Below are 57,671 nucleotides of genomic sequence, written 5' to 3'. Positions count from 1 at the left end.
AGTCAGTGTGTGGAGATCATGAAAGCCGCGGAGGCGGAAGGGCTTCACCCGGCATGGTTCGGCTCTGACATGGTGACCAACCGGCAGGTCCCGCTGGAAGTCGGTGCATACTCCGAAGGTCTCATCGGGTTTTCCCAGTCGAGAAGGATCTCGGACCCCTCCTACGAGGAGCATTATGTAGAAAAATTCCATGAAGCCCTGATGGTCCGCGACTCGATCTACGGACATGATACGATGATCGTCGTGTCCCAGGCAATAGAAAACAGCGGATACACGGCGGACGGGATCAGAGAGGGTCTTGACAATATCCGGCATGTCGGACTCACCGGAACGATCGTCTTCGACGAGAAAGGGGATGCCTATCCTTCATACGATGTGATGCGGCTCGAAAACGGCGAATGGGTCGATCTTGCATGGAAAGAGGTCATCACTTTCGAGAAGAAAGCATCATCCCATGCATCATCTCATTAATCTTTTTTTAGTATCTTCTTCGCAAATATCAAGTAGTAATCCCGCCAACATAGTACCATGGCAATCACACTTGATTCAACTATCGCCGACCTTCTCCGCGAGAAACCTGAGTCCGCAGCAACCCTTCAGAGCTTCGGTATGGGCTGCCTCGGCTGCGCGATCGCAAACAACGAGACCATCCGCGAGGCCGCAATGGTCCACGGCATCCCCTTAGAAGAGCTTGCAAAAAAGCTCGGACTCTAAATATTTTTCTTTTTTACTGACTTCAGTTCAAGAACATCTGCTTCGGGATTTCGCAGAAGATGATTCGCCACCGCAGGTTCGTGGACCAGACGGCAGTCCATGCAGCTCCAGATCTTCCCGTTGGGCGTATCGATCAGCTGACCAAGCTCAGTGTCCATACAGGGATAGAGCGGGCAGTAGCAGAAACTGCACTGCTGATCAGAATAATTATGACACGGATAATACGGGCAGTCCTCCGGGATCCACTCGTTCCAGTGATCCCCCCCGTACCGGCTGTAAATAAAAAACGAGGGACGCCGCCGCGAAACGATCGCCGGATGTCCCCGGGACCATCCGCGGGTCACCCCCCAGGTGGACAGAAGATAATTATCGAACCGGACAAGCGCCTCCGTCAGGGCATGGGAAACGGCTTTCGAGATCCGCATCCCGGTCCCGGTCAGGGGTCCCGCGAACGCCTCGGCAGGACCGTCGGACTTTTCACAGGCAACGACAACTGCGTCCGTAGAAAGAGCGCTGCCGGGAACTTTTCTCGCCGTGATCACCTGCATTTTTGCTTCGGTCGCCGTCATCATTGCCCCAAGCAGAGCGGCATCGGTCAGCGGCCTCTCACAGGTCACAATGATATTGATCGTCCGGTTCCGGTCTGAAACGGCGGCCGTGACAAAAACCGTGACATAGTCGTATCTGGCAATGCAGAGATTCGTGATCGGCAGAGCAGTCAGAAGCCCGAAATAGGGTTGTAAAAATCCGTTCTCCATCGACACGCGGGCGATGTGCGCTGAGGCGTCATCCGAAAACTGCGAGGGAATCGAGATGTTCAGAATCGACCTGACATCCGCAAGGCCGCCGTCCACACCGCTGCTCGCCGCCCGGAAATCTCCTCTGACGATCAGAACATCCTTTCGCAGATAATACCGCATACCTAAAACTTCCCGTCCTGCTCGAAACTTCTGCCGAAGCGAAGGGCAAGCTCCGCTTTATACAGCTCTTTTCCAAGATAGCCTGCGTGATCCAGCAGCGAGACCCCGTCTTCCGCGAGGATCTCTGAGAAAACATCATACCACGACGTTCCCCGGATCGCCTTTCCATTCCTCACGGCAACGATGTACCCGTTCTCGATTCCGATCCGGAAGTTTCCTTTCGGATCATAGACGAGGGACTCAGAAGGGGCCCCGGCGTCCTTTATCTCCTCATACAGGAGAGGAGGTTCCCGACGGAGACGTTTCTCCTTCAAAATCAGAAGATCGAGTCCGGTATCCTTCGGATACGGCCGGCCCTTTGACAAGGTCATCATCTCGACCGCACGCCGCATCTCGGCGGTCGTCCCCCGGGTCTTGTCCGAGTGCTCGGAGATCAAAAGACACGCGGCGCCCGTCTCGGCCGCGACCGATGCGAGCATGGCGCATATCCCCGGACTGTCGGCATCCATCATCTCCACAACATTCACGCAGCCGAGGATCTTCGGACAGGGCATCTTTGGCAAATATCCTGCAAGGGACCGGGTCATCCCCGAAAGAGGCGGCTGGAGCAGCGGATCGGCGAGGATCTTGAAAAGCCCGGCCTGAAGCGCCGAAACGACCGTCTCCTCGAGTGATGCGCCTTCCCGCGGGATCAGAACCACGGCGGATCCCGATTCCAGGATCTTTTCTGCGAGAAGCGGGATCGTCTCCTTTGTGAGAGAAAGGATCAGATCCGCACGGAAAAGCGACGCCTCGATCAGTTCGGGATCCAGCGTATCGATCGAAAGCGGAATATCCAGATCCCCCGCCATCGAAAAACACCTGACCACATCATCAGCGGTCGCATCGAACCCGAACCCGAGATCCACGATATCCGCGCCGTGTTTCTTTGCGCGGATAACCGCATCCCGAAGGGCGGGATGCCGGTGAGCATCCATGATCTCATGGATCACCTTGATCCGCGAAGACCCCCCGATCTTCACCCCCCGGATCGTAAAAAACGCATCCGCCCCGCTCTCCGAGATAACCAGAGCCTCACGGGCGGCCTTTGCCTTCTCTTCCAAAAGCATATCATCGGCCGGCATATCCGCAGAAAGCCTGCCGGCCGCTATCAGAGGGACGCAGATCCCCATATCGGCCGCATGGCGCGTTCCTTTGCGGACCGGAACGCCCGTTCTCCTTTCCACCCCGGAAAAAGAAGCCGTGCACATACCGGAAACGACCGCAAGATCGCAGGGATGATCGGCAATCAGCTTCTCAAGCGTTGCGGGTGTTAAAAACGACGCGATTTCGCCTGTTTCGATGATCTCACAGGTGAACTCTGTTACCTTGGATAAAGCCAGACCGAGGGAGGGTGCACTCTGGCGTCCTGTGGGAAAGAGAACATGCATTGTATGTTATCCTTATGTTTTTGTACTTACATAGTAATTACCTTAAGATGGTTCTGATAACCTGCGATCTGCATATCCACACAAACGCATCGGCAGACGGAAAGTGTTCCGTCGAAAAGGTCATAGCCAAAGCAAAGGAACGCGGACTTGATGCGATCTCGATAACAGATCATGACACGACCGAGGGAGCAAAGCAGGCGCTCGGGCTGAAAGATCCCGGGATCCTGATCATTCCGGGGATCGAGGTCTCGACCAGACAGGGACATGTCCTCGTTCTTGGAACGACGAAGGCCTTTGCGCCGGGAAAGGACGCGATCGAAACGATCCGGGAGGCAAAAGCAGAAGGCTTCCTCACGGTCATTCCCCACCCCTACCACCGGTGGCGGCACGCGGTCGGTCTCCACGCGCCAAAAGCCCTGCGGGAAGCCGACGCGATCGAAGTGTTCAACAGCAGATACTATATCGGAACGGCGAACAATCGTGCCGCAAAGTTCGCAAAAAAATATCATATACCCATGACCGCCGGGTCGGATGCCCACACCTGTCAGTTCGTCGGCTACGGGATCAATATCATCGACGCGGAGGAACGGACGGTCCCCTCGATCCTGGACGCGATCAGAAAGGGAAAGATCGAGAGCAGATGTAAAAAGACGCCGATTCGGATCTACACGTCCCAGTCGTTCCACAACGTCGTTCGAAAGGTCCGCCGGCAGACCTCCAGGCTCAAACCCCGGCGGGTGAGATGAAGCTCGCGTTCCTTGCAGGCTACCGGGGACAGAACTTCGCCGGCTCCCAGTATCAGCCGGATAAACGGACCGTGGAAGGGGAGTTTGTGGCCGGCGGGATCGAGCTCGGGCTCTTTTCCGACGCGAAAGAGGCGCATTTCCGGACGGCCGGACGGACCGATAAAGGGGTGAGTGCGAGAAGACAGCTGTTTTCGATCACGACCAACCGACCGGAACTCGCCGTCGAGGCGCTGAATTTTCATCTGCCGGACGATATCTGGTGTCTCGGCGCCGCCGAAGTCGACGACGAGTTTTATCCGAGATACGCAGCAAAGGAGCGGAGCTACCGGTATTATTTTCCCTATCCTGCGGATGTTTCCGGAATGCAGGACGCGGCGTGCCGCCTGGCAGGCACCCACAACTTCAGCGGGTTTGCAAAAATGGAGGCGGGCCGTGACCCTGTCCGGACCGTGACCCGCGCCGCGGTCTTCGAGGGAGCTGACGGCTGCCCGGTCTTCGAGGTCGCCGCGAAGAGTTTTCTCTGGAACATGGTCCGGGGTATGGCCGGGGCTTTGCAGACCGTCGGCCTCGGCCTCGCCGGACCGGATGTCATCGACGAGCTGCTCACCGCCCCAACGGCCCGGGTCCATCCGGCGCCGGCCGAGGGCCTCGTATTCTGGGATGTGGTCTGTGACCTTTCCTTTACGCCGATGCGGCAGAAACGCGAGGTGAAACGCTCGCTTGCCCGGGAAGCGGTCTGTGCCCGGGCGGATCTGCATACCGCCGAGGCTCTTTTGGAAGACGATCCGGAAGAGTTCTGGAAGAAAAAAGTGATTAGAGGATACTCGGCACTGATGAAATAGGAGTTGTGCGGGGTTGGTTTTTTATTCAATACGGGAAAGGTACGGTTTGGTGGGGAACACAGAGATAATTTAACCGCGAATCTCCGCTAATTCCCACGAATCGCATTTTCCTTGCGCCGTCGTGCTCTGCTCCGGCTTATCGCCTACGCAGGAATCGCACGCCGGCTGGAAAAATGCTAAGGAAAAACCGGCGTGCCGGTTTTTCTCTCCGTTAACTTTTCTCTTTGTTTAATAAAAAATAATCAAACAACAGAAAAACCCGCACGCGGGTTTTTCCCAGCATTTTTCAAGAGAGGGTGCGATTCCTGCGTAGGCGATAAGCCGGAGCAGAGCACCCGAACGTAAGGAAAATGCGATTCGCGTTAATTCGCGGAGATTCGCGGTTGGTTTTTTTTCATGCTTCCACACCGCGCTACTCCTAAATAAAAAACAGTGAAGGGTCAGGCCTTCAATTTCATATCCATCTTCTTCACGATCTCTTTTCCCCGCTCTCTTGCCTCGACCAGACTCTCCGGCCATCCCTTCACCCCGCCGTGCTTATCCATCCCCGGAAACAGCACATTCTCCGTATAAGAGAACCCCGCGTCATTGAAAAACACCCTGACCACCGGAAACGCCGAATCGAAAATAGACCGCATGCTCTGGCCTGACGTCGCAAAAAACACACCCGTATGCTTCGCCAGATGCTCTTCGCTGAAGGAGAGCGTCTTCGTGAAAAACTTCTGCGCCCACAAAAACTGGCCCCGGTCGATAAACGACTTCATCTCCGCCGTCACCGTCATCGAGTAGATCGGGGACGCCAGAACCAGGATATCCGCAGTAAGGAGCTTATCGAACACCGGCGTCAGCTCATCTTTGATAATGCATATCCCGGTTTTATGGCAGGCATTACATCCTCTGCAGTTTTTGTGATCGATCTCGACCAGCCGGATCTTTTCGACATCGGCGCCCGCCTCCTGTGCTCCTTCGATGAAGGCATCCAGGACCGTCTCCGTATTCCCGCCCTTTCTCGGGCTTCCGTTGATCACGAGCATTTTTATCATGATTCCACCATCAGTGCCGCCATAGCGTCTCCTGCCTCTTTTGCCCGGGCGATCGAATCGGGACTGTTTTTGAAGTCATTTCTTTTATCCAGACCCGGCAGGAGCAGAAAACTGAGACGTGACGCCGGGATCTGGGACACGTCGAATAAAAACTGCGCCACCGGGACCGTGTGATCGAAGATCCCGGACCGGGTCTGGCCTGCCGCCGAGATGAAGATCCCGAACTTTTTTCCTTCGGGTTTTGGCAGATCATGCAGGACATACTTTCGCGACCAGAACACCTGGCAGCGGTCGATGAGCATTTTCGCCTGGGCGCAGACCGACATGGAGTAGACCGGGGAGGCGAAGACGAGAAGATCACACGCCCGGATCTTTTCTGCCAGTTCGACGAAGTCGTCCTGATGGATGCATACGCCGGTTTTTTCGCATTTGCCGCAGCCTTTGCACGGCGCGATGTCGAGATCGTTTAAGACGACCTTTTCAACAGACATCCCGGAAAACGATTCGAGCACCTTGTCGAGAGCAGATTCAGTATTGCCGTGACGACGCGGGGAAGTTGTGATGGCAAGGACGGATAAGGGCATTTATTCAGTATATTACCCCGGATACAGATAAATCCAGTGATGCGGGAAGGGAAGGATTCGGCGGCTGAAAGTGAGATTCGGGAGGGCGACCGGGTGTGGGGGTCTTGGCAAAAATATTTTTTGCCATGATGTTTTTCCAACCGCGATTTTTTTTGAACAGATTTTCTTGTTTCCAATATCAAGTAAACTAGGTTTAGAAAATTCTTCTAGGGTCTGGAGATAGAGATACACCTCTTGGTCTCTTTCCAGAGAAGTGAGCTTTGTAATATTGTAAAGTATTATTAAAATTCCTCCCAGTGTTTATAATTAATGAAGAAGAATTTTTAATCTCCACTATATCATCAAGACGTTGTACTGCCTGCTTTAAATTCTCATTTGGAAACGCTTTTTGTATTTTATGTATCCTATCATGACAAACTTTACATAACACAGCACAATTTTTCGGATCATTATCTCCGTTTTGTTCACGAGGTAATATATGGTGAGCATTCCATTTATCTCCAAGATTGGAACCCCCATCATTTGTGTAATCTAAATGAGCGCCACATAAAGGGCACATGCAATTTTGGCGGCGCAATACAATCTCTTTAGTCTTTTTTGAGAATAATCCGCCTGGTTTATAAATAGGAGTTGTTGCAGCAGAATTAGTCTTTTTAACAGATGTTTTAGGTGCCTTAGCGGGTGTCTTTTTTGTTGCGGATTTTTTTACAGTTGTGTTTTTAGTTATTTTTGAAACTGGCATTTTTTCACGGTAATAAATACTTTTTGTTAATACATAATATAACTTTTTGAAAAATGGTGAACTTATAATTGAAGTTACGCAGTTTGATGTCAAAAGTAAAAAACTGACATATATATGAGAGGCACAATGATATCGTGTAAGGCATTCGTTTGGACACAAGAGAATCCCACCGCGAATCTCCGCGAATCTCCGCGAATCGCATTTTCCTTGCGCCGTCGTGCTCTGCTCCGGCTGATCGCCTACGCAGGAATCGCACGCCGTCTGGAAAAATGCTGAGGAAAAACCCGCGTGCGGGTTTTTCTTATGTTCTCATTCTCTCTTTTTTTGAATCGGTCCGCGGCGTGGCATCCTATTTTTGGAATCAGGATAAAATACATCTCTTTTTCCGGGAATGAATGCTGATTTCACGTATCGAATGCGTGTGGAATAATAGACAAATATCTCTCAGGGAGCGAGGGAAAACTTCTCGCACCCTCATCCAGCTTTTCCTGTTTGTACACTGCAATAAAAGAGGGGAAGTTAATGAAACACGATTATGAGTATAATAATTATTACACAGATTATTCCAACCGCTATGAGTGGTCTTAGGTCGCGTTTCTTATATTCTGCTTTGAACTTTTTTGGATTGTGGACTTGTAACCATTTCTTTCTTAGCTCAGGGTCACATGTATGATTCTTTGCACACTCCCTGCAAAACCACATGCCGCAGTCCTGACATTGAATTAAGTCATTGGGATGGAACACATTTCCGCATTTTGAGCAGAATTTGCGTATTTTTGTTGGGTCAATATAATTGAGAAGAGTCTTTTTAGACGGAGTAATCAGGTCTCCCTTTCTGATTGCTGCGACACCGTCTCCCAAATCTATACATCGATGTTTGCGATAACATGCTGGACAATAATAATATCCGCACTCAGGGCAATGTTTTAACTCGTGCAGTTTAAATTGTCCGCCACATCCTGCGCAAATATAATTATCTCCAATCTGTTGTGGCGGGTTGTGTGGGGGCATATAATCATCTAATTAGTTAGGGTATTATATTGAAGATTATTTGAATGTATTTGTGACTTAATGGTGCAATAGTAGGTCTTGAAATACATGCCCTTATTTTTGATAGGACTTACGCGGAGTTGATCAAAATCCGATTCGGAGGGGAGATGGTCTGGTTTGGATTCAAGAGAAAATACCAACCGCAGATTCACCCACCTCCGCCCCTGTCCCCCTTTTGGTGCATTTAGTTGATTTTTGTGGTTTTCGTGTGGGGGACGGGGGAGGGGAACTACATCTTTCCCCACCCAGCCTATTCTTTCTTTTTCGTGTTTTCGTGGATTTTTTCGTGAATTTCGTGTGATGAATGCGCCCATCAAAAAAAATCCCATACACAAAACCGAAGTACAACCCAAAAAGGATCATCTAATTAATTATTACTCTGCCCAACAAATCGACATTTCAATTTGACATCCTCAATATGAAAAACCTCATCACTTTCCGGGACAAATGGAAGGTATGCATGTTTCCGCAGGCAGACTGGCGATCGGGTTTGCGATTCTGGCGGCTGTTTTGTATGGTATCAGCTCTCCGGTGGCAAAGATCCTGCTCAATACGACGTCTCCCGAGCTGATGGCAGCCCTGTTGTATCTTGGAGCGGGAATCGGGATGTTTGCGGTGAATCTTGTGACGCGGGCGAGGAACCGGGAGCAAAAGGAGGCGCCGCTTGCAAAAAAAGATCTGCCGTTTGTGATCGGTATGATCCTTTTGGATATCGCGGCGCCGATTTTATTGATGCTGGGTCTTTCTCTCACGACTGCGGCGAACGCCTCGCTTCTGAATAATTTCGAGATCGTGGTGACGGTACTTGTCGCCCTCCTGATATTTCGGGAGGCGATCGGCAGAAGGCTGTGGATCGCGATCGTGCTGATCGTAGCGGGGAGTGTTCTTTTGACGGTTGAGGATATGAGCAGTTTTTCGTTTTCTGCCGGGTCGATTTTAGTGATCCTTGCGTGTGTCTGCTGGGGTGTGGAGAACAACTGCACGCGGATGCTTTCGCTGAAAAATCCGATGCAGATCGTCGTGGTTAAGGGATTCGGAGCCGGGTTCGGGGCTCTTTTGATCGCGTTTCTGGCGTCCGGGATGCAGACCGATCTCGTGAGCGTGGTCGCGGCGCTGGTCCTGGGGTTTTTTGCGTACGGGCTGTCGATCTATCTGTATGTTCGGGCGCAGAGGGATCTGGGCGCCGCGAGGACGAGCGCGTTTTATGCGGTGGCGCCGTTTATCGGGGCGGGGATCTCATTTGCGGTGTTCCGGACGCCGCTTACCCCGCTTTTTGCTTTGGCGGCAGGGATCATGGTTCTGGGAGCGTATTTTGCGGCGACGGGAGGACATACCCATTTCCATATCCATGAACGGATGATCCATGAACACCGCCACCGGCATGATGACGGTCATCATTCCCATGTGCATGATCCGCCTGTATTCGAAGAACATAGTCATGAACATACGCATGAACGGCTGGAACATGATCATCCGCACGGGGAGGATATGCATCACGTACATGTGCATGAGGAGAGGAGGTGAAGGGGGAAGGGATGGATAAACAGGGTAAGGCACTGACTGAAATATTCCCCCAGGTCACTTTCTGAGTTTCATTCGCGGTCTGGCTGGCTATGACGCCGCCCTGTTAAGGCGAAGAGGGGAGGGCGGCACGTGTTGAGGGGCTGACAGTTCAGGAGCGGATCAGGAAAGCGAACGGAGAAGAGGGAGGGGATACTCCTTTTGAATAGGGGTTCAGCGGTGTGATGCCGATCATACAACTGATGTAATGATGATGGGAATTGGATTTCTCATGTGTCCGCATCCGGCAATACCCTTCCTGAGATATGATCCCATGAATTAGTGTCACATTTTTCTCAAAACCCTGGGAAAAATTTCAAATACCTGAATCTATGCCTATATACTACTAAAAAGAGAGTTTCGGGAAAAACCTGACACAACACAATAAACCCACCACATGTCCTCTTTTTTAAAAATTCAGCCAAAATAAGCCGGATTTATGTGTCATCACCATTTCTCCAAACCTGACACCAAATTCCCTCCAGAAAAGAGGTGTCACGTTTTTCAAAAACCAACGTGACACCAAACCCCCTCTATTTCAGCCGGCACTTGAAATACCGCTGACTGTTTGTCCGCAGTTCATCATACCCATACACCCGCATCCCCTTAAACAGCGCCCTCTTCTCCTTCTCCGACAGACCCTGCCGGAAATTCACCTGTGAATACTCATCATACCCCGGCATCTGGATCTATTGCTGAAGATGATGAAGCGGCATTACGTAAATGTGCAAAGGAATATGGCATTCCCATAAATAAAATGCAAATATCTGATGATGGATTAGAATTGATCATTGGAAAATAATAAACGAGGTTCAAGGGTAGATCTCAACGATGGAGAGGGGGTTGAGATTCTGCGGACACAAGAGAAAAACCACCGCGAATAATCGCGAATCTACGCGAATCGCATTTTTCCTGTTCCGCCCTCTTGACCTTCGGTCGCGTCACTACGCTCCGCCTCATCGGCTCCGCGTGGCCGTGACGGCGGAACGAAAAATGCTGGAAAACCCGCGTCGCGGGTTTTCTTTAAAGATTCTCAAATCCTTGTAATAACAAAACAAATCAGTATTTTCTCAGGAGAAAACCCGCGACGCGGGTTTTCCAGCATTTTCCACGCTGGCGTTCCGGCCACGCGGAGCCGATCAGGCGCAGCGTAGGAACGCGGCCGAGGAGTGAAACGACGAGGACAAGAAGACAGCGTAAGGAAAATGCGATTCGCGTAGATTCGCGATTATTCGCGGTGGGATTTCTCATGTGTCCACATTTCACCCGTACACAAATACAGAGTACATCCTATAATATCAGACAATATCGTCAAAATTGAAATAGGACATCCGCGGCGTAATCTCATCGGACCAGGATAAAAATTTCTAAAAAATGAAAGAGAGGGTCGTCCCCCTTCACAGAATAAACGTCACATACACGATGCCGGCAAAGATCGCCGCGACGATCAGAACCGTCACGAGATCTGCCGCATGGTAGACCATCTTTCTCCGGTGCTCTGACGCTTTCCGGTATCCCCGCATATCGATTGTCAGACCAAGAGTATCCGCCTTTGCGAGTGAATTCAGCATAAGCGGCAGCATAACCGGGCCAAGCTGCTTCAGCTTGCCGATAACGCCTCCTCCCGGGAAATACCCGCGGGAAAGCTGCGCCTCATTGATCCTGACACCCTCTCTCTGCAGAGTCGGGATAAACCGGATCGCGATCAGGAACATCAAAGCATAATCGCCCGGGATCCGCAGCGTATAGAGAGCGTTCACCAGATCACGCGGCTGCGTCGAGATGACCAGCAGCTGGAACGAGAAGATCAGCACCGCAAACCGGAGAGCCATCTGCACCGCGAACATGATCGCTCCCGTCGTCACCGGGAACATCCCGTTTGGCAGAAGCGCAAACAGCACATCGCCCGACGCACTTGTAAGGACCGTCAAAATGACCAGAGCAAGACCCAGAATGATCAGCAGAGGCACCTGACGGATAAGCGGCTTCATAAGCCCGCCGATCGCCGCGAACGCCAGCACAAACACAACCATTCCCGAGAGAAGCAGCGGATTCGACGTGAAGATCGCCGCAAACATCATACCGACCGCGAAGAAGATCTTCGTCATCGGCGACAACCGGTGAACGAACCGGTTCCCCGGGATATACTGCATAATATCTTCCATTTCACTCACCTCCGCGGATCGCGGTTATTTTACCCGCTTCCATCTCGATGATCCGGTCCACATACTTACCCGCGAGCACAGGGTCATGGGTAACCATAAGGATCGTCTTACCCGCATTCCTCATCCCGGTCAGAACACGCATGATCTCATACGACTCCTTCGGGTCAAGACCCGTCGTCGGCTCATCCATGATAACGATCTCCTGACCCGTCGCAATAACGCAGGCAAGAGCAAGCTTCTGCCGCTCGCCCCGGCTCAGATGTCGGGGATTCATCTTCGCTTTGCCGGAAAGACCCACCGCCGCAAGAGAATCCGCCGGCGAAGCATCGGACTTGCCGATGTTCTTCAGACCGAACTGGATCTCCTTCTCGCAGGTGTTTTCAAACAGCATCGTGTCCGGGTTCTGGAACACCAGACCCACATGCTTCGCGATCTCCGGAATCGACCGGCAGGCGATGTCCTCACCCTTCAGCAGGACCGAGCCAACATCAGGACGGAGAAGACCGTTCAGATGTTTGACGAGCGTCGTCTTGCCCGATCCGTTCTCACCCAGGATCGCCGCGATCTCGCCTTTGTAAAAGGAGACCGAGACATCATCCAATGCAAGGACCTCGGGGAATTTGTGCGTGATATGCGCAGCTTCGAGAACGACTTCGTGGGTCGGAGCGGTCTTTTCAAGCGCAGGGCAGCTGGTCTCATCCAGCCGCGGAACGCCGTCGTAGACGATTTTCCCATCGTTCATCGTGATCATCCGGGTGGCATAACCGATCGTCTCGTCGATCATGTGCTCGATCAAAACGATCGTATGACCCTTTGCGGTCATGCTTTTCAGCAGTGTGTACACCTGCCGTCTGGCGTTTTTGTCCAGCTCGGAGGTCGCCTCGTCCAGAACGAGGAGAGGGGTCTCGCGGGAAAGGGCCGCGGCCATCGCGACCCGCTGTTTCTGACCTCCGGAGAGGTTATGCGGGGCACGGTCCGTTAAGTGACCCGTGCAGGTGATCTTGTAGATCTCGTCGAGTTTTCTTCTGACCTCGGTCTCAGGGAGATCGCGGGTCTCGAGACCGGTCAGGATCTCTTCCTCGACCGTGGTGAAGATGAGCTGGGCATCGGCATCGTCAAAGACCATGCCGACTTTTGCGGAAAGCTCGGTGACGTCTTTGTATTCATCGGCATATTTCCCGTAAAGAGAGACGTTCCCTACAACAGTTCCCCCATATGCGTGAGCAAGAATTCCTGATACCGCTCGGGCAAGTGTGGTTTTTCCGGCTCCTGATGGACCGTTGACGACGATGAATTCGCCTGGATTTATTTTGAGCGAGACATTGTCGAGAGCCGGCGTATCTGCCGCCTGATAGGTGAACGTGAGTTTGTCCAAGACGACCGAATCACTCGGCGCAGCTTCCGTGTGGGCGGTTTTGATGACGGTCTTCGTCTTCTGCATGACCGAGGTCGCGGGCATCGCGATGATCTGGGCGATGATCACGTTCACGATCATGGCGCTCATCACGATCGGGATCAGGGCAATAGCAAACGCGAGAACGGTCGCAACGGTCGTTTCGGTGGTGAAGAACATCACGAAGCAGGTGACCGTGATGAAGGTGAATCCGCTCGCAGGAGTGGCGATCGCAGTTGAAATTGCCGGGGCAAGGCGGGTATGATCCTTGACGAGTTTATACACCGCTAAACAGACCACGGCGCCGATCGGCTCCGAGATCAGGTTTCCCAACGGAAAGATCGAGTGCGAAAAAACCGCACAGATAATTCCGGCTACAACGCCTATCCCGAGAGCTTCTTTGAACTTCGGGACGACGAGGATGATCGCAAGGCAGTAGAAGGCGATCGTCAGATTCGCGACGATCGCGCCCGGTACGAATAAGGAAATGTACCGGGCGATTGCTCCGGCGGCAAGTAAAATGCCGACGAGTGCTATATCACGTGATTTCATGATGCGTTATTTGATTTTTTTATGAGTATTGTTCGCGAAGTTCCCGTCTCAGGAGCTTCCAGCCGTTTACCCGGGGGAGGGCGTCCACCGTGATGATTTTGCGGGGAACTTTGTATCCCGCAAGACGCTCTTTTGCATATGCAGCGAGAGAGTCTTCCTTTGATGAGCTGTCCCAGCCCCTCCGCCAAACGACGGCGGCGACCGGCATCTCGCCCCGATGTTCGTCGGGGATCCCGAAGACCGCGATCTCGGCGACCCCTTCGTGACCGATGAGGACCTCTTCGACCTCGGTCGGGTAGATCTTCCAGCCGGACATGACGATCATGTCTTTTTTCCGGTCGGTGAGGAAGAGTCTGAGATCTTTGTCGAGGTACCCGACATCACCGGTGAGGAACCAGCCGTCGTCGAGGAATGAGGCGGCGGTCTCTTTTGGCATGTTCCAGTATCCTTTGGCGACCGCGGGCCCCCGCAGAGCGATCTCGCCAGGGGTATCGATCGGCAGCTCGATCGACGGATCGGTCTCGTCAACGATCTTGACTTCCGAGAAACAGACCGGGTGGCCCACGCTCTGGAACCGGTCGGCGGATGCGTAATCCTCGGGACGGATCACGGTCCCGGTGCCTATGACGACGGTCTCTGAAAGACCGTAGGCGTTGATGACCGGGATGTTGTACCGGTAATGAAACTTTTTCCAGATGTCGTGGTGGAGAGGGCCGCCGCCGGAGATGATCTCCCTGACGGTCGAAAGGCTCTCCTCCGGTCCGGGCGGAGCTTCGGTGAGGGAGTGGATCACCGGCGGCATGCCCGCGAGAACGGTGACTTTGTGCTCTTTGCAGAGATCGAGATATTTTTGATACTCATACCGCTCCATCATAACGAAGAGGGCGCCGGCCCGCATCGCGGCGATGCCCCAGGCGAGGCCGACATGCCCCATCGGGTAGATGCCGAGATAGACGTCGTTTTGTTTGTAGGTCAGCACATCGCAGATGTTGTGGATCGCGGCGAGCCAGTTTCCGTGGGTAAGCATCGCTCCTTTGGGTTTGCCTGTCGTTCCGGACGTATACTGCAGCTGGCAGAGGTCGTCGTGTTCGGTGTGTGCCGGCAGGAGACGGGGTTCGCCGCGCAGGGATTCGATGTCTCCGGGGACATAGATCCTGACCTGCAGATCGCGGGCGGCGGAGACGCCGTTTGGATCGGTGATGAAGATCTTCGCGCCCGAGTTTTTCGCCATATAGGCAAGTTCGCTTGGGGTATAGACGCGATTTGTGGGAACTGCCACGCAGCCGATCCTCCATACGGCGAAGTAGGAGAAGAGGTATTCGGGGCTGCTGTTCATATAGAGGAGGATACGGTCGCCTTTCACGGCACCGAGTGAGAGGAGATCGCGGGCGATCGCGGAACTTATCGAGAGTATTTCAGCGGAGGTGTAGGAGGTATTTCGTTCCGGACAGAAAAAGACCGGTTTTGCCAGACGGCAGGAGTTTGCATCGAGAAACGTGGTTATATTCAGCATCCATTATCACAACAATATACTTTGATGTATATTTGTGTGCATGCAAGATATAAATATGCTCGCTATCGGATGCTGCCCGCTGGATTTTTTCGCGGATAGGCAAGAAAACATCTATCTGAATGTACGTAAATATATTGACTCATTTATGGCAGAAACACCAGAAGGAATACCTGCTTCTCTGCAGTGCTCCGGCGTGATCCCTCCTTTTGTCAGCGAGGAGCGGGCGCGTGAGATCGCACGCATGTGGCTGGAGTCGGACACCAAACCGCTTATCCCGGCCGAAAAGATCAGGTTCGGGAAAGCGGTCATGCTCTACTATCCCTTCTGGAAATACACGCGGGAAGACGGTTGCAATGAAGTGGTCGTTTACCGCCCTGCCTGCGGAACGCTCCTTTCCGGTCTGCAGAATATGCAGCGGGAAAATTCTTCCGTGGTCCCGGTGCCGCAGGATGCGGCGATTCTGCCGGCAACAGTCTTTGCCGGCGTGTATTATCCCGAGCTCCACGGGATCGCCCGGGCGGAGGAGCTGATCGGTATTCCGCTCTGGCTGATCAGTTACAAAGTGAAAAACTCCATCTATATGGTCGAGGTGGACGCCGGGTCCGGTCGGGTCTATGACGAGTGGCATCCGATCAAAGAGCCGGTGAACTGGCGGAAAACCGCGCTGATCGCCTGTATCCCGGTGATGATCCTTTCCCTGACCGCCGTTTATTTCAGTCCCTGGCTCTTTCTTCTGGTGGCCGGACTGCTGATCTTCTTTTTGTATCAGAGCGAGATGCTGGGTATGATCAGCCTCAAACGAAAGGAGGGAAAGGATGGGGCTTGAACGTTCAGTCGAGGATCAGGTCGCCGAGTTCCGGTACAAAGCCAAGATCACCAAAGGGGTCGCCGACCGGACGCTTCGTACCTGGTTTGCAAAAGGGATCAAAGCCCCGGGTCTGGCGCAGCATGCGGTCGTGAGCGAACTTTATCTGCTGTATCTGCCGTTCTGGCGGTTTGTCGCCCAGGGAAAAGCCGTGGCCTGCGGTTACTCGGAGTACACCGAGCAGACGGGGAACGTGATCCGAAACATCTTCGAGGAGCTTATCGACGAGGAGTTCATCTGGACGGAGTGTGCCTGCGATACCGGCAAATACGGCATTGAAAAGCTCTGGCTGGATCCCGGCGGCGAGATCCCGTATGTGCGGGGTTCGGTCGTTTCGATGGAGCCGGGAGGATCGGCGGTCGAGGCAAGCAGACGCGGCCGGGAAGCGGTGCACGGAATGATCAAAAATGCCGTTGAGAAGCGGATCGACACGATCACGCTGAAAAAGTCGTTTCTGATCCCGAAGGTGTTCGAACTGGTGTATGCTCCGGTCTGGATCGCCCATTACGAGTACAAAGGTGGTCATTTCACCGCGGTCGTGGATGGGGTGAAAGGCGAAGTTCTCGGCGGAACGGCGCCGATCAATCTCACCGCCCGGACAAGGATGATGATCCTCTCCCTTGCGGCGGGAGGGATCATGATCGGTTCCTCGATCGCGATGCTCATCCATGCGGGACCGTATCATCTGGTCGAGATGTTCCAGATCATTCTGCTTCTTCTGGGTATCGCCCTGTGTATGGCGGGATATCCGGCGTTCAGGGAGGGAAAAACGTTTACGGCGTCAGGGACGATGCAGCACATCTCGACGCTTCGTCCTGCGGTCAGGATCCCAAAACAGCTGACCGATCAGGAGATCCTGAACCATGAATCGACCGTGCTTCAGTGCCCGCTCTGCGGAGAGGAGGTAAAACAGCCGTGGGGCGAGGTGGTGATCCCGTGCAAGGGGTGCGGCCATCTTCTGGATATCACCGCCGACACCGTAAAAATCGTGCCGTATGATCTGGCAAAACCCGATCTTCTGGCGATGGTGGCGATGAAAGGAGTGGACCCTGAATATATTCCGTTCTGGCGCTTCGATGTGAACTTCGAGGTGACCGACCGGCTCGCCGGCGGGGATACATCGACAGGACTCCCAAATATTGCCGGAAAACGCAGCTATTATATTTGTGCGGCCGATATCCCCCGCTATCTTGCTGAACCCTGGGAAATCGATCTGACGATCAGAAATCCGGAGATCGTTGAGGTGATGGGCGGCCGGGATGGGGAATATCGGCCCATTTTCATCAATCAGAGTACGGCACGCGAGCTGACGGAGTTTCTCTATCTCAGATACGAGACGGAAAAGCCGGGGATCCTGCAGGTTCTCAGATACAACTTCACGGTGGAGAACTCGCGGATCGTGTATATACCCTATTATAAAGAACAGGCATCCTACATTCCGGGTATCTGAAATCAGATCCCCATTTTTCTATCATTTCAAGAGGTACATTTATGATAATTTTAGAAGAACCCTACATTTCCGATCTTCTGCTTGAATATCTCGCAAAAAACGGCGTTCCCGTACTTGAAAACGCATACGCAGTTTCCAACAGCAGAGGAAATGCCCTTAATTTCATAAGCACGAAAGAGGCAGTAAAGAGGTATCATGACGGCGAACGACTCTACACCGTTTCCGAACATGCCCTTGACTGGATCTATACGAATCTGCCTGAGAGCGGGATAATCCGTAAGATCAGTATTCTAAAAGACAAGGCGCTGTTTCGTAAAACGGTATCCGGCCTCTATCCGAATTTGTTTTTCGAAGAAGTCACCCTGGATCAGCTTCGAAGCGGCGATCATGCAAAACTGCCGTATCCGGTCATTCTGAAACCATCCGTCGGATTTTTCAGCGTCGGCGTTTATGCGCTGTTCAATGAGACCGATCTGAGAAATGCCGTGTCCGAGAATGAGGAGAATAGCAAAACATGGGCGGCGGATTTTCCGGAAACCGTGATCGGTTCAACATTCCTTCTCGAGCAGTATATCAGGGGTACGGAGTATGCGATCGACGCTTATTACGATACAGAAGGAAAGCCGGTCATACTGAATATCCTGACGCACCGGTTTGCATCCGAAAGCGATGTCAGAGACAGGATATATTATACATCCGCAGAGATCATGCTGGAGTATCTTCAGCCGTTTACCCTATTCCTTGAACGGATCAATACTAAACTGCATATAACCGATTTTCCGATGCACATAGAGGTCAGGGTCACAGAAGACGATATCATCCCGATCGAATTCAATCCGCTGAGGTTCGCCGGCTCCTGTTCTACGGATATAGCGTATTTTGCGTACGGTGTCAACACAGTTGACTGCTATCTGCATCAGATCAAGCCGGATTTTGCCAAGATCCTCGCCAAAAAATCCGGAAAGATCTACAGCATGATCCTGATCGACAAAGGCGGAAAAGAGATAGAAAGCGGCAGATTCGATTACGGCAGACTCTGCAATGAGTTTGAACATGTCCTGGACATTCGCAAAATTGAAGCGCCGGAAATGGGGTTGTTCGCTTTCCTGTTTACGGAGACAAGCGTCGGGAATGAGCAGGAACTTGACAGGGCGCTGGTATCTGATTTTTCTGCGTATCTGGTATAAACAAATAAACAAAATCGTTCACTCCCAAAAGCTGAGCGGTGATTACCGGGGACAAGAGAAAAATGCATACCCCGTCAGCACCAAAATACAGGTGAAGAATGGCATTGGCATAAAATTTCATGACGAAAGCGATACAGCAGACACTTGAAAGATACTTCCATCATCAGACGTTTCGTCCCAATCAGCAGGAGATCATCGAGACGATCGTCGGCGGGAGGGATGTACTCGCGGTGATGGCGACCGGCGGGGGAAAATCCCTCTGTTATCAGCTTCCGGCAATGATGCTTGAAGGGATGACGATCGTTATCTCTCCCCTGATCGCGCTGATGAAGGATCAGGTGGACGCTCTTTCGAATCAGGGAGTCACGGTTGAGACTCTCAACAGTCTGCAGACCTACGATGAACGGCAGAGGGTCGAGCGGGAGATGCGGGAAGGAAAGATCCGGATCCTGTATGTTTCGCCGGAGCGGGCCGTGACCCCGGCATTTTTTGCGACGCTTGCCGGCTGCAAGGTCGCGCTGTTTGCCGTGGACGAGGCACACTGTATCTCGATGTGGGGACATCAGTTCCGGCCCGAGTACCGGGAGATCAAACATCTGCGGGACAAGTTCCCTGATGTGCCGATCGCCGCTTTTACGGCGACGGCTACCCGGCGGGTCCGTGAGGATATCGCAAACGAGCTGCGGCTCAAAGATCCGGCGGAGTTTATCGGCAGTTTCGACCGGAAAAATCTTCGGTACTCGGCATTTTCCGAGCCGAACGCCCAGGTCAGGATGCAGAAGATCATCAGTTATGTCACTGCCCACAAGGATGATCCGGGGATCATCTACTGTTTTTCCCGGGCGAGTACCGAGGATCTGGCGGAGCGTCTCCGAAAGGTGCATATCCTGGCAAATCCGTATCATGCGGGTCTGCCGACACCGGAACGGAGCAGGGTCCAGGAAGGATTTCTGAACAACTCGATCAGAGTAATCTGTGCTACGGTCGCCTTCGGCATGGGGATCGACAAGCCGGATGTCAGGTATGTGATCCATGCCCATATGCCAAAGGATATCGAGTCGTATTATCAGGAGACGGGGAGAGCCGGCAGGGACGGCAGGCCCGGGGAATGTCTGCTGTTTTACTCCGCGGGAGACCGGCGCAAGATCGAAAGTATGCTCGGGCGGGAGTTCGCCGATCCGAAAAAGTCGGAGATCGCAAAAGAGAAGCTGGATCAGATGTATGCGTACTGTACGGCAGGATCGTGCAGAAGACGGCTCCTCTTATCGTATTTTGACGAGGAGATCAGGGCCTGCGGCAACTGCGATGTCTGCGGGGACCGGAAGGTAAAACAGGCGCCGCCGGCTGGCAGTCCGGCAAAGATGATCCTTGCCGGAGCAAAGGAAGTCGACGGGATGCTGACGACGCCGGAGTTCATCTCGTTCCTTCTCGGCCTCGAGCGGGCGAAGACGGTGAGGCTTCAGCTGAACTCAAACCCGTATTTCGGCGCGGCGAAAGGGCGGGAGAGGGAGGAGCTCGAACGGGAGGTCAGCGGGCTTCTCCGGGAGGGAAAGCTTCGCCTTGAGGGAAAAACCGTCAGGAAACTCTGTTTTTCGAACTGATCATTTCAGGAGATCGCGGAATGTTTTTCCGGTCGTCTCGATGTCGCTTTTTTTCACCTGTTCAACAAGGCCGGTATACGTTTTACTCCCGGAACGCTTCTCGGCCATCCATTCATCCGCGAACTCCCCGCTGCGTATCTCGTTGAGGATCGTTGTCATCTCTTTTCTGGAATCTTCGCCGATGACCCGGCCGCCGCGGGTGATCCCGCCGTAACCTGCGGTTTTTGAGACGAAGTCATGCATTTTTGCAAAACCTCCTTCATAGATGAGATCGACGACCAGTTTCACTTCATGGGCGCACTCGGAGAAGGCAAGTTCCGGAGGATAGCCGGCATCGACGAGGGTGTCATACGCCGCAGATATCAAGGCCGGGAGACCGCCGCAGATGACGGCCTGTTCGCCAAAAAGATCGGTTTCGGTTTCGTCTCGAAACGTCGAGGCGAGAACTGCCGAACGGGCCGAGCCGATACCTGCCGCAAATCCAAGAGCGGTGTTCAGTGCGCGCCCGGTGTGATCCTGATGGACGGAGACGAGTGCGGGGACCCCGGACCCTTCCTGATACAGTTTTCTGACCATGGGTCCGACCCCTTTTGGCGCGACGAGGACGACGTCGGTGTATTCCGGCGGAGTTATGAAGCCGAAATGGATGTTGAATCCATGGGCGAACACCAGACACTGGCCCTCTTTGAGAAACGGAGCGATGTCTTCTGCATAGATCTCCGCCGCGGATTCATCGGGGAAGAAAACTGCAAGGATATCAGAGCGCATGACCGCATTCTGCACTGACATGACGGAAAACCCGTCGGAAACGGCCTGATCGAAGCTTTTTCCCGGCCGGTTCCCGATGATGACATTGACGCCGCTGTCACGAAGATTTCCGGCCTGGGCGCGGCCCTGCGAGCCGTAACCAAGGATCGCGACGCATTTTCCAGCAATTAAACCGATATCATTATCAGTCACAGGATATTTCCGCATCATATCTTCAGGAGTAGATGGAGTCCGCATACGTATAAAATTATATACCCTCATCCCCATACACATAGTTACACGTTGACTTGCCTTTAAACCCAAAAACGGCAAAGTAACGAAAACAGGACACGATATATAATGTCATTACCAGATGTGCAGTCCACCGCCCCGGATGTGAGAATCAGCCTGACGCGTGTTGGTGTGAAAAATGTCAGAAAACTTGTCGAGGTCGGCAGACCCGGGAAGACCCGGCCGGCTATTTTCATCTCAGAGTTTGATGTGTTTGTCGATCTGCCAAGCAGTCTGAAAGGCGCAAACCTTTCCAGAAATTTTGAAGTGATCGATGAGGTGCTCCAGCAGGCAACGAGCGGTGATGTCAAAGGTATTGAGGATGTATGCGGGATCGTTTCACGAAAACTTCTCGATCATCATGAATATGCAGACCGTACGGAGGTTTTCATGAAAAGCTTCTATATGATGAACCGTGAGACCCCGGTCTCCAAGACGTCATGTCAGGAGGTCATCAATGTATATGCCCACGCAGTTGCCGAGAGGACGAACGGCAAGCCGATCGTCAGAAAAAGCGTCGGTGCCGAGGTAACGGGTATCACGGCATGTCCCTGCGCACAAAACATCATGAAGGATCATGCGATGCATGTGATGGAGCAGCTCGAGATCCCCGAAGAGAAGATCGATGCGTTCTTCAACGAGATCCCGATGGCAAGCCACAACCAGCGTGGACGGGGTTTCCTTTGTGTAGAGACGGACGGCGATATCATTGTCCCGCTCGAAAAGATCGTGACGGTCCTCAAGGAGTCGATGAGCGCAAAGATCTACGAACTCCTGAAACGCGGCGATGAAAGCTATGTCGTGATGGCAGCTCATAAGAATGCCAGATTCGTCGAAGACTGTGTTCGTGAGATGGCAAGAAGAGTCGTTTCCACGTTCGTTGACCTGCCCGGGGATACCCATATCACGATCCGGCAGACGAATGAGGAGAGTATCCATCAGCACGATGCCTACGCGGAGAGGAAGGCGACCCTCGCAGAACTTCGCGAAGAGCTCAGCGTATAATCCCAATCACTTTTTTCTAAAAAGGTCTTCTGCCAGCGCAGATGCCGGATCGTTTGCAAGCGGCTAAACCATTGCCACTCTATCTATTTTGCTCTGACGGCAGAGATAAATTTAATTAGTTGTGGCCTATTGTGAAATCTATATATGGTTTGAACATCCAACTCTCACAAAACGAGGGGTGAACATCTCATGACTGACAACACGAAACAAAACATTATCTTAGCCGCATCGATGGCGGCAACCTATCAGCCGGATTCTCTGTCCAACGATAAACTGGAGGCGGCAACGAAGGGGCACGGTTCTCTTGTACTTCCCGTCTATGCGGCTGCCAACTCGATCGCGGAAGACGTATTCTGTTCGATCTCCGGAAAGAAGACCAGCTGTGCGGAAAAAATGACGATTCTCGACGCGGCGCTCGGAGAGCTTCCCCTGGATACGGTGATCGAAAAAGCCGTAAAGGCGGCGATGAGCTCAGGAGCGGCTCCTGAAAATGCCGCTTTGATCGTTGCCGCTCTCGCTTATTTTGCGGGATCGGCAGCACGCTCGGGCGTCCCTCTCGGGAACAGAAAACTCGGCGCAATGGCACGCATGCATGCAGGCGGAGCCAGGACCAGCGCTATTGCGTTGGTTACCGGAAAATCCACCCACAGGATCCAGGCATTTCCGGCCTACATGGCGATCTACAAAGCCCTTGAGGAGAAGAAGCTGACAAAAGTCGACGGATCGACCCTTCCCGGATTCATCTCCGGCGGGACGATCTATGGTCACTCGGCACTTGGCGAAGACTACAACATCCCGGAGCTTGCCTACAACGGCGCACAGGTCGGAACAAAAGCAATGCTCAATGCCATGGCAGGTGCGGGAGTGACGCCCCTTGGTCTCTGGCCGGCACTGATCGGCGCAACGGTGATAATGGAGATCGTCCACCCTGATGCGATCCTGGGTGAAGAGTTTGGAAAATTCGGCGCCGTCAACTCGTCGTATATGGCGGGAAAAGGCGCCCGTGATGCGGCAAACCTGCCGGAAAAACTGCATATCCGGGGGACCCGTGAAGAGTATGACACGGCAACTCTTTTAGGAGACTTTGCTCTTATCCTCAAAGATGTGGGCGGACCGTCGGTTATCGGATCGATGGCGTTTTCCGAGATCTTTGCCGGGTTTGAAGAAGCGCCGATGATCGGCGCAGGTTTTTCCGGAGGGCCGGTGAATGCTCCGTTAGGCCATGTGCTTGGAGATATCGTGCCGGCGCTCCGGCTTTTACTGCAGAACGGCGGAGACGTGTTTGCGGCAGCTGAGGTTATCCGGGAATATAAGATGAATTCATTTATCGATCCGGAACTTGCCATCTGCAGTCTGAACACCATCGCACGAAAAGCCGAGCAGGTTTCCCGGGGAAAGATCACCAACGTCTGCATCCTGGCATCCGAAGGAGTTCGCGACCGGGCTGTCTGCCGCAGAGCGGATCTGACCTATGAAATGATGAAGAATGGGAAAACAGTGGCAGATGCGGCAAAACTTCTGGACGAAGAGCGTAGAGCGTATGTTGAAAAGCGGGGTTCTGCGATCCTTTCAGGGTTCACGGGGCATGAGATCGATCTGAAATTCACGGAGCTGAGGTCGCATGGAAGACGCACGGATAAGTTCACCGAGCGTTACTGGGGTTTTGATTCCTATGTTTCCTATGACGTGAACATCGACGGCAGACCCTATCATGTGGAGAATCTGAGCGGAAAAGAGGTGCCGGCTTTTGCCCTCGAGGGTAAAAACAAAGATGATCCCAACTGGGGTATCGCTCTCCAGTGCGGAGCGATCATTGCCCAGGAGCTTCAGTATATCGGACATACGATCATCAATATCACGGTTCCGGCCGCGGTTGCCGCTTTGTTTGATATGGACGCGAAAACAGCGGCAAAAGAGGCGGAAAACGGCGCATATCTGACCCGGTCGATTCCGGGCGCAAACGATAAGGCGGCCGAGGTGGCAAAGCTTGCCCAGTCGATCTATGCTGAGATGAAAAAACCGTTTCCGGAATGAGAACGTTATTCATTGATCCAGGTACCGCAGGTATCAGCGGAGCCGCCTTAGCGGCGGCTCTGACTGATCTTGGCGATGCAAAGGATATAGGAAAAAATGCCGCGGATGTTGTCTCCAAAATGAGAGGAGAGGATCCAAAAAAGGTTATGGAGGCGCTGGATCTTTCGGCGGCCGCTCAGGAAAAGGCATATGCGGTTTTTTCGGATCTGGAGGCCGTGTTTTCGAAGTTTCATGAAGGAGCGTTTTCCCCTTCCGGGGTTTTGACGGAGGTGTTGTGCCCGCTTGCACTATTGGATGCAATGGATCTTCTTTCCTGTCCGGTGTATGCAAAACCGCCGGCACTTGGGGTCTGTCTGCCTGAAACACTGGAGATCTGCGCACGGCACAGAATGCCGGCTGCCGAAAGCTCTGCAAAGATGGAACGTACGACGCCGGCCGGCGCCTCGCTTCTGGCACATCTTGCGGTTTTTCGGCAGTCGATCCCTTCGATGACGCCGGAAAAAACCGGCTATGCAAAGGAGTCGGGGCTGTTGATCGTTGAGGGCGATATCTTTGATCTGACGGAGGAACGGATCGTTATTCTCGAGACGAATATCGATGACGTGTCCGGAGAGGTGATCGGCTATGCTGTCGAGCGGCTTTTGGCATCCGGGGCCGTTGATGTGTTCGTTACCCAGGGATTCGGGAAAAAGCATCGTCCTGTTTTTATGATATCGGTGATCACGACCCTTGAACGGTACCGTGCCCTGACCGAGATCCTGATGGAGGAGACGGGAACGCTTGGAGTGCGGGTAAAAGAGGAGCCGCGGATCGTGGCAGAACGCGAAAGGAAAGCGTATCGGTTTATGATCTCCGGTGAGGAATTTTCTGTGCGGGTCAAGGTTTCAAAACACGCGGGACGTATCATTTCAGCAAAACCTGAGTTTGAAGATATGAAAATAGCAGCGGCTGCATTGAAAAAACCGCTGAAAGATGTGATCAACGAAGTTCAGAGACAGATCCCGGGATTTGTTCAGTATTGAGTTTATTTATAAACAAAATCGGCATTTTGCAGGGATCCGCTGATTCTTTTTTCGGGAAAGACTCATTAACGTTCGCAAAAAATCAGGGGAAAACCAGTTACTTTGTTTCGGGAAGATTAGCCAGCCGGAGAGCGCGTGCCCTGTGAGAGGGGAAAAGAAGAGCATATAAGGCGAATCAGGTCATTCGTTGTACTTAATTATAATTATGTACAATTTAATACTAATTATATATCCACTAAAACTATTTTTGAAAAAAATCTAAAAATAAGTCATTGATTTTTTCGATCAAATAGGAAACCATTAATTAGCATCGCGAAAGAGAATAAGATTAGCGTACATCTGTACGTGTCATTAATCCAAAAGGACAATGGTAATATTCCTGTATAGCTGTTTGAAAACCTAAATAATTTAGGATGAGGCGAAAACATTGTCGAAAGTAGTAGAAATTTCCCCGACCACCAGACATGAAGGTCACTCCAAGCTCGTTTTAAAAGTAAACGATGAAGGCATCATTGAGCGCGGAGACTGGCTTTCTATCACCCCGGTTCGTGGAGTAGAGAAACTTGCCATCGGTAAAACCTATGAGCAGGTCCCAAAGATCGCTTCCCGTGTGTGCGGTATCTGTCCGATTGCCCACACGCTTGCCGCAACTGAGGCAATGGAAGCATCAATGGGTGTTGAGATCCCAGACGACGCATATCTCCTGCGTGTGATTTTACAGTGCGCCAACAGGCTGCACTCCCATGCTCTGCATGATATCCTGGCTCTTCCGGATATGTACATCCCAGGAACCGACACAAAGATCAACCCCTTCACACCTGAAGAGCCGGTCAGATCTGTCGCAAAGCGTATCCAGACCCTTCGTATGATCGGTCAGACCATCGGCGAGATCGTCGGCGGCGAAGCAGTACACCCGTCCAACACCCGTGTTGGAGGTATGTACAAAAACATCACCCCGCGTGCAAAAGCAAAGATCTTCGATCTTGCAAAGCAGGCACTCCCGCTTGCCCGTGAACAGATGGAGTTCATGATCGCAGTCTTTGAGAACTACGGCAAACGTGACTGGGCAGAGATGTGCGGCCGCGAAGTTGCCATTCCAAAAGACCTTGGTTACCACCAGCAGGGATACATGGCAGCTGACCCGATGTACGGAAGCTCCTCACTTGATGAACACCCTACCTGGGACCCGGCACGCTGGCTTGAAGTCAGACCCTGGGACTGGTATATGGGCGAAGAAGAGATCACTCTCGAAGACCCCGCATACCCGATCGGCGGAACCACAAAAGCAGGCACGAAAGCCTGGCCGCAGATGCAGGCATGCACCGGCGTACCCCTGTACGACGGACAGCCTGTTGAGGTCGGTCCCCGTGCACGTATGTCTATCTTCAAGAACTACGACCGTAAAGGCGCAATCGGCCTGAACATCGCTCGTGAGATGGAATACATGGACTCGGTCTACAAGATGATCGAGGCAGCAGATGCAATTGACACCAGCGCCCCGGTTTGTGCAGACGTCATCCCACAGGGAGACGGCGAGATCGGATGGGCAGCAAATGAAGCACCACGCGGATGCGACGTTCACCTTGCAAAGGTACGCAACGGCAAAGTCGAGTGGTTCTCCATGCTTGTTCCGACCACCTGGAACTTCCCGACCTGCAGCCGTGCACTTACCGGCGCACCCTGGGAACTTGCAGAAGTTATCGTCCGTGCATACGACCCCTGTGTTTCCTGCGCAACCCACATGATTGTGCTGGATGAAAACAACAAGCTCGTTGCACAGAAGCTCCTTGAGTAAGCATATACCATGGATGGACTGTTCCCAGAAATAATAATCGCCGGTGTCGGTAACGAACTCTTCGGCGACGACGGATTTGGTCCCGTGGTGATCAGAGCTTTGGCTGACTGCGAACTTCCCGACAATGTAAAAGCAATGGATGTAGGCCTTGGCGGCCCTCACCTCATCTTTTCCATGCTGGATCCGGAAGTCACAAAGAAGCTGATCATTGTGGATGCAATGGACTTCGGGGGAAAACCCGGAGACGTTACCAAGATCCCCGCCGATCTTCTGCCTGAGGGCAGAGGTGAACGTTACATGGACGCCCATTCCGGAAATCTGCTCGATCCGATCGGCAGACTGAAAGGAAAAATGGATATTGTTATTATCGGGTGCCAGCCCGGGTATATTCCTGCTCCGGACTCGGAGGACTTTGCCCTCGAATTAAGTCCGGAAGTTCAAGGAGCTGTTCCCAAAACTGTAAATGTCATCTTACAGGAATTAGAGAGCTGAAAATGGGATTACTAGATAAACTCAAAGGCTTACTGTTCGGTAATGAGGCTGTCAGCGAGGGAAAACAGGACGCAAAGCCTGGTGCAAAACCAGCTGACGCAAAGGTCGAACAAAAGCCAATTATTACAAAACCAAAGGAGGAGAAGCCAGTGGCTGACAAGATTACTGTAGGACATGTACACATGAGCGGTTGTACCGGATGTCTCGTGTCCCTTGCAGATAACTACGAAGGATTACTTACAATCCTCGATAAATACGCTGACCTCGTCTACTGTCTGACTCTCGCCGATGTGCGTCACATCCCCAAAATGGATGTCGCATTAGTCGAGGGTTCCGTCTGTATCAACGACGAGTGCTCAATGGAAGAGATTTTAGAAACCCGTGAGAACGCAGCAATTGTTGTGGCTCTCGGAGGCTGCGCCTGCTACGGAAACACGACCCGTTTCTGCCGCGGAGGCCAGCAGAACCAACCCCAGCATGAGGGTTACCTGCCGATCGGCGACCTGATCAAGGTGGATGTCTATATCCCCGCTTGTGCGCCGACGCCGCAGCAGATCAGAAACGTCTGCCTTATGGCATACCTGTTACTGAAAGGAAACGACGAGCAGAAGGCACTTGCAACCGCATACCTTACGCCCCTCATGAACCTTGCGGCAGCAGGAACCGAAGCATGCGGCTGCGACCTGATGACCGAAGTCATCAACCAGGGTCTCTGCTGCGGCTGCGGAAGCTGCGCAGCAGCCTGCCCGGTCCGTGCAGTCACAATGCAGTACGGCAAACCGCAGATCGAACGCGATCTCTGTATCAAATGCGGAGCATGCTACGCACAGTGCCCGAGAAGCTTCTTCAGCTTCGACGTCTGTGGACAGTATGAATCAATTACTAACCTCATTGCAGAGGTTATGAAACCCTGAGGGTCCTGGAGGCGAAAAAAATGGAATATCTTGGACAATACAAGGCAGTCTACAAAGCCAAATCCGGCTGTGAAGACATTCTCGCAAAGGCCCAGGACGGAGGAATCGTCACATCAATGTTTGCCTACGCACTTGAGACAGGCATTATTGACGGAGCAATCGTCGCAGGACCAGGATCAGAGCCGTACAAGCCTGAACCAATGATCGCCACTACGGTAGAAGAACTCTTCGCCAGCCGTGGAACCAAATACTCAGTCTCACCGAACCTTGCACTGATCAAAGAGGCAACCCGCAGCTATGGTCTTGACAAGATCGGTATCGTCGGAACCCCGTGTCAGATCCAGGCCGTTCGTAAAGGACAGCTCTACCCGGTCGGTCTGCGTGACGTCCCCGACAAGATTGTACTTGCACTCGGTATCTTCTGTATGGAAAACTTCCCCTACCAGGGACTCTTCCAGATGGTCGAAGACCACTGTGCAACCAAGATCGAAAATGTCACCAAGATGGACATCGGAAAGGGCAAATTCTCCGTCTACACCGAACGCGGTGTAAACTCACAGATCCCCTTAAAGGTCACTCACAAATATGAGCAGCCCGGATGCCACGTCTGTCTTGACTACGTCGCAAACATGGCAGATATCTCAACCGGATCTGTTGGAACCCCCGATGGATGGTCAACCGTCTTCGTCCGTTCCGCAGCCGGCGAGGCAGCCTTCAACAAGGCAGTCGAAGCAGGCTGGATCATTGCCGAGTCAATGGACGGCGTCAAGCCGGGTCTTGAACTCGTCGAGAAACTCGCAACCGAGAAGATCACCAAAAACCAGAAGTACCTTGAGCACAGGGCCCACAAGGACCACGCTGCTCTCAAACCACTGCGTAACCCCTACATCTGAACGGTGTAACCGGCTTACCAGAGTACCCACCCTCTCGGGTACACTTTTTTTAGACCATTCATTCATCGCCGACGATCTCAAACGAACATCTTTTCATCTCTAAACGATGTACCTTGTATCATGAGTGACACCCCCTCTCCTGCGCCGAAAAAACGAACGGTAAAACCCAAACTGGAAAAACCGACTGAACCAAAACCGGCAAAAACCTCCCGGAAAAAAGCTTCTGCAGAGGAGACGGTCCCTCAGCCTGAAGAACAGCCAAACGATACGCACAAACCGGTTCCCGAACAATTTCTGACAGATCTCGGTTCCTTTGCAGATATCCTGGAAACGAATCCCGCCATTCTTGAACCTGTAAGGGAAGTCTTTGAGTATCATCTCATCGACCCGATCGACCGAAAAACCTTCCCGAAACTCGTCAATGCCATGTCCATGCTGCTTGGAGCGAACGCAACCATGGTCCTCATGACTGCATGCCATGTCAACTCAGCGGCATTTTTCGATGATCTCCTCTATGCGATCAAAGATGACAAACAGAAAAGTGCGGTCTGGATCATCCAGCATCTGACATCGCTCTACGGAAACCGTGTCCAGCAGGCTTACACGCTTTCGGCCGGAACCATGGACGAAGACTGGCACATGATCGATGTCAACACCTACAAACGGGAAGGCGATACGCCGCTCTGGATCCTGAACCTTGAGCTCGTCCTCTACAACGGGACCGAGACCAAGATCACGATGACACCCGACTCCGCCTTCCAGCTGATCGAGATCCTCTCCGCCGAACTGGCAAAAAATATCCCCAAGGAAAATGTGGACGAAGGTCTCATCACCAAATGCGAAAAGAACTTCACCGCATTCTTTGAAAAGTTCTACGGCTGCAAAGAAGAAGAGAAGAAAACCGACGAACACCCGCCCGGGTATGCGTGAGTTCGCATCATTTCTTTTTTTGGAAAAAACAATGTATAAACATGCCAACTCTCCCGCTGCCGGAGAGTAGATACTGAATTTATCACACAAATAAAAACGTAACTTGGGTGAGATGATGTTTAAGATCGGCGAGTTCTCAAAGCTGAGTAAAACTACCGTAAAAACTCTGCGGTATTATGACGAGATCGGGCTTCTTCAACCGGAAAAAGTCGATCTGGCACGCTATCGGTATTACACGACCGATCAGCTCGTCAAGCTTCACTATATACAGTCCCTGCGTCAGGCGGGTCTTTCGATCGACGAGATCAGAAACATTCTCGCAGGCAAAGATGCAAAAGAGATCCTGACAAAGCGGAAACTGCAGCTCGAAACCGACATTGCAGAGAAAAACGATCAGCTCTCCCGAATCGATTTCATTTTACAAGGAAAGGAGGAGGAATATTTTATGAATTATCAGGCAACCATCAAAGAAATTCCCGAGTGTATCGTCTACTCGAAAAAAATGACGATCCCAAACTATGATGCATACTTCACGGAGATTCCGGCAATAGGCGCTGTGTGTGCAAAAGCAAACCCTGATCTCAAATGTACGGTGCCGGGATACTGCTTTGTTGTCTATCTCGACGCAGAATGCCGGGAAAAAGACATCAATGTCGAGTATTGTGAAGCGGTCGACCGATTCGGCAATGAAGTTGACGGTATCATATTCAAAAAAATGCCGGCCGTCACCGCAGTATCGGTAATGCACAAAGGACACTATAGTGATCTAGGCAGGGCATATGCATTCGTGTTCAAATGGATCGAGGAAAACGGGTACACTGTGACGGGAAGCCCCAGAGAATGTTACATCGACGGAATCTGGAACAAGGAGAGCGAAGATGATTGGCTCTCGGAGATCCAGGTTCCTGTACAGAAAAAATAATAGATCCCGCTCTCTCAAACCGAAAATAATTCGTTGAACGCTTCGGCAATGGTCAGATGGGGGAACACCTGGTCCCGCAAAACTGTGTAGTCAGTATCCTGATCCATTGCCAGTTGTATGATGCTGATGAGTTCATCCGACCCCGCACAAAACAAACCGGCGCCGAGAATTTTTTTTGTATCTGCATCGATGACCGTTTTCATCATCCCGGCCGTCTGACCGGTGACCTTTGCCTTTGAAATCCTGCTTACAGCAAGTTTTGCGATCAGAACACTGCAGCCGGCAGCCCTTGCCTCACGTTCAGTTTGTCCAATACGCGAAAAAGGCGGGGAGATGCACATACCTGAGGGCGTCCGGGGATCGTCATTTGCGGCATGATCCCCAGAGGAGCATAGCAAAATCGCGTCGGCGGAAATCTCCTGTTTTTGTCCATCTGAGGTGAAAGAGATCAGCGATGAACCCTTTTCTATTGCTATTTTTTCGACACAGGAGCCGGATTTAAAGGTAACACCCCGTTCTTCAAGAACTTTTTTTATTTCTGCAGAGATGTCTTCATCTTCTTCTGCGAGAACCGTTATATGTTCCTCTAAGACGGTGACGGCAGATCCAAATCCGGCATAGATCGAAGCAGTTTCAAGCCCTGCCCGACCCCCGCCGAGAATGACGAGACGACGCGGAAGATCCTCAAGATCCATGAGCTTCTCACGTGTATAAGCAGTCGGGCAGGTGTCAAGCCCGCTGATCTCCGGAAACGGTGACCGGTGTACGAAAGCAGACACGATCTTTGATCCGGAGATGACCGATGTCTCCTTTGAGGACAGGATCCTTACCTCATTTTCAAAGATGACCGACCCTGACCCCCGAAATACGGATACATTGTCAAGTTTTTCCAGCTCATCAAGATCCTCTTTAGCGCGGGCTGCCTGAAACCTGCGCTTCTCCTGGATGGCTCGCCTGTACCATATATCCTTTTCATCAAAGGAAAGACCGGGATGGAGCATCACAAAATCCGATTTGTGTGCGAGAAAATGCGATACGATATCCGCCTGATCAGCAGAGATCCCGTCCTGTATGTCAGCGGATTTTTCTATCACCGCGACTGATTTTCCTGCCGCCGCATATCGTTTTGCAAGAGTTTTTCCGGTTGTGCCGACCCCGATGAGAATCAAATCGAATGTTTGCATTGATGCATTACTCTTTCCTCTGAGGGTTTAAGTAGGTATAGCCAGATCGAAAAAAAGAGAGGAGATGCTGAACGCTTGTCAGCGGATCTCGTGGATGACCATGCCGGAGAGAAGTTTCGGCTCGAACCAGGTCGACTTCGGCGGCATAATCAGTCCGGCGTCGGCGACATCGATCACCTGCTGGGCAGTTACCGGCTGCATGATGAATGCCGCCGAGAACTCTCCGTTGTCGACATCCCGGATCACGTCGGCAAGCGGGGCGATGCCGCCGACAAAGGAGATACGCGGATCGCCGCGGGGATCGAAGATCGCAAGCATGTCATCTAAGACGAGCTCCTGCAGAACAGAAACATCGAGCCGTGAAATGGCGTCAGCGGCGGGATCGACCGGGCGGGTCAGTTCATACCACTGGCTTTCAAGATACAGATGGATGATGTGCATCGATCCGTCGTTTTTGACGGGAATCATATTTTTGGATACGTCGACCTTTTTTAACGGAGTGATGGTAAATCTGAGAGAGAGATCGCCTAAAAATTGGTCGGCATTCATGCCGGCGAGGTCCCTGATGAGACGGTGATATCCGTAGATGCGGACCGAGTCATGCGCAAAGAGGACACTCATGAACTTTTCCGCATCAGAGGTCGCACGACCTTCAGAGAGCCGTCTTTCGAGAACATTTGCCGACGACTTCGCCCGGTGGTGACCGTCGGCGATGTAGAGGTGGGGGATCCCGGCAAAAAGTCCGGTGATCTTTTCAACGTCAGCGGGTTCCGTCACCCGGAAGATCTGGTGGAGATTGCCGCCGGCAGAAATATATTCGCCGTCGGGCGTGTGGGCGGCGGCGATGCTGACCAGGGTCTGATGGATGAGGCCCGAGTCTTTATAGAGCAAAAAGACCTGACCGGTGTGGGCAGATACCGCATCGATATGCCGGGTCCTGTCCTCTTCTTTATCGTACCGTGTCAGTTCATGTTTTTTTATCGTATCATCATTGTATTCAGCTACCGAGACACAGGAGACGAGACCGGTGAACAGCTCGCCGTCAAGGGTTATCTGATAGATATAGAAAGAGGGTGTATCATCTTCAATGAAAAGTCCCTCTGCCTTCATCTTGGCAAACATTTCTGCAGCCCTCGCATAAATACGATCATCATGCGGATCGATATCCATGAGTTCCGCATCGGGACGAATGACCCGAAGAAGAGAACGTTCATTTTTTTCTATTTCTGCAGCAGCCTCTTCAGCGCTGATGACATCGTACGGGACTGACGGCACGCTTCGGTATGCATCCGGAGCGGGGCGAAGACCGGTGAAGGGGTATACGCTAACCATTATGCTATATTGGTTAGCGCCCAATAGTAAAAATAGCAAATGGTAACCTTTAGAGGAGTGGGCGGGACCGCCGCCGGCTGTCTGATCAGGAAGGCAACGATCGAAGATATTCCGGATATATACCGGGTCGAGCTTCTCTGTTTCCCTGATCCCTGGGATTATAAGGCAATGCTTGAGATGATGACGGTTTTTCTGACATCGTTTTATGTAGCAGAGGCGCAAGGACGGATCATCGGGTTTTCAGCAGGGGCTATAGAAGAGACCGATCAGGAAAAATACGGGCATATCTGTAATCTTGCCGTTTCTCCCGATATGCGGGGATTTGGGATCGGCAGACTTCTGCTCCGTAAACTCGAACGGGATTTTTTCATGCAGGGATGTACCGGATGCAGTCTGGAAGTGCGGGTCGGAAACACGCCGGCAAGAGCTTTTTACAAAAAGATCGGGTATGAAGATGTCATTTTGTTTGGCGAGTATTACAAGGACGGGGAGGACGCCGTTGTGATGATGCGCTGGTTCTAAATGTCTCCGAAAAATATGTTTATGACGGAAGACCTCGGATAAGAAATTATCATGATCCTGACTGATTTCATAAAGCGAAGAGCATATGGAGAATCAGTATTGGTGATGTTCTCAGCAGTTCTTTTTTGATCCCCAATACACAAATCCTTCTGACCTGCATTCATCCTGAAGTTTGAACCATGCCTCCCGGCATTTTTCCTTTTCACCCAAAACCGATGATCATGTCTGGCGATTTTGCCGCATCAAACAACGAAGAACTTGCCGGTTATGTACTCTAAAACGGCGAATGGAGGCTTTATATCATAAGAACACTGATAAGAAATCATGAAAGAGACAAAAGATCTGATCGGAACGCCTCTGCCTTTGAAGGGTCTCACCGATTATCAGGAGGGCTCGGTCGTATCCCGGATGGTCATCAATAAAAAAAGCGGTACGGTGACGGCATTTGCTTTTGAGAAGGGGGAAGGACTTTCTGAACATTCTGCTCCGTACGATGCTCTCGTGATCGTCCTTGAAGGAGAGGCTGAGATCCCCATTGGCGGGGTATCCCATTTTGTCAAGGAGGGAGAGATGCTGATCATGCCGGCAAAGATCCCGCATGCGGTCCATCCCCTTTCACGATTTAAAATGATGCTCGTGATGATCCACGAGTAACATTTCCTCATTTTTAACATACATTTCGTATTCTGTCATTTTCAGAGATCCGCAGATATCCCGGAGTATTTTGAAAAACAGAATAGACGCGGTATGCCGGCCGGATGAATACGCTTTAAAAAAAGAATGATTTTCTGATCCAGACTTACAGAAGAAGAAGGACCGGTACGAATACCAGTGAGATCATCGACATAAGTTTGATCAGAATGTTGATCGAAGGTCCGGACGTGTCTTTGAACGGGTCACCGACGGTGTCACCGACGACAGCTGCTTTGTGAGCGTTTGAACCTTTGCCGCCGAAGTTACCGAGTTCGATATACTTCTTTGCATTGTCCCATGCTCCGCCTGCATTTGCCATCGTAACTGCAAGAAGGAATCCGCAGACAAGTGATCCGACTAAAAGACCGCCGAGAGCCAGCGGACCAAGGATAAATCCAACGGCGAGAGGTGCAACGATTGCAAGAAGACCCGGAAGCATCATCTTTTTGATTGCTGCTTTCGTGGCGATCGAGACGGCTGACGTGTAGTCAGGATCTGCAGTTCCTTCCATCAGGCCTTTGATCTCTTTGAACTGACGGCGTACTTCAACAACGATCTGCTGAGCTGCATCGCCGACTGCGGTCATAGTGAGGGCAGAGAAGAGGAACGGAAGCATGCCTCCAAGGAGGATACCGATGAACACTCTGGTGTTCAGAATATCGATCGTCTCAATGCCGACGGCGAGTGCGTAGGCGCTGAAAAGCGCAAGACCGGTAAGAGCGGCTGAGCCGATAGCAAATCCTTTTCCGATTGCTGCGGTCGTGTTGCCGACTGCATCAAGCGTGTCGGTGATATCACGAACAGAGTGATCCTGGTGGGACATCTCGGCGATACCGCCTGCATTGTCCGCGACCGGACCGTATGCATCGACTGCAAGGGAGATACCAAGGGTGGACAGCATACCAACGGCAGCGATACCGATACCGTACATGCCGGCAAACTGGTAGGCAATGAAGATGGCAACTGAGATGATAAGAACCGGCCAGACGGTCGACTCCATACCTTTTGCAAATCCGCTGATGATATCAGTGGCCGCACCCGTCTGACAGGATTTTGCAATGCCTAAGGTCGGCTTGTAATCGAACGAAGTGTAGTACTCCGTGATAAGACCGATCATGAAACCTGCAATAAGACCTGCGATGGTTGCAAACCAGATACCCATACCAAGAGGGGCGGCAAACATGAATCCCATACCGAACTGACCGTATAAGAGGATACTCGTTATACTGTAGGTCGAGATGATGGAGATGATGATTGCGACAATAAGACCGGTATTGAATGCTTTGTGGATCGCGGAGCTTTCGTTCTTCTTTGTGCGAACGAAGAGCGTTCCGACTGCGGCTGCGATGATACCGAATGCTGCAATGAGCATCGGAAGGAGAATAAGGTTTAACGGGGCGATGGTTTCGCCAAAGAGCTGGGACGCAAATGCTGCGCCTACAACACCAAGAGCCATGGATGCGATGATCGAACCGACATAGGACTCGAAAAGGTCGGCACCCATACCTGCAACATCACCGACATTGTCACCGACATTGTCTGCGATGACTGCCGGGTTTCTCGGATCATCTTCAGGGATGCCTGCTTCGACTTTACCGACAAGGTCGGCTCCGACATCGGCTGCTTTGGTAAAGATACCGCCGCCGACACGGGCGAAGAGAGCAACGGAAGAGGCACCGAAACCAAACGATGCAAGGATCGACACAACAGTGTTGACACCGACAACGCTGGCAAATCCGCCGTTGATCGTTACAAGGATGATGAACACGATGGAAAGACCAAGGAGTCCAAGGCCGACCACGGACATACCCATGACCGAACCGCTTGCAAAGGATACTTTTACTGCGTCCGCGATTCCGCGTTTTGCTGCATTGGTTGTTCTTACGTTTGCTTTTGTTGCGCTGTGCATTCCGATATATCCGGCAGCTGCCGAGAGTCCTGCACCGATAACATAACAGAGTGCGGCCCACGGGGAGATGAGGATAGCGAGAATGACTGCAATAACGACGACAAAAGCTCCGATTGCACGATACTGACGATTCAGAAAGACCATTGCGCCAAGGTGAATGGCGGCAGCGATCTTCTGCATCTTCTCATCGCCTGCCGGCTCTTTCTTCACGATAGAGAAGGAGTAGAGGGCAAAGAGAAGGCCTAAAACGGCACATATTGGAGCGAGATAGATCAAATCCATAGGTATAGAAAACCTCCGTGAAATGGGAATGGTTTCTCCTTATATTAATGGGCGGAGGAGCTAATAATACTAATCCTTTTACAATATCCCAAAGAGAAAAGCGAAATCAGTTAAAGAAAGCAGAATTTTTCATAGGCAAGCGTGAAAAGATCCACAACTACTGCCTCCGCCGGCGTCGGGGTGATGTTCATCAGTTTCTGGAAAGAAGTCTGCGACTGCCATGTTCCGGCATTTATGCCAAGGACCCCGCGGTACGAGATGACATCGCTGATATGGATATGGCCGGTGTGGATGATATCGGGCACATCGCGAATAACAAGAGCATCTTTGTCCGTGGAAAGAAGCGGCGTTCTTTGTCCGTAGATCGGGCCGAGATGCCGGCGCTTGAGCATTGCCTGCATGATCTCTCCGGGTTTTGTGTATGAAGCGCCGGGAATGAACTTGATCAGATCATCGATACTTCGCCCGTGATACATAAGGACGCTGACCGACTGGATATTGACGACTGCCGGATTTTCAACAAAGGTGACGTTCTCCGGAAAATTTCTGCGAAACTCTTCCGGCAGAGCAGGCTGGGGCTCGGCTCCTCTCACCGCATCGTGATTGCCCGGCGAGATCACGATCTTCAGCCTGTCAGGCAGTGCCGCCATAAGGTCGCCGACATGATCATACTGTTCATAGATGGTCTTGATCTCCAGCTCCTTGTCCTGATCCGGATAAATACCGATCCCGTCCACCACATCGCCGGCGATCAGCAGATAGCCGATGTCTTTGCGTTCATGCATCCAAGCTGAGAACTTTTCCCAAGCTTTTGGCAGAAACGTATTGCTGCCGACATGGATATCAGAGATGAACACAGCTTTTCCTTTTTCTTTCGACGGGGATATCGTATTCGTCAGCGGGATCTCCGGCCGAAACAGCGTGTCGGAAAAGACCATCTGGGTCCTGCCCATACTGTCGCGCGCCAGCTGACCTTTCACGCCGATGACCTCGTCAGGGATGATCGATTCGGCCTCGGCAAACCCGTCACGGTTTTTGTTGAAAAGCACCTTGATCGATCCGGTCGGATCCTCCACCTCAACGATCCGGTGACCTTTCGCGCTGGTTGAGATCGTGGTCACCATGCCTGCAAGACCGATCTCCTGATCGGTGAACCGGTTGCCTGTTCTCACAAGAGCTTCGATCGGGATCGGATTCACCCTTCCGCGCAGCATCCCGGCCAATGCATCGTACCGGTCGCGAAACATCGCGTAAGACGATTCTGGATCCGCGAGAGGGACCGAACTCCCCTCCCGCCCGCAAAGGATCTCGGGCGTTCTGCTGACGCCGACATCCAGACGGTCGGTCCGAAGAGGGGTCATAGCCGGAACTTCCTTTGGCGTAACGACAGTCACACCGTTTGGAAGAGAGGCAAGGATCCCTTCGATGACCCCGGTTCCGCCGCATTCGCTGATATAGTTCACGACCTGGTGATGTACCAGAAATCCGGCATCGGCAAACCTAGCGACGATCTCACGTTTATCCATAAAAAAATGGTTCAGGTTAAATTAACTTTCCACTCGAAATGAAGGGGTTATTATAGTTCACGAAAGCGACTCGACAAAGACCCCGATCCTGCGCACGGCCTCGGTAAGTTTTGCACGGTCCACCGCATAACACGTACGGATGTGACCAACGCCGCTTTCACCAAATGCGCTGCCCGGAACAACGGCTACCTGCTGCTCTTTTAAGAGGCGTTCGGCAAACTCCTCATCGGAAAGACCGGTGCCTTCGATGGACGGAAACGCATAAAACGCTCCTTTCGGGATATGACAGGGAAGACCGACATCATTGAGACCTTTCACGAACAGGTTCCTTCTGATCCTGTACTCGGCGACCATCTCGTTCTTTGAATCCTCGGCGTTTTTCAGTGCCTCGATCGCAGCAAACTGGGAAGCCGTCGGAGCAGACATCATCACATACTGATGGATCTTGAGTGCGGCATCGCAGATCTCTTTTGGCGCGCAAAGATAGCCAAGCCGCCATCCGGTCATCGCATATGCCTTGGAAAATCCGTTCAGGGTAATCGTTCTTTCCCACAGCCCGTCGATCGACGCTGCCGATACATGAGAACCCTCATAGGTCAGTTCCGAATAGACCTCATCCGATATCAGCAGAAGATCATGATCGATGATGATATCAGCGATTGCTTTGAGATCATCTTTCCCCATGACCCCGCCGGTCGGATTGTTCGGGAAGTTGATGATCAGTGTTTTGCTGTTTTGCGTGATCTTCTCCATCAGCGCGTCAGGCGTGACTTTGAACTGATCCTTCGCATCGCAGGGAAGAGAGACGGGTTTTCCTCCCGCCATGATCACTTCGGATTTGTATGAGACAAAACACGGATCGACAACGATGACCTCATCTCCGGGATCGACCACAGCGCGTACGGCGACATCGAAACCTTCCGACACGCCGGTCGTTACGATGATCTCGTTTGGCGAGTATGGGGTATGATACCTTTTTTCCAGATCTTTGGAAAGAGCTGAACAGAGATCAGGCAGACCGCGGTTCGAGGTGTACATGGTCAGCCCTTTCTCTATGGACGTGATGGCAGCTTTTGATACGTTCCAGGGGGTATCGAAATCCGGCTCCCCGACGCCGAGACTGATAACCTGATCGTTATCCATCGTGAGGACGAGGTCGAAGAACTTTCTGATACCTGAAGGCGGGATCTCGGCAGCTACTTTTGATACAAAATTTCGCATGATTGACCCGATTTAGAACGTGATCAGCTGTCTGTCCCGGTTTCCGGGCCGGGCCATTTCCACGCCCTGTTCCTTATACGTCCGCATCACGATCTGGGTCATGGTTTCCCTGACGCCGTCGATGGATGCGATCTGCTCGGCGACGAACCGGGAGATCTCCGCCATGGACTGGCCGGTGATGGTCACCTGGAAATCGTAGCTTCCGGTAAGGAGCCGGATGCTCTCTACCTGGGGGAATCTGGCGAGTTTTTCTGCGATACCGTCGTATCCCAGGCCTTTTTCCGGTGTTACCTTAAGGGAGAGTATAACGGAAACATCATCGACACCTAATGCCGAGTAGTCGATGACTGCCGTACACCGGCGAAGAATACCTGCCTGACAAAGGCTGGCGATCCTTTTTGTCACATCGCTCTCGGATACTTCCAGCATAACGGCAAGATCGCTTACAGGGATCCTGCTGTTTTTCCGGAGTTCCTTTAGGATTAGGGTGTCCTTTTCATCCATTTTTACTCACCTTTTTCATGATTTTTTACCAGAGGATGCAGAATGCCGCATTCCTGAAACCGTGAATCGTTCATGATCACAGTACGTATGTCATTGGTCGGACTCTTAAAATAAATTTCCGTCGTTCTGCCGTGGCGGCCGTGAGAAACAACGCGGGTGGTGATGATTCCAAGCATATTGAGCTCGTTTATCAGATCCGAGACACGGCGGTGACTCAATGCTTCAGTGTCAAGTTCCGCGGCGACTTCGCGGTAGACGTTGATGACCGAGCCGCTGGTGAAAACTTTCTGACCGGAGGCCGCCATGAGAAGCATCGAACACAATACTATCTTGCTTTGTGCGGGGAGGGTTTTGACGCACTCACTCATTGTATCGGTCTCGATATTTTCCTGGGCGCCGTTGACATGTTTTACCATGACGCGTTCGGCTCCTTCGCGTTCGGCAAGTTCGCCGGAGACGCGTAAGAGATCAAGAGCGCGGCGTGCGTCGCCGTGTTCCTGGGCTGCGCGTGCTGCGCAGAGACCGATCACTTCATCAGAAACGACGTCCGGGAAAAACGCCATCTCGGCACGCTGATGCAGGATGTCCCTGAGCTGATCGGCATTGTACGGAGGGAAGACCATCTCTTCTTCCGAGAGGGAGGAAAGCACACGCGGATCGAGAAAGTCTTTGAAGGTGAGATCGTTTGAGATGCCGATGATACATACACGCGATGAAAACAGGTCGCTGTTTATGCGCGTCAGATTATAGAGTGTGTCGTCTCCGCTTTTTTTGACCAGTTTGTCGATCTCGTCCAAGACGATGATCTGGAGACCCCCGGCCTGTTCAAGGACGTTTTTGAGTTCCGAATACACCTGATCGGTGTGCCATCCGGTGGCAGGGATGATGTTTTTGACCCGGTCGCTTGCTTTCAGATCATGACCGCTGACATGGTTTGCGATCTGGGCAAGAACGCGGTACTGGGTATCGATGGTTTCACAGTTGAGATGGACAAGTCTGCACGGGGAAAACTCCGAGCTCTCGTTTTCCAGCTCGGCTCCGACAAATTTGACCGTGGCTGTCTTGCCGGTTCCGGTTTTTCCGTAGATGAGGATGTTGGAAGGAGTTGCACCCTGAAGAGCGGGAGCGAGGATCTCAGCGATCGAATCGATCTGATCCATTCTGTGCGGGAGTTCCTTTGGACTGTAACTGTGTCGCAGGACCTCACGATTTTGAAAAATTTTATTAGGATTGATATATCTTTTAAAGAGACCTGTCGACTTGTAGGGTTCGCTTTCCATTGTAAATTTTTCCTTGGATATCTTATATGGTTTTTTTTCCTGATAATGTACCACTACTGCGAGTGGAAATAAGTGGGGGGATCTGTGAAGGGAATCTCTGAGGGGAGATAAGACGGATGGATGATAGTGAACTGATGTAAGAGGGGAGGGGAAGGTGTGGGATAAATTGAGGGGAGGGGAAGGTGTGGGATAAATTGAGGGGAGGAGAGGACAGGGGGACAGAAAATGGGATAAATTGAGGGGAGGAGGAGGAAGAAGACAGAATATGGGGTAAATTGGAGGGAGGAGAGGAGGAAGAAGACAGAATATGGGGTAAATTGGGGAGAGGACAGGGGGACAGAAAATGGGGTAAATTGGGGGGAGGAGGAGGAGGAGGAAGACGGAATATGGGGTAAATTGGGGGGGTTGAAGCGGGAGTTAGAGTTAGGGGGAGTTAAAAGTTGAGGGGAGAAATGGTGATTGATTGTTAGATGGTGATAACCAGGTGTTTGATGGAGCGTTTGCTGATTTGAAATGATTGTAAGCGATTTAAGGGACCCACCCCTTTATTGCGAGTGGAGAACTTTTTGGAGAACGCAAAAGAAATGCAAAAGAAATGCAGGTAAGAAATGGAGTTTATTCGAATGCTTTATATATCATCTATCCAGAAAACAAAAAATTTTGGTTCATGTATATATATCATTTGCTTTTGTCCGTATTTTTGTACTTTTTTTTCTTTGAAAAAATATTTTTTGGCTGCTGTTTCATCGTTTTTTTTTGTTTTTATTTTGTTTTTATTTTTGATGTAAAAAAAGAAAACGTTTATATAATCAAAAGTCTAATTAATTATGATTTCAAAAATACATAAAATGAAAAACATTTTTTCAGTGATTCAAAAATAATTTTTCCACTCGCAATAAAGGGGTGGGGGACTTCTTTTGCAAATATTTGATAAACAGAAAAAAATTTCATCGATATCCTCCATTACCCAACTCACCATCCATCGCTTTTCAACACTGATTATTGATTCAACCCGCACTCTTTTTTCACCCTCTGCTGCTCCTTTTCATATCCCCCTCCAACCCCTCCCCCTCAAAAATCCTCGCTTAAATCCTCATCTCCTGCTCATCTCCCTCCCCTCCTTTGTTACTTATCTGCTCCCTCTGCTGCCCTTTTCCGATTCAAAACAGGAGAATAACCTATTATCTTTGAACTCATACACTTCTCTTATGTCAAGAGAACACCGGGAAACTGTTTCGATAAAGACGGCCGTCATCACCGTTTCAACCACCCGCACAGAAAAAACCGATCTCTCCGGAAAGATCATCACTGAAGCATTTGAACAGGCCGGCATTCCTATCGTTTCTGCAGTCATCGTCAAAGACGACATCTCAGACATCAGATCCGCAGTTCTCTCTGCCCTGGATCAGGCCAACTGCATCGTCGTGAACGGCGGCACAGGTCTTACCCATGATGACTGCACCATCGAAGCGGTTTCCCCCCTCTTCATAAAAACCATGGACGGATTCGGCGAACTCTTCCGTCAGAAAAGCTATGCCCAGGTCGGAAACGCTGTCATCCTTTCCCGTGCCGCAGCCGGCATCAACAAAGGCCGGGTGATCTTCTGCATCCCCGGCTCTCCCAAAGCCGTCAAACTCGCAACAGAAGAGATCATCATTCCTGAAATCACCCACATCCTGACCCATGCAAACCAGTGATCCCTCCTCTCCCCTCACCCCCCCTTCCCCCTCCTCCTCCTCCTCTCCCTCCTCCTCCTCTCCCTCCCCCTCGCTGCCGTTTCTCCTCGAACCTGTCCGGACACCGGAGCAGATCAAAAAAACCGCAGAACTTGCAGAGATCATCTGGACCGAACACTACACCCCCCTCATCGGCGCAGCGCAGGTCGCTTACATGATCGAAAAATTCCAGTCAGTTTCTGCCGTCACTGCTCAGATCCGACAGGGATACCGATATTATCTCATGCAGTCCGGCGGGATATCGGCCGGATACACCGCAGTCCTTTCAGAGCCGATGGAAAAATCCCTCTTTCTTTCAAAGATCTATGTGGAAAAATCGTACCGAGGCAGACATTTCACCTCAAAGACCCTCGCAGCTTTGAAAAAGATCTGCCGCGAAGAAGATCTTGAAAAGATCCGGCTGACGGTGAACAAAGGCAATCACTCCTCCCTCGCCGTCTACGAACATCTCGGATTTGTACAAGTTCAAGACATTGTCACAGACATCGGCGAAGGCTATGTCATGGACGACTACATCATGGAAATGACCATCTGATACGTCTCTTCGCGGCTGAAAGATCCGGTGTTGATCACACTCAGAGTGTCTATATATGCATAACAGGTCGCCGTACACTCGTAATAGCTGGTGAGATTTTTCTCATACTCTTCATACAACTCCTGATCATATGACTGACCAAGGAGTGTTTTCTGATCTGCTATCTCATTTTGCAGGATCCTCATCTCCTGACCCAGCGCCTCGATTGCAGAAACGATCTGGCCGCGCTCCTCCAGGATCGTGTCGATCTGCCAGGACGCCGAATAAGCGGCAGCTCCTCCTCCGACAAGGATCACCCCCTCCTCTCTCACGCGTGTCCTGTTTTTGTTTCTGTTTCTGATCAGAGCGGAATCCTCGCCGATATAGGCAAACCTGGTCGTTTCGATCAGAATATACTCACTGATCTGATTTTTACTCCTCCCGCTCTCCCCCTCCTCCGTTTTGACCGCAGCCGTCATATGGTTTTCTTCGCTCAAAACCACGACGCCTGCCGCATATCCGGATCTCGCCAGAAGGCCTGCAAGAAGGATACTCTTGTCATCACAGTCTCCCTGATCCTCGATCACCGTCTCGATCGGGAAGTTGACCTCAGCTCCGACCGTTTTATAGGGAATGTTCTGGACATAGGTCGTCAGCAGCTCGACATACTCATCGCCTGTCAGCCCGTGACTCTCTGCATACCAGGTAAAAAATCCGAGAAGCTTTGCATACATCTCATCCTGCGCCGGATCCTGCGCGACCGCCGCGTAATACTTCTCCGGCGAACAGCCAAACAGCGGCGTCGATTTGGATCCCTCATGTTTTGCTCCGTAATACGGGGCAAGGCCCAGGATGATCTCTGCGCTGACCGTCTCACCTTTGAAAGGAAAATCGATTTCAACGACCTTTGTTGATGTATCGCCGGGATCTGAAGTTATCGAAGGATAGACCGTCGGCATCGCCCCCACGCTCACGGCCGATGAGATTATCATACCAAAGATAAGTACCGCCGCCAGGAGTTTTTTGAGTATCTTCATCTGCTGAATGCGAATCATTGCAAAAAATCCGTTCCGATCTCTCTCACCAGCCGTCACGGGACTGGATCAGCCGCCCCGAAACGATCGTCTGATACACGTTTTCCCGGTTGTAGGGCTCGGAGTTGATCATATGCAGCACCGAACGTATCCTGTTCCCGGCCTCTATCCCCTCATTATACTCATCCAGATGAAGATCATATGCGGATCTCAGCGTCGTATTCGATGCATTCTCCGGGTCATCGAGCATCGTCTTCTCACTCCCGATCGTCCTGCCAAGACCGTTCAGCGCCTGATACAGAAGATCCAGAGCAGCATATGCCGTATCCCGCACATCAAGGATCGTCTGGATCTGCCAGGAGGCCGTATAGACATCCGTTCCATCACCGATCCGGTAAAATGCGTAATTCCCGTGATCGGATTTTTCATGCAGAAGCTCCGGGACCTCCCCGATGTAGGCATATCTCGTCGTTTCGATCAGACTGTATCCGCTGTTCTCATAGTTGGTCTGATCCCCTCCTTTGACTCCGGCAGCCATATGATTGTCTTTCTTAAAAAGAAACACGCCGGCGTCATACCCTTTTTTGTCCAGAAGACCTGCAAGAAGAATACTCTTGTCATCACAGTCTCCCCACTCCTCGATCACCGTCTCGATCGGGAATTTTATCTCTCTGCCGGATGTTTTGTAGGGGATGTTCTGGACATAGGTCGTCAGCAGTTCTATGTACTCATCGCCTGTCAGCGAATGATCTTCTGAATAGGCGTCAAAAAACCCGAGAAGCTCTGCATACATCTGATCCTGCGCCGGATCATAGGCGATCACCGAGTAATATCTCTCCGGCGAACAGCCAAACAGCGGCATCGATTTGGCCCCCGCTGATTTTGCGCCGTTGTAGGGAGCAAGATCAAGCATGATGTCACCTGTGACCCGGCCCTCCATGAACGGAAAATCCAGATGAACAGCGGTCGTTGAGGTGTCGGACTGATTCACCGGGATCTCCGGATATCTGGTTTGATCAATGGCCAGACCGATGCCTGCCGCAAGCAGCAGAAGAATGAGAAAAGAAAAAAGGAGTATACGCGGTGTTTTCATCGGTTGTATGGAAATACACCGTATTCTGCTTTAATTGTATCGTTTTGACGGTCATCTCCATGCATCAATCATCGCGATCCGTTCCAGAACAAGTTCATCGATCCGGTCCGGTCCTACGACCTCAAGCTCCTCATCGGTGATGTCGAACTCCTTTTTCAGCGTCTCGTTCGCCGCCGAAACTTCTTCGGTCTCACAGACGAGTTTTCTGATCTCATCTTTTGCCCTTTGTGTTTCGCCGTCGAGGATCAGGACATAGACCTGGTTTTCACCTGCCTGCAGACCAAATCTCGGTGCAAGAGAACACTGTCTCTGGCCCGAAGCATACACCAAAATCTCCATCGAAAGGGTCCGGGCAATATTTTTTCCTTCGGCAAAAGACCTCTTCGCATGCATGACAGCCGATTCTATATGGGGTTTTCCGGCGATCTTTGCTGCGTCGAAGAGAACGATCGTTGACCCTGTGTCTTTCCCGATCCTGTTGATCGTTTTCAGCGTGCCGCTGACATCCTCAACATACAGTTTTCCAAAAAAAATTTCCATCGTCATGTTCATTCTCCAAAATCGAAAAGGGTAGCCTGCGGTTTTTTCTCGGTCGGCACATCCTCTCTCTCCTCCTCTTCACGATCCGGCCGGCTCTTCTTTGCGGATCTGCGGCCGGCCTGTTCGAGAACGTTTTTCGCGATCGTTGCGCCCAGGATCGAGACGACCTCATGTTCTTCTGCGGCCATGAGCCCCTCCGGGTTCGTGATCCCCCGGTCGAAAAGTCTGCGGGCTCTGACGCGTCCGATGCCTTTGAGGGAGATCAGGGGGAGGAGCTCCTCTTTCACGCCGTGGTTCACTCTGAGTTCAAGATCCTGCATCTCACTATCACAGCAGGAGGCGAACTCATGACAGATCCTGCCCGCCGCATGCATGAGCCATCTGAGGTTTTCAACCACCGCGTGAATATCGCCGGCTCCTACCCCGAACCGTTCGCAGATGGAGTCTTCGCTGATCTCGGAGATCCACTCCTCGGCAACGAGAGCCGTCTTGATCGCTGCAAAAAACTCCTCGGAGATGTCTTCGAGCAGAAGTTCATCGCTTCTTTCCTTGAGGATCTTATCCACGAACTTTTCGTCCGAAGCTTTGAGATAAAATCTGAACATATCCGGCGTCATGCAGAGGAGATGCAGCATCCCAAACGCCGTGAAGTTTTTCGCTGCAATGCCCTCTTTTATCATCATGGCGGACTCGGGGTCGAGATAGAGCCGGGACGTCAGCGCTCCAAAGAGGGTTCCGTGGATCCCGTCTCCCTCTTTTTCGATCATCCCGGACTTTTCCAGATAGGCAAGCGTCTTCTCGATGTTTTTATCGAGACGCCGGTGGACGGACTTCTGACTTGCGTAGAAGGATTTTTCCATGAATCCCCTGACTTCGTCCGCGGTCTGTGCAAATCCCGAGGTGATGAGTGCGAGGAGATGGCTTCTGAGTTCGTTTTCCTTCTGGCACTGGGAGGTGATGTCTTCTGCCGGCGCATCGATGAACTCTTCGAACAGCCGGTCCACGTCACGCTGTTCTTTGGCGATGAGGACCGCCTCGCCGTACGGATCGAGTCTCGGTCTGCCGGCCCGTCCCGCCATCTGCCGGTACTCGAGGACAGGGATAGGGTTCATTCCGGTCCCCCGCTCATACCGCTGATAATCCCGGATGATCACCCGCCGTGCAGGCAGGTTCAGTCCGGCGGCAAGCGTCGGGGTCGATGATATGCAGAGGATATCCCCGTTTCGAAATCCCTCTTCGACTGCCGATCGCGCTTCACGCGGGAGACCTGCGTGGTGAAACGCTGCTCCGGATTTTACCGCAAGGGCGAGATTTTTTCCGGATGCGGTCGTGTCGGCTTTGGCGATCCGTTTTGCGAGTTCGTCGAGCGCGTCCGAGGATTTTTTCAGCGTTACGGCCGCCCGTTTGGCATACGCCTCGGCAGAACGCCTTGACGAGACGAACACGAGACACTGCCCGCCCTCGTTTACCGTATCCAGAAGAAGATTCAGGTCGTCGTCCTTTTTCGGCGTTTCGAGCAGACGTTCAGTTCCGTGGAAATGGATCGCTCCGTTATAATAGACCCCTTCCCGGAGATCGACCGGCCGCCACTCGCTCGTGATGAGGGCGGCATCCAGCCATTTTGCAAGGCTTTCGGGGTTGCCCATCGTGGCGGACAGACCGATGATCTGCATATCCGGGTTCTGGAACCTCAGCTGCGCGATCACCATCTCAAGGGTCCCGCCGCGGGAATCGTCGCCGATCAGGTGTATTTCGTCAACGACGAGAAGAGAGATGCTTTTCAGCCACCCGGCTTTGTTTCTGATGAGTGAATCGGTCTTCTCGGATGTTGCCACGATGATGTCGTACCGTCCGAGGTACTCGTCGCGCTGGTCCGGGTCGCCGGTCGCGATCCCCACCTTCACGGATTTGCCGCTGAAGTCTTCGTATTTTTCCGAAGCAAGGGCTTTCAGGGGAACAATATAGAGACACTTTCCTCCCTCGGAAATCTCCTTCTGCATCGCCATCTCGGCGATGAGTGTTTTTCCGGAAGCCGTCGGAATGGCGGCCAATATGTTTTTCCGGTCGAATAAACCCGCAGTTACACACTCAGCCTGGGGAGGATACAGCTCCTCGATCCCATTTTTCAAATACGCCTCGCGCAGGTGATTTGGGATCGGCATTTCGTGTATTTTCATGAAACGCGCCCGGATGTATCAAGACCCCTTTGTTTCCAGTGGAACTCTGCAGAATCACTCATCATATTTATTGATTTTTATTTTATGCGGGCCGTCAGTAGTAGTAGTTCAGAACGTCCAGCTTTGCTTCCTTCTTTTTGCGATCCAGGAAGTTAAAGACGGTATTGTGATCCGAACCGTTGATGAGCATCGTGACTGCAGTGTGGGCATCGTTCATCTGATCCGGCATGCCGATGATGCCGACGGTCTTTCCGTATACGGAGATGAGAGCGCCGCTCATGTTTTCTATCTGTTCGCGTGCTTTTCCGTCGCGGCCGATGATCCTTCCTCTGATGCGTGCGAGTTTCTGGGGGGTGTCGGCGATATCCGAAAGGTCGATTAAGGTTAAGATCATGTCGTCGTCTTCGAGGAGTTTCTTTGCCCGCTCGGGCGAGAAGCCGCGGCCGATCGCTTTGATGACTTCCATCGAGCGGATCTCAGCAAGGGAGTCCTCTTCGTTGATGATCTCAATAAGACCGGACTGGCTGTCGATCTCCAGTGTTACGTGGAGGATTTTTTCCAAAAATTTTCTGGTGTCGCCGCCTTTTCCGATGATGGCGCCGATTCTGTCGTTGGGGATCTTTACTTCCTGTGTCATGATTTATATCTCGAAAAATTCTTCACCGACGATGTCCCTGAAAAGTTCGTGTTCGTCGGTTGTTTTGCATTTGGTGCCAAAAAATCTGTTGATGTTTTTGATGTCCCTGAAAAGGAAATTGTAGGCTCTGGGGTGTTCGGGAGTTACCGCCTGGGCCATGTCGATCAGGATGAGTCCGTTAGGCCCTGTGAGGATGTTGTACTCGGATAAGTCGCCGTGAACAAGGCGTGCTTTCTGATACAGATCGCGGATGAGTCCGATGGTTTCCTCATAGCCTTCGGCGGGAGTTCCCGGGAGGCGAAGACGCATCTGGGGGTAGGGGATGTTTCCCTCTCCGAGGAACTCCATGATGAGGATGTTTCTGTCGAATGCGTACGGGGTCGGGCAGGGGATGCCGGCTTCTTTTGTCCTCGAAAGGTTGCTGTACTCTTTTTTGGTCCAGGCAAAGATGATGTCTTTGTGGGTCCGGCGGATGCCGGCGAATCTGGGATCACCGAGGATGTAATCGCTCATTGTGGTGAAGTTCCCGGTCCGGAGACGGTAGATTTTGACGGCGGCAGAGATCTCGTTTCCGTCTTCGTCGGTTTTTCCTGCAAGGAATACGTTGGCTTCTTTGCCGGTGGAGATGGAGCCGCCCATGGAGGCGATGACGTTTTTCTTGACGAGTTTGTAGAGTGCTAAAAGAGTGACTTCGTCAAAGACTTCGCCGGTGACTTTTCTTGAGTCGGCGTCTTTGAGTCTGATGCCGAGTGCGGAGAGTTTCCGGTCGAGGTATTCGATCCTGTCGTCCTGTTCCTGGTGGTGATCGGGTGAGGATGCGGATCTTGGCGGTGAGCAAGGTTTGGGTTTGCGGGTTTTTTCGGGGGACATGATGGGGTTGATGTTTGGTTCAGCTGTGCTGTTGTGCTATATGTTTCATTTATAGGGTATTAGTTTTTGGGGAGGGGGATGTATGTCGGTCATACATTGGAGGGACAGGATTGGTGTCAGGTTGGTTTTTGAAAAACATGACACCAGTTTTTTGGTGAGGATGTTGTGTCAGGTTTGGGGAGGTGATGGTGACACGATAAATTCGGTTTATTGCGGCTTAATTTTAAAAATTAGAGCGTATAAAGGTTTTATTGCGTGGTGTCAGGTTTTCCCCGAAACTCTCTTTTATGTAGTAATTAGGTATATATTTAGGGTTTAGAAAATTTTCCCAGGGTTTTTGGAAAAATGTGACACTAAGGTCCAGGGGTGGTTGAGCCGTATGATGGTGTTCATTTATAGTCTCACTTACAGTCTCATTTAACATCTCAGGCTGCCCGGATAAAAGATCCAGATACCCAGTACACGCGGATTTGCCTGTATTTTGAAGGGGTGATATCCCCATTTTTGCGGCACGTTGTATGTGCCGCGTTTCTTTGTTCATTTTTTCTGCGGCAGGGAGGCATGATGGACGTGCCGCGGTTTTAGGGACGAATGGGCTTTATTTTTGGGAAATAGACGGATATGCTGAGTTTTTACGTTGGAGGCAGGTTTTTCCCGAAACTCTGTATTTTGTAGGAAATAGGCTAATATTCAGGGTTTAGAAAATTTTCCCAGGGTTTTTGGAAAAATGTGCCCCCAAGATGGAACTCTGTTTGGAAGGAGTTGGTAAGGCCCACTCACCATGAAATGCGGGTGTTGGGTTTGGACACGTTGTATTTTGCATACCTGTCCAACTCGTTTCCATCTCGTTTTTTGCGGGATGTTTTGGACACGTTCTGAAAACCGGACGTGTCCACGAAAATCTTTGTAATCCGGGCTTTTTGCGAAAAATGGCAGTATATAGGGTTTTATCAGTTTGGACACATTTTTTCCAAAACTCTGTTTTTTTGTAGTAATGAGGGTTAGAGGTAGGTTTTAAAAATTTTCCCAGGGTTTTGAGAAAAATGTGTCCAAATGTATTTTGGGTTTTTGTTGGGTGCGGACACATGAGGTATCCCACCGCGAATAATCGCGAATAAACGCGAATCGCATTTTCCTCACGCTGTCTTCTTGTCCTCGTCGTTTCACTCCTCGGCCGCGTTCCTACGCTGCGCCTCATCGGCTCCGCGTGGCCGGAACGCCAGCGTGGAAAATGCTGGAAAACCCGCGTCGCGGGTTTTCTCAGGGTTAAACGTTCCATATTTATTGAAAAATCAAGGATATCGAACACTCCTTTAAGAAAACCCGCGACGCGGGTTTTCCAGCATTTTTCGTTCCGCCGTCACGACCACGCGGAGCCGATCAGGCGGAGCGTAGTGACGCGACCGAAGGTCAAGAGGGCGGAACAGGAAAAATGCGATTCGCGTTTATTCGCGATTATTCGCGGTGGGATTTCTCATGTGTCCGCACTCGGCCAACATCTGTTCTCATCCAATCAGAGGTATATTGAGAAAATCAGATTTTAATTGGTATATTTAATCTTATATTTTCGGGGATTACACAGTTTTGGCTGAAAAACATCAACTCAGAACCCTGACCGTTGTTAGCTGCACTGTAGTTAAGTGTATATTCAAGTGGACGAAATGATGAATACAAACCAAATATTTCTGGAGTATTATCATATGTTAATACCCAGTGATGAGTTGTGTTTTCCGAAATTATAGCACTAAGTTTACAATGGTCTTCGGGTTCATAGTGATTTACATAAAGGATCTGCCCTTTTTTGTAATATGGTGGATCAAAATAAATGAGAGTATTACGTGGCAAAGAAACGACAATTTGTTGTATAAACTCAATCGCATCAAGGTTATAGACCTGTATTCTTTGCTTATAGTTGGCAATTTTCTGGATACGACGGATAAGCTCAGTTTTATTATAGCGTGCATCCATTTTCCATTTACCAGCTTGTTCTATACCTCCAATAACCCCTGCATCAATAATTCCAGAATGGTTGGTCCTGTTTAGATAGAAGGTTGAGAAACCAAGTTCAAGCAAATCAGCAGTTTCTTTCTGGCGTTGAACCTCTTTCTGTTTTTTCCATTCAGAAATAGTCACTGGCGTCTCTAAAATTAGAGTACAAAGTTCCTGTGTATTGTTTAGAACCGAATACCACAATGCATAGATGGATCGGTCAAGGTCATTGAGGATTATGTTTTGCACATACTCTTCAAATAAAAGATTGAATGCGATCTCAGAACCTCCGGCAAACGGCTCAACATATGTCCCATCCAAAAGATGGTTCTCACTAATAAGATCTTTCATAAACTTGGCAATCTTTCCTTTGCCGCCGGGGTATCTTAGTGGTGAATAATGCATTGATTATGGCTCGAGAAGCTTTTCATGTAATATTTTAATGAACCTTTCTATATTGTCCCAATCAGTTTTAATATCAATTGGTTTCGGATTCATATCTGAATTGTGAATATAAGCATGCCAGTATCCAACTGATGTACTCGCAGTATCATCAGAAAATGCCTTATTAACCGGTTTTAATTCCCTCTCGGTCATATATTTATTGGCCTTAAAGTCTTCACACACCAATCGTATTTTCTCTTTTAACTTAGTCCAATCATTATATCCAGGTATTTTTTTCTCTTTACAATAGGTATCAACACTTAACTCTACAAAAACTCTTAACAATACTGAACATGCGTTTGGGTACGACTCAACATGTAATTTTCTTAACTCGGAATATATTGAATTTAAACGCACATGTTTTATTTGAAACTTACATTTAGTTGGAATTACAGTTTTTCTATCTGTTGATACAGGATTTGTTCTCTCTTTTGAACTGGACGTAGATTTTGATGAGTAACTTGAATCTGTTTTGCTTGTTCTTGACGCCTCTTTACTTGTCTCTTTTTGAGATTCTCTTGAATTATCCTTTCCCTCTTGATTAATTCCCTGTGATTGAGAATCCCGAATCTTACTGAGAACATTATCGATGTAATTTTTCCGATCTGATTTATTGTAAATCAGTTTTACTGGTAATGCTTCCTCTCCTGAAAAATCATAGAGGATTTGTTTCAGAGCAGCTTCATTTATTTTGTTGCTTGTATCAAGAGTAATCTGTATTTTATCGTCATGAATTCCAATCATTTCCTGAACATATTTATCTTGCATTAGACGGGTTAGGTTGGTAAAATTCAATCCTTCAAGTGTCTCTTCATCCACAGGTATGGATATCAGAAAATTGAGTGTTCTGGTATCAAAATCGTTCTCATGATTATTTATTTTATTTCGAATCTTTTGAACTGTATTCCATTCTACGACACCTTTCCCTTCATTTTCACCATTATGTCTAAGAGAAACAATGGCTGCAATCTTTTTTTCATCAGATGTAACTAGACAGGACATCTTAGAAATTGGTTTATCCAGGCTTATATTATGTAATCTATTAAATTTTTGAAATAATCGTGTATCTTCTGTCTCTATTATTTGTGGAGTGAGTAATATTTTTAGTGCCGCGAGACGACGATTTCCCTCTTTTACGATGTATTTACCATCTTCATCTTTTTTGGGGGTTACTACTAGATTTTCATGTAATAATGTTCCAGATTCTACAAAATTTTCTGCAAGATTATATAATTTATCTTGTTGACCTTTAACTATTTTCAGCAAAGCCTCTCTTTGGCTATCAACAGAATTCAAAAAACGTGGATTTGCATCATCCAATAATAAATTTATGATCTCTATCTCTTTAACTTCATCTGTATCTGTCTCTTTCATTAATAATTAGAATGTAACACATGCATCATAATGATATCTCATAATTTGATTATCTTTTGTGGTAAGTTACTGTTTGAACTCTCATCTCTCATTCAATCCTCGTCAAAAACATATCAGAAAACAGGGTGATCGAGCGTGTGGGTCCCAAAAAGAACGGATACCGGAATCCACTTGCCAATTACTGATTTGTAGTCGTAGTCCCACTCTGCCCGGATAAAACACCGCCCAAAAAGAAAAACAGAGAGTGAATCTCACCACTCAACCGTCAGCCCGACCCCGACTTCATGCACCGGAATCTCCTGGTGGACCGCTGCTTTCACCGCAAACGAGGTACAGTGACAGGGATACATCTCAGAGATCCCCTCGTTTTTCATATACGAAATCGTCTTCTCTGCCCGCTCATCCACTTTCTTCATATGCCAGCCGCCGATGATCCCGAGTATCGGTTTATTCGTCAGCTCTTTTGCATACGCACACATATTACAGATTCCGGCATGCGAACAGCCGGTAATAACGTAAACGCCCGACGCCGTTTCATAAATCAGCGCCGAGTCCTCCAGAATATAATCCGGGACATATCCCTCCGGCGTTTTTCTGGTGTCCATCTTCGGTCTCTGCTCGAACTCCTGCGTGATCGGGATCTCGCCAAGGAACGTGATATGATCGCTGATTTTGACCGGATCCTTCGAAAGATGCAGGCTGGTCTTTTCCCGCATGGTCTCCTCCGAGACGGGCGAACCCGTCAGCAGATCGCCCCGGCGTTTCTCGGCGAACGTATCAGGATGTGTGATCACTTGAAACGACGACGTATCGAAGCGTTCCAGCAGATGAGGCAGTCCGCCGGTGTGGTCGTCGTGCCCGTGAGAGATCACGACCTTTGTCAGAGCTGAAAGATCGATCCCGAGTTTTTTCGCATTCCGGATAAAAAGATCCGAGTAGCCCGTATCAAGCAGAATTTTTTCCGTCCCGTCTTCGATATAGAAGCACAGTCCCGGTTCTCCGTAGAAATATTTGTCGATGAAGGTGTTGTTATCGACGAGTACTGTAAGTTTCATGCCATCTACCAGGGTTTTTTCCCGGCAAACCAGCCGTTATCCGTCCAGTATGCTGCATCAGATTCAATAAACCGGTATTTTTTCTGCACGAATCTCATCAGATAGAAGAGTATCCTGACTTTGAGCCGCGGCCCGGCTCCCTGCTGTCTTCGAATTTTTCGGGCTGTTTTCGTGACTTCTTGTGCAAACGCCGCTCTGCTCTTTTCGGTGACCTCTGTCCAGTCTCCCGCCAGGACCGCATTTTTGAAACTGTAGGTCCGGCCGACTCCCCACCAGTCAAAGGAATCCTGAACATCCTTTCCTGCACTCCGCATTCCGGTTTTTGCGGCCGTTATAATAACAAGTGCCTGTTTGCGAAACATCTGCGGGTTTGGCTTGTGTCCCATCCACCGACAACCGAAGTGGTCTAAGAGCGCCTTGACCTGGCCGGGCACATGGAACACATACACGGGAGCAGTGATAATGATCAGATCCGCATTCTGCATTGCCTCCTCAATTGGCTGGATGTATTTGTAGTGAGGACAGGTTGTGGTGTCGGAAAAACAGTTGAAGCATCCGGTGCAGAATGCCGGCATGTCCTTTGGGAGGTGGAATTCAGTGACCGGATCGCCGTCTGCGAGTTCAGCCAGGAACTGCTGGGCGATGTTGTACGTACTGGATTTTTCCGTACGGCTCGTTCCGTAGATGACGGTGATTTTCATAGCGTTATGGAGTATTGGGTTTTCGCGATGTTCTATTTTTTCCTGCGGGAGTGGTAGGTGAAAATCCTAACCCTGTTATATTGGCCTGAATACTTTTTTGACAAGTGGAGTTATGCGTTCTGGGTGCGGATCCAATTCGGGAAGGAGTTTGTTGGGTGTGGATAGATGAGAATTCCACCGCGAAGCGTTGCGATTCGCGATTGCGTGCAAGCCAAAGGCTTGCGTGCCGCCTCAAGCGGGCTTTGCCCGCTTGGGCTTATTCGCGGTGGGCTTTCTCTTGTGTCCACAGTATTGCCGAGCACGAAATCGAAGTACATCCCAGAAGTACATCAGTTTTCTCAGTTGAGATCACCCGCGTATCTCAGATAAAAAAAAGGAAAATTAGTTTTTGTAGCTCTGCACATACGCGTACGCGTCTGCGAGGAGTTCAGTGAGGGCATCGCCGCATGCCGCTTTCAGATCCATCGGGTGGATCTTTCCGCCGGCATACGCCGTCTCGAGTTCTGCATAGCTGTGGAACTCGAGGTCCCCGCCGAATTTCTCCGGACGGCGGATCGCGATCGTGTCCATTCTCGGGAAGACGTTGTACCGGAAGATCTGCAGGATCGGGTTCCCTTCGGTCTCCGGCGGGCAGAATGCCTTCTTCATCTTCTTTTTGATCTCTTCAGGCGAGTCGGCGACCGAGACGACGTTTCCTTTCGAGGAGGACATCTTCTCACCGTCGAGACCGTTTACGATCGGCGTGTGGATACATACCGGCGGTTTGTATCCAAGCGTCGGCAGGTGTTCGCGGGCGAGCATGTGGATCTTTCTCTGGTCGATCCCTCCGACCGCTGCATCAACGTTGAGGGTCGGGATGTCGACGACCTGCATGACCGGGTAGACCATCTGGGAAACCATCGGGTTGTCCATTGCACGGCCGACTTCGTCCATACTGCGGGTGGCACGGTTCAGGGTGATCTGCTGACAGAGGGTCAGCACTTCGGTCTGATACTTCGGGGTGAGCTGGACATCCGTTCCGAGAACGAACTCCGCACCTTTGAGACCGACTGCCTCGATGCAGGCTTTGTTGTAGTCGGCAAGTTCTTTGATCTGTTCGAAGGTTCCTTTTCTGTTCAGATAGGCGTGCAGGTTTGCGATCAAGACCACGACGTCAAACCCTGCTGCTTTCATATCCATCAGTTTATTGATGGTCACCAGGTGACCGAGGTGAATCTCGCCGCTTGGTTCATAACCGGTATAGACCCGTTTTGTTGGTTTGTTCAACAAAGCTCTGAGTTCGTCTTCGGTGACGATCTCAGCCGTATTACGGGTGACGAGTTCGTATGCGTCCATATCGGGATATGTTGTCCGTGAAATACTATAAAGGATGTGTGATAGAGTGTGGACCGGGACACGGTCTAACATGTAGACATGAAGAATGTTCATTCGGGAAATGCCGGATCTCTCCCTGTTATGTCCGGAGTTCGGCTGGGTGATCTCAAATGAAAAAACAGACGTACTTCGATTTCGTGTAAGGGAGGGTGTGGAAACATGATATTATTTAACCGCGAATCTCCACGAATTAACGCGAATCGCATTTTCCTTACGTTCGGGTGCTCTGCTCCGGCTTATCGCCTACGCAGGAATCGCACCCTCTCTTGAAAAATGCT

At 50.9% G+C, this 57,671-nt stretch carries 51 protein-coding genes (1 of these 51 running past the window's edge); 22 read left to right on the top strand and 29 right to left on the bottom strand.

Annotated elements, in window-relative coordinates; translation table 11 throughout:
* On the top strand, positions 1-471 hold the end of the coding sequence (locus H575_RS05325) for an ABC transporter substrate-binding protein (RefSeq protein WP_042699043.1). 753 nt of this gene lie to the left of the window's left edge; the window shows 471 of its 1,224 coding nt (coding positions 754-1,224); its start codon lies off the left edge, out of view; the stop codon is at positions 469-471.
* Positions 472-528: 57 nt separating this feature from the next.
* Positions 529-714 (top strand): DUF1858 domain-containing protein, encoded by a 186-nt coding sequence (locus tag H575_RS05320; protein WP_011834035.1) that lies wholly within the window; start codon positions 529-531, stop codon positions 712-714.
* On the opposite strand, the gene H575_RS05315 is transcribed toward H575_RS05320, so the two are convergent.
* Positions 711-1,634, bottom strand: coding sequence for a cysteine-rich small domain-containing protein (locus H575_RS05315; protein WP_042699038.1), 924 nt, complete (start codon positions 1,632-1,634; stop codon positions 711-713). The genes H575_RS05320 and H575_RS05315 overlap by 4 nt on opposite strands.
* A gap of 2 nt (positions 1,635-1,636) precedes the next feature.
* Positions 1,637-3,064, bottom strand: a complete 1,428-nt coding sequence (locus H575_RS05310) for a DUF4346 domain-containing protein (RefSeq protein WP_042699035.1) — start codon at positions 3,062-3,064, stop codon at positions 1,637-1,639.
* Positions 3,065-3,111: 47 nt separating this feature from the next.
* Between H575_RS05310 and H575_RS05305 the strand changes: the two genes are divergently transcribed.
* Both H575_RS05305 and truA read left to right on the top strand, forming a co-directional pair.
* Complete coding sequence (locus H575_RS05305; RefSeq protein ID WP_052319976.1) at positions 3,112-3,810, top strand: CehA/McbA family metallohydrolase; 699 nt, start codon at positions 3,112-3,114, stop codon at positions 3,808-3,810.
* Entirely contained in the window at positions 3,807-4,652 is an 846-nt protein-coding gene (gene truA, locus H575_RS05300) for a tRNA pseudouridine(38-40) synthase TruA (protein ID WP_052319975.1), read from the top strand. The genes H575_RS05305 and truA overlap by 4 nt, the downstream gene beginning before the upstream one ends.
* A gap of 440 nt (positions 4,653-5,092) precedes the next feature.
* On the opposite strand, the gene H575_RS05295 is transcribed toward truA, so the two are convergent.
* The 3 genes from H575_RS05295 to H575_RS09135 form a co-directional block, all read right to left on the bottom strand.
* Positions 5,093-5,695 carry a flavodoxin family protein gene (locus H575_RS05295; RefSeq protein ID WP_042699033.1) on the bottom strand — a complete coding sequence of 201 codons (603 nt, stop codon included), beginning with the start codon at positions 5,693-5,695 and terminating at the stop codon, positions 5,093-5,095.
* Positions 5,692-6,279, bottom strand: coding sequence for a flavodoxin family protein (locus H575_RS05290; RefSeq protein ID WP_042699030.1), 588 nt, complete (start codon positions 6,277-6,279; stop codon positions 5,692-5,694). Before H575_RS05290 ends, H575_RS05295 begins: the two co-directional genes overlap by 4 nt.
* Before the next feature lie 193 nt (positions 6,280-6,472).
* Positions 6,473-7,021 carry an HNH endonuclease gene (locus tag H575_RS09135; RefSeq protein ID WP_155897855.1) on the bottom strand — a complete coding sequence of 183 codons (549 nt, stop codon included), beginning with the start codon at positions 7,019-7,021 and terminating at the stop codon, positions 6,473-6,475.
* A gap of 1,506 nt (positions 7,022-8,527) precedes the next feature.
* Between H575_RS09135 and H575_RS05285 the strand changes: the two genes are divergently transcribed.
* Positions 8,528-9,595 carry a DMT family transporter gene (locus tag H575_RS05285; protein ID WP_155897854.1) on the top strand — a complete coding sequence of 356 codons (1,068 nt, stop codon included), beginning with the start codon at positions 8,528-8,530 and terminating at the stop codon, positions 9,593-9,595.
* Positions 9,596-10,164: 569 nt separating this feature from the next.
* On the opposite strand, the gene H575_RS09305 is transcribed toward H575_RS05285, so the two are convergent.
* From H575_RS09305 to H575_RS05265, 5 genes are all read right to left on the bottom strand, one after another.
* Positions 10,165-10,314 carry a hypothetical protein gene (locus H575_RS09305; protein WP_155897853.1) on the bottom strand — a complete coding sequence of 50 codons (150 nt, stop codon included), beginning with the start codon at positions 10,312-10,314 and terminating at the stop codon, positions 10,165-10,167.
* A gap of 376 nt (positions 10,315-10,690) precedes the next feature.
* The gene (locus tag H575_RS05280) at positions 10,691-10,882 is read right to left on the bottom strand and encodes a hypothetical protein (RefSeq protein ID WP_042699024.1); all 192 of its coding nucleotides are present in this window, start codon (positions 10,880-10,882) and stop codon (positions 10,691-10,693) included.
* A gap of 146 nt (positions 10,883-11,028) precedes the next feature.
* Entirely contained in the window at positions 11,029-11,796 is a 768-nt protein-coding gene (locus tag H575_RS05275) for an energy-coupling factor transporter transmembrane component T family protein (RefSeq protein WP_042699021.1), read from the bottom strand.
* Position 11,797: 1 nt separating this feature from the next.
* A complete protein-coding gene (locus tag H575_RS05270) occupies positions 11,798-13,741 on the bottom strand; it encodes an ABC transporter ATP-binding protein (protein WP_052319974.1) in 1,944 nt (647 codons plus the stop codon).
* Positions 13,742-13,760: 19 nt separating this feature from the next.
* Positions 13,761-15,254 carry a class I adenylate-forming enzyme family protein gene (locus tag H575_RS05265; protein WP_042699018.1) on the bottom strand — a complete coding sequence of 498 codons (1,494 nt, stop codon included), beginning with the start codon at positions 15,252-15,254 and terminating at the stop codon, positions 13,761-13,763.
* 145 nt (positions 15,255-15,399) lie between these two features.
* On the opposite strand from H575_RS05265, the gene H575_RS05260 reads away from it, so the two are divergent.
* From H575_RS05260 to H575_RS05245, 4 genes are all read left to right on the top strand, one after another.
* Positions 15,400-16,080 (top strand): hypothetical protein, encoded by a 681-nt coding sequence (locus H575_RS05260; protein ID WP_143744985.1) that lies wholly within the window; start codon positions 15,400-15,402, stop codon positions 16,078-16,080.
* Positions 16,070-17,569 (top strand): hypothetical protein, encoded by a 1,500-nt coding sequence (locus H575_RS05255; protein ID WP_042699012.1) that lies wholly within the window; start codon positions 16,070-16,072, stop codon positions 17,567-17,569. The genes H575_RS05260 and H575_RS05255 overlap by 11 nt, the downstream gene beginning before the upstream one ends.
* A 41-nt stretch (positions 17,570-17,610) precedes the next feature.
* Complete coding sequence (locus tag H575_RS05250; protein WP_042699009.1) at positions 17,611-18,756, top strand: ATP-grasp domain-containing protein; 1,146 nt, start codon at positions 17,611-17,613, stop codon at positions 18,754-18,756.
* A gap of 119 nt (positions 18,757-18,875) precedes the next feature.
* Entirely contained in the window at positions 18,876-20,357 is a 1,482-nt protein-coding gene (locus tag H575_RS05245; RefSeq protein WP_042699006.1) for a RecQ family ATP-dependent DNA helicase, read from the top strand.
* Here the strand turns inward: H575_RS05245 and ilvC are convergent, their stop codons facing one another.
* Positions 20,358-21,335, bottom strand: a complete 978-nt coding sequence (gene ilvC, locus H575_RS05240) for a ketol-acid reductoisomerase (RefSeq protein ID WP_394296163.1) — start codon at positions 21,333-21,335, stop codon at positions 20,358-20,360.
* Positions 21,336-21,464: 129 nt separating this feature from the next.
* Here ilvC and mptA point away from each other — a divergent pair, with 129 nt between their 5' ends.
* The 9 genes from mptA to H575_RS05195 all read left to right on the top strand — a co-directional run bounded on the left by mptA (position 21,465) and on the right by H575_RS05195 (position 31,402).
* A complete protein-coding gene (gene mptA / locus H575_RS05235) occupies positions 21,465-22,400 on the top strand; it encodes a GTP cyclohydrolase MptA (protein ID WP_042699000.1) in 936 nt (311 codons plus the stop codon).
* A gap of 189 nt (positions 22,401-22,589) precedes the next feature.
* Entirely contained in the window at positions 22,590-24,434 is a 1,845-nt protein-coding gene (locus H575_RS05230) for a hypothetical protein (protein WP_042698997.1), read from the top strand.
* The gene (larC, locus tag H575_RS08940) at positions 24,431-25,456 is read left to right on the top strand and encodes a nickel insertion protein (protein WP_052319973.1); all 1,026 of its coding nucleotides are present in this window, start codon (positions 24,431-24,433) and stop codon (positions 25,454-25,456) included. Before H575_RS05230 ends, larC begins: the two co-directional genes overlap by 4 nt.
* Before the next feature lie 427 nt (positions 25,457-25,883).
* Positions 25,884-27,251: a coenzyme F420 hydrogenase subunit alpha gene (gene frhA / locus H575_RS05220; protein ID WP_042698994.1), complete on the top strand. Its 1,368-nt coding sequence runs from the start codon at positions 25,884-25,886 to the stop codon at positions 27,249-27,251.
* A 9-nt stretch (positions 27,252-27,260) separates the two neighbouring features.
* Positions 27,261-27,743, top strand: a complete 483-nt coding sequence (gene frhD / locus H575_RS05215) for a coenzyme F420-reducing hydrogenase, FrhD protein (protein ID WP_042698991.1) — start codon at positions 27,261-27,263, stop codon at positions 27,741-27,743.
* 149 nt (positions 27,744-27,892) lie between these two features.
* The gene (gene frhG, locus H575_RS05210) at positions 27,893-28,657 is read left to right on the top strand and encodes a coenzyme F420 hydrogenase subunit gamma (protein WP_042699079.1); all 765 of its coding nucleotides are present in this window, start codon (positions 27,893-27,895) and stop codon (positions 28,655-28,657) included.
* A 20-nt stretch (positions 28,658-28,677) separates the two neighbouring features.
* Positions 28,678-29,550 carry a coenzyme F420 hydrogenase subunit beta gene (gene frhB, locus H575_RS05205; protein ID WP_042698988.1) on the top strand — a complete coding sequence of 291 codons (873 nt, stop codon included), beginning with the start codon at positions 28,678-28,680 and terminating at the stop codon, positions 29,548-29,550.
* Between the two features lie 120 nt (positions 29,551-29,670).
* Complete coding sequence (locus H575_RS05200) at positions 29,671-30,480, top strand: hypothetical protein (protein WP_042698985.1); 810 nt, start codon at positions 29,671-29,673, stop codon at positions 30,478-30,480.
* A 112-nt stretch (positions 30,481-30,592) separates the two neighbouring features.
* Positions 30,593-31,402 carry a MerR family transcriptional regulator gene (locus H575_RS05195; protein ID WP_245241234.1) on the top strand — a complete coding sequence of 270 codons (810 nt, stop codon included), beginning with the start codon at positions 30,593-30,595 and terminating at the stop codon, positions 31,400-31,402.
* Positions 31,403-31,416: 14 nt separating this feature from the next.
* Here the strand turns inward: H575_RS05195 and H575_RS05190 are convergent, their stop codons facing one another.
* Together H575_RS05190 and H575_RS05185 are read right to left on the bottom strand one after the other, a co-directional pair.
* Positions 31,417-32,586 carry an FAD-dependent oxidoreductase gene (locus H575_RS05190; RefSeq protein WP_042698983.1) on the bottom strand — a complete coding sequence of 390 codons (1,170 nt, stop codon included), beginning with the start codon at positions 32,584-32,586 and terminating at the stop codon, positions 31,417-31,419.
* Between the two features lie 78 nt (positions 32,587-32,664).
* Complete coding sequence (locus H575_RS05185; protein WP_042698980.1) at positions 32,665-33,918, bottom strand: DUF1015 domain-containing protein; 1,254 nt, start codon at positions 33,916-33,918, stop codon at positions 32,665-32,667.
* A 39-nt stretch (positions 33,919-33,957) separates the two neighbouring features.
* On the opposite strand from H575_RS05185, the gene rimI reads away from it, so the two are divergent.
* Together rimI and H575_RS05175 are read left to right on the top strand one after the other, a co-directional pair.
* Complete coding sequence (rimI, locus tag H575_RS05180; RefSeq protein WP_081406675.1) at positions 33,958-34,440, top strand: ribosomal protein S18-alanine N-acetyltransferase; 483 nt, start codon at positions 33,958-33,960, stop codon at positions 34,438-34,440.
* Positions 34,441-34,764: 324 nt separating this feature from the next.
* Positions 34,765-35,094: a cupin domain-containing protein gene (locus tag H575_RS05175; RefSeq protein WP_042698974.1), complete on the top strand. Its 330-nt coding sequence runs from the start codon at positions 34,765-34,767 to the stop codon at positions 35,092-35,094.
* A 145-nt stretch (positions 35,095-35,239) separates the two neighbouring features.
* On the opposite strand, the gene H575_RS05170 is transcribed toward H575_RS05175, so the two are convergent.
* From H575_RS05170 to H575_RS05150, 5 genes are all read right to left on the bottom strand, one after another.
* Positions 35,240-37,324, bottom strand: coding sequence for a sodium-translocating pyrophosphatase (locus tag H575_RS05170; RefSeq protein ID WP_042698970.1), 2,085 nt, complete (start codon positions 37,322-37,324; stop codon positions 35,240-35,242).
* 110 nt (positions 37,325-37,434) lie between these two features.
* Positions 37,435-38,850, bottom strand: a complete 1,416-nt coding sequence (locus H575_RS05165) for a DNA-directed DNA polymerase II small subunit (protein ID WP_042698967.1) — start codon at positions 38,848-38,850, stop codon at positions 37,435-37,437.
* 57 nt (positions 38,851-38,907) lie between these two features.
* Positions 38,908-40,071, bottom strand: a complete 1,164-nt coding sequence (locus H575_RS05160; RefSeq protein WP_042698964.1) for an aminotransferase class I/II-fold pyridoxal phosphate-dependent enzyme — start codon at positions 40,069-40,071, stop codon at positions 38,908-38,910.
* Between the two features lie 12 nt (positions 40,072-40,083).
* Positions 40,084-40,575 carry an Lrp/AsnC family transcriptional regulator gene (locus H575_RS05155; protein WP_042698961.1) on the bottom strand — a complete coding sequence of 164 codons (492 nt, stop codon included), beginning with the start codon at positions 40,573-40,575 and terminating at the stop codon, positions 40,084-40,086.
* A 2-nt stretch (positions 40,576-40,577) separates the two neighbouring features.
* Positions 40,578-41,855: an ORC1-type DNA replication protein gene (locus H575_RS05150; RefSeq protein WP_042698960.1), complete on the bottom strand. Its 1,278-nt coding sequence runs from the start codon at positions 41,853-41,855 to the stop codon at positions 40,578-40,580.
* A 1,208-nt stretch (positions 41,856-43,063) separates the two neighbouring features.
* Between H575_RS05150 and H575_RS05140 the strand changes: the two genes are divergently transcribed.
* Positions 43,064-43,552, top strand: coding sequence for a MogA/MoaB family molybdenum cofactor biosynthesis protein (locus tag H575_RS05140; RefSeq protein WP_042698953.1), 489 nt, complete (start codon positions 43,064-43,066; stop codon positions 43,550-43,552).
* A complete protein-coding gene (locus tag H575_RS05135; RefSeq protein ID WP_081406674.1) occupies positions 43,539-44,126 on the top strand; it encodes a GNAT family N-acetyltransferase in 588 nt (195 codons plus the stop codon). The genes H575_RS05140 and H575_RS05135 overlap by 14 nt, the downstream gene beginning before the upstream one ends.
* Here the strand turns inward: H575_RS05135 and H575_RS05130 are convergent.
* From H575_RS05130 to H575_RS05075, 11 genes are all read right to left on the bottom strand, one after another.
* Positions 44,102-45,160, bottom strand: coding sequence for a hypothetical protein (locus tag H575_RS05130; protein WP_042698950.1), 1,059 nt, complete (start codon positions 45,158-45,160; stop codon positions 44,102-44,104). The two genes, H575_RS05135 and H575_RS05130, sit on opposite strands and share 25 nt — an antisense overlap.
* A gap of 25 nt (positions 45,161-45,185) precedes the next feature.
* On the bottom strand, positions 45,186-46,232 hold the full coding sequence (locus tag H575_RS08935; protein WP_052319972.1) for a hypothetical protein: 1,047 nt from the start codon (positions 46,230-46,232) through the stop codon (positions 45,186-45,188).
* A gap of 51 nt (positions 46,233-46,283) precedes the next feature.
* The gene (gene cgi121, locus H575_RS05120) at positions 46,284-46,778 is read right to left on the bottom strand and encodes a KEOPS complex subunit Cgi121 (protein ID WP_042698947.1); all 495 of its coding nucleotides are present in this window, start codon (positions 46,776-46,778) and stop codon (positions 46,284-46,286) included.
* Between the two features lie 2 nt (positions 46,779-46,780).
* Complete coding sequence (locus tag H575_RS05115; protein WP_042698944.1) at positions 46,781-48,949, bottom strand: ATP-dependent DNA helicase; 2,169 nt, start codon at positions 48,947-48,949, stop codon at positions 46,781-46,783.
* 94 nt (positions 48,950-49,043) lie between these two features.
* Positions 49,044-49,586: a KH domain-containing protein gene (locus tag H575_RS05110; RefSeq protein WP_042698942.1), complete on the bottom strand. Its 543-nt coding sequence runs from the start codon at positions 49,584-49,586 to the stop codon at positions 49,044-49,046.
* Positions 49,587-49,589: 3 nt separating this feature from the next.
* The gene (locus tag H575_RS05105) at positions 49,590-50,456 is read right to left on the bottom strand and encodes a serine protein kinase RIO (protein WP_081406672.1); all 867 of its coding nucleotides are present in this window, start codon (positions 50,454-50,456) and stop codon (positions 49,590-49,592) included.
* 1,533 nt (positions 50,457-51,989) lie between these two features.
* Positions 51,990-52,850, bottom strand: coding sequence for a DNA adenine methylase (locus H575_RS05095; protein ID WP_042698936.1), 861 nt, complete (start codon positions 52,848-52,850; stop codon positions 51,990-51,992).
* A gap of 3 nt (positions 52,851-52,853) precedes the next feature.
* Positions 52,854-54,263 carry a ParB N-terminal domain-containing protein gene (locus tag H575_RS05090; protein ID WP_042698933.1) on the bottom strand — a complete coding sequence of 470 codons (1,410 nt, stop codon included), beginning with the start codon at positions 54,261-54,263 and terminating at the stop codon, positions 52,854-52,856.
* A gap of 251 nt (positions 54,264-54,514) precedes the next feature.
* Positions 54,515-55,318 (bottom strand): MBL fold metallo-hydrolase, encoded by an 804-nt coding sequence (locus H575_RS05085; protein ID WP_042698930.1) that lies wholly within the window; start codon positions 55,316-55,318, stop codon positions 54,515-54,517.
* Between the two features lie 5 nt (positions 55,319-55,323).
* Entirely contained in the window at positions 55,324-56,019 is a 696-nt protein-coding gene (locus tag H575_RS05080; RefSeq protein WP_042698927.1) for a flavodoxin family protein, read from the bottom strand.
* A 381-nt stretch (positions 56,020-56,400) separates the two neighbouring features.
* On the bottom strand, positions 56,401-57,354 hold the full coding sequence (locus H575_RS05075; protein ID WP_042698924.1) for a tyrosine--tRNA ligase: 954 nt from the start codon (positions 57,352-57,354) through the stop codon (positions 56,401-56,403).
* Between the last annotated feature and the right edge of the window lie 317 nt (positions 57,355-57,671).

Origin of the sequence: Methanocorpusculum bavaricum DSM 4179, assembly GCF_000430905.1 — an archaeon.
Lineage (GTDB): Archaea > Halobacteriota > Methanomicrobia > Methanomicrobiales > Methanocorpusculaceae > Methanocorpusculum > Methanocorpusculum parvum.
Note: the sequence above shows the minus strand (reverse complement) of the source record. Positions and strands in the feature narration are given on the sequence as shown.

Excerpts from the sequence above, each read along its gene's own strand:
- H575_RS05320 (WP_011834035.1), top strand. The coding sequence starts at position 529 with ATGGCAATCACACTTGATTCAACTATCGCCGACCTTCTCCGCGAGAAA.
- H575_RS05315 (WP_042699038.1), bottom strand. The coding sequence starts at position 1,634 with ATGCGGTATTATCTGCGAAAGGATGTTCTGATCGTCAGAGGAGATTTC.
- H575_RS05310 (WP_042699035.1), bottom strand. The coding sequence starts at position 3,064 with ATGCATGTTCTCTTTCCCACAGGACGCCAGAGTGCACCCTCCCTCGGT.
- H575_RS05305 (WP_052319976.1), top strand. The coding sequence starts at position 3,112 with ATGGTTCTGATAACCTGCGATCTGCATATCCACACAAACGCATCGGCA.
- truA (WP_052319975.1), top strand. The coding sequence starts at position 3,807 with ATGAAGCTCGCGTTCCTTGCAGGCTACCGGGGACAGAACTTCGCCGGC.
- H575_RS05295 (WP_042699033.1), bottom strand. The coding sequence starts at position 5,695 with ATGATAAAAATGCTCGTGATCAACGGAAGCCCGAGAAAGGGCGGGAAT.
- H575_RS05290 (WP_042699030.1), bottom strand. The coding sequence starts at position 6,279 with ATGCCCTTATCCGTCCTTGCCATCACAACTTCCCCGCGTCGTCACGGC.
- H575_RS09135 (WP_155897855.1), bottom strand. The coding sequence starts at position 7,021 with ATGCCAGTTTCAAAAATAACTAAAAACACAACTGTAAAAAAATCCGCA.
- H575_RS05285 (WP_155897854.1), top strand. The coding sequence starts at position 8,528 with ATGCATGTTTCCGCAGGCAGACTGGCGATCGGGTTTGCGATTCTGGCG.
- H575_RS09305 (WP_155897853.1), bottom strand. The coding sequence starts at position 10,314 with ATGCCGGGGTATGATGAGTATTCACAGGTGAATTTCCGGCAGGGTCTG.
- H575_RS05280 (WP_042699024.1), bottom strand. The coding sequence starts at position 10,882 with ATGAGAAATCCCACCGCGAATAATCGCGAATCTACGCGAATCGCATTT.
- H575_RS05275 (WP_042699021.1), bottom strand. The coding sequence starts at position 11,796 with ATGGAAGATATTATGCAGTATATCCCGGGGAACCGGTTCGTTCACCGG.
- H575_RS05270 (WP_052319974.1), bottom strand. The coding sequence starts at position 13,741 with ATGAAATCACGTGATATAGCACTCGTCGGCATTTTACTTGCCGCCGGA.
- H575_RS05265 (WP_042699018.1), bottom strand. The coding sequence starts at position 15,254 with ATGCTGAATATAACCACGTTTCTCGATGCAAACTCCTGCCGTCTGGCA.
- H575_RS05260 (WP_143744985.1), top strand. The coding sequence starts at position 15,400 with ATGGCAGAAACACCAGAAGGAATACCTGCTTCTCTGCAGTGCTCCGGC.
- H575_RS05255 (WP_042699012.1), top strand. The coding sequence starts at position 16,070 with ATGGGGCTTGAACGTTCAGTCGAGGATCAGGTCGCCGAGTTCCGGTAC.
- H575_RS05250 (WP_042699009.1), top strand. The coding sequence starts at position 17,611 with ATGATAATTTTAGAAGAACCCTACATTTCCGATCTTCTGCTTGAATAT.
- H575_RS05245 (WP_042699006.1), top strand. The coding sequence starts at position 18,876 with ATGACGAAAGCGATACAGCAGACACTTGAAAGATACTTCCATCATCAG.
- ilvC (WP_394296163.1), bottom strand. The coding sequence starts at position 21,335 with ATGATGCGGAAATATCCTGTGACTGATAATGATATCGGTTTAATTGCT.
- mptA (WP_042699000.1), top strand. The coding sequence starts at position 21,465 with ATGTCATTACCAGATGTGCAGTCCACCGCCCCGGATGTGAGAATCAGC.
- H575_RS05230 (WP_042698997.1), top strand. The coding sequence starts at position 22,590 with ATGACTGACAACACGAAACAAAACATTATCTTAGCCGCATCGATGGCG.
- larC (WP_052319973.1), top strand. The coding sequence starts at position 24,431 with ATGAGAACGTTATTCATTGATCCAGGTACCGCAGGTATCAGCGGAGCC.
- frhD (WP_042698991.1), top strand. The coding sequence starts at position 27,261 with ATGGATGGACTGTTCCCAGAAATAATAATCGCCGGTGTCGGTAACGAA.
- frhB (WP_042698988.1), top strand. The coding sequence starts at position 28,678 with ATGGAATATCTTGGACAATACAAGGCAGTCTACAAAGCCAAATCCGGC.
- H575_RS05200 (WP_042698985.1), top strand. The coding sequence starts at position 29,671 with ATGAGTGACACCCCCTCTCCTGCGCCGAAAAAACGAACGGTAAAACCC.
- H575_RS05195 (WP_245241234.1), top strand. The coding sequence starts at position 30,593 with ATGATGTTTAAGATCGGCGAGTTCTCAAAGCTGAGTAAAACTACCGTA.
- H575_RS05190 (WP_042698983.1), bottom strand. The coding sequence starts at position 32,586 with ATGCAAACATTCGATTTGATTCTCATCGGGGTCGGCACAACCGGAAAA.
- H575_RS05185 (WP_042698980.1), bottom strand. The coding sequence starts at position 33,918 with ATGGTTAGCGTATACCCCTTCACCGGTCTTCGCCCCGCTCCGGATGCA.
- rimI (WP_081406675.1), top strand. The coding sequence starts at position 33,958 with ATGGTAACCTTTAGAGGAGTGGGCGGGACCGCCGCCGGCTGTCTGATC.
- H575_RS05175 (WP_042698974.1), top strand. The coding sequence starts at position 34,765 with ATGAAAGAGACAAAAGATCTGATCGGAACGCCTCTGCCTTTGAAGGGT.
- H575_RS05170 (WP_042698970.1), bottom strand. The coding sequence starts at position 37,324 with ATGGATTTGATCTATCTCGCTCCAATATGTGCCGTTTTAGGCCTTCTC.
- H575_RS05165 (WP_042698967.1), bottom strand. The coding sequence starts at position 38,850 with ATGGATAAACGTGAGATCGTCGCTAGGTTTGCCGATGCCGGATTTCTG.
- H575_RS05160 (WP_042698964.1), bottom strand. The coding sequence starts at position 40,071 with ATGCGAAATTTTGTATCAAAAGTAGCTGCCGAGATCCCGCCTTCAGGT.
- H575_RS05155 (WP_042698961.1), bottom strand. The coding sequence starts at position 40,575 with ATGGATGAAAAGGACACCCTAATCCTAAAGGAACTCCGGAAAAACAGC.
- H575_RS05150 (WP_042698960.1), bottom strand. The coding sequence starts at position 41,855 with ATGGAAAGCGAACCCTACAAGTCGACAGGTCTCTTTAAAAGATATATC.
- H575_RS05140 (WP_042698953.1), top strand. The coding sequence starts at position 43,064 with ATGTCAAGAGAACACCGGGAAACTGTTTCGATAAAGACGGCCGTCATC.
- H575_RS05135 (WP_081406674.1), top strand. The coding sequence starts at position 43,539 with ATGCAAACCAGTGATCCCTCCTCTCCCCTCACCCCCCCTTCCCCCTCC.
- H575_RS05130 (WP_042698950.1), bottom strand. The coding sequence starts at position 45,160 with ATGATTCGCATTCAGCAGATGAAGATACTCAAAAAACTCCTGGCGGCG.
- H575_RS08935 (WP_052319972.1), bottom strand. The coding sequence starts at position 46,232 with ATGAAAACACCGCGTATACTCCTTTTTTCTTTTCTCATTCTTCTGCTG.
- cgi121 (WP_042698947.1), bottom strand. The coding sequence starts at position 46,778 with ATGACGATGGAAATTTTTTTTGGAAAACTGTATGTTGAGGATGTCAGC.
- H575_RS05115 (WP_042698944.1), bottom strand. The coding sequence starts at position 48,949 with ATGAAAATACACGAAATGCCGATCCCAAATCACCTGCGCGAGGCGTAT.
- H575_RS05110 (WP_042698942.1), bottom strand. The coding sequence starts at position 49,586 with ATGACACAGGAAGTAAAGATCCCCAACGACAGAATCGGCGCCATCATC.
- H575_RS05105 (WP_081406672.1), bottom strand. The coding sequence starts at position 50,456 with ATGTCCCCCGAAAAAACCCGCAAACCCAAACCTTGCTCACCGCCAAGA.
- H575_RS05095 (WP_042698936.1), bottom strand. The coding sequence starts at position 52,850 with ATGCATTATTCACCACTAAGATACCCCGGCGGCAAAGGAAAGATTGCC.
- H575_RS05090 (WP_042698933.1), bottom strand. The coding sequence starts at position 54,263 with ATGAAAGAGACAGATACAGATGAAGTTAAAGAGATAGAGATCATAAAT.
- H575_RS05085 (WP_042698930.1), bottom strand. The coding sequence starts at position 55,318 with ATGAAACTTACAGTACTCGTCGATAACAACACCTTCATCGACAAATAT.
- H575_RS05080 (WP_042698927.1), bottom strand. The coding sequence starts at position 56,019 with ATGAAAATCACCGTCATCTACGGAACGAGCCGTACGGAAAAATCCAGT.
- H575_RS05075 (WP_042698924.1), bottom strand. The coding sequence starts at position 57,354 with ATGGACGCATACGAACTCGTCACCCGTAATACGGCTGAGATCGTCACC.